Origin of the sequence: Candidatus Regiella insecticola LSR1 (assembly GCF_000143625.1) — a bacterium.
Lineage (GTDB): Bacteria > Pseudomonadota > Gammaproteobacteria > Enterobacterales > Enterobacteriaceae > Regiella > Regiella insecticola.
In genome coordinates this window covers 154,876-212,546 of sequence record NZ_GL379590.1, presented here as the reverse complement: position 1 = coordinate 212,546, position 57,671 = coordinate 154,876, and the positions used below count along the sequence as shown (strand labels likewise).

The window sequence follows — 57,671 nt, the reverse complement described above, 5'->3', positions numbered from 1 at the left end:
CATCAAATTGACGCCAACACTGAAATTAGCCGCACGAATGATGGCTATTTCTTCAGCGGCTTGATTAATCCGTATTTTGTCTTGATCACTAAAACCAGTGGTACCAATCACCATCGCTTTTTTCTGTTGTCGGCAGTATTCCAGATGCTGCAATGTCGCTGTGGGCGTCGTAAAATCAATCAATACATCAAAATTATCCTCAATGGCGGCTAAATTATCACTGAGAGTAATATTGAGTGGATTGATGTCAACCAGCACGCCGGCATCCATTCCCACCGCGGCATCATTTTGACGCACGAAAGCCGCGGTAAGGGTCACCTGATTGTGTTGAGCGGTGGCCTGAATCAGTTGTTTTCCCATGCGCCCTGCCGCGCCGGCAATAGCAATACGTATCATTGAATTATTTATTGGATCCTGAGTGAATGTAAAAGGGGTTTTTTGATTGTAGCGTATCCTATTGTTTTCACTATCTATCTCTACTTTGCATTTTGATTAGCTTCGGTTGGTAAGTAAATGTCAGAGTTGAATTTTCGATTTTTTCTAGTGATTCTTCTTGCGGTTTTTTTGCCTCTGCTTCAGTCGATTTTGCTACAGAGCCATCTACTATCATACAAGGCTGAGCATCATGTATTTGATACACTCTGCTTAAACTTTGCTCGATTTTTTTGTGGTGTGAGAAATTTCAGCATGGACAAAATATCCATTTTCTGCTGTTAGTACTTGAGTATAAATTGATCCGTTTGATACGCTGAACATAATAATTATCTTGTTTATAATATAAAAAAATAAAATTATACCTCACAATTAATTCTTAATAAAAACAATATGTTTAATATATTTAACTTTTAGTCAACTTCCTTAACGCTGAGCCTTAACGCTTTAGGGATCTCAAAAACAATATTTTCTTCTCGGCCAATTAATTCGATTGCTTCTTGAGCGCCTAATGATTGCAGGCGTTTGATCACCTGCTGCACCAAAATATCAGGCGCCGAAGCCCCGGCGGTGACGCCGATAGTGTGAGCATTAATTAGCCACTCCGGCTGAATATCGGTCGCTGAATCGATCAGATAGGCTTGTTTGCCCATTCTTTGTGCTAGCTCAGCCAATCGATTGGAATTGGATGAATTTTTTGAGCCTACTACCAAGATGCAATCGGCACGCTGGGCGAGATCTCTGACTGCCTCCTGGCGGTTAGTCGTGGCATAACAGATATCGTCTTTACGTGGCCCGGTGATCTGCGGAAACCGCTGCCGTAATGCGTCTATGATCACTGAGGTATCATCTATCGATAAGGTGGTCTGTGTCATAAAACACAAATTATTGGCATCTTTCACCACCAGCTGCTCAACGTCCTCTGGTGATCCCACCAAATAAATGCCACCTTGCGGATTATTATATTGCCCCATCGTGCCTTCCACTTCAGGATGACCGGCATGGCCGATCAGAACGGCTTCTATACCTCTGTGGCTGGCGCGTGCGACTTCCATATGCACTTTGGTCACCAGTGGACAGGTTGCATCAAGTAACAGGGTCAATTGACGGCCCTTTGCTTCTTGTCGTACGGCTTGAGAAACCCCATGGGCAGAAAAAATCAGGATAGATCCTTCTGGCACTTCTGAAATATCTTCAATAAAAATCGCCCCGCGTTGAGATAAATCATTAACGACATAACGGTTGTGAACCACTTCATGCCGCACATAGATCGGGGCGCTATACATGGCTAAGGCACGTTCGACAATATTAATCGCGCGGTCAACCCCGGCACAAAAGCCACGCGGATTAGCCAGCAATATCTGCATGGCATTTTTCCTCTGTTGCCTTAATTTCTAATACTTCAATGGTAAAATGAATCGATTGTTCTGCCAGTGGATGATTAAAATCTACCTTGATCGACTCTGCCGTTACTTCACGTACGATACCGGGCATTTCACTGCCATTGATCGCGCTAAACAGCATAATCGTCCCGACATTGGGGATCCCCGTTTGGCTAAAATCGCGGGGGGAAAAATGCTGGATCAAAGCGGGATCAGTGTGACCAAAGGCAGATTCTGCTGGTAAAGTAAAAGTCCGTTTATCACCTACTTGTAAGCCGAGCAAATGTTGTTCTAACGCCTCAGACAAACTGCGATCACCTAAACGAAATAAAGCAGGCTTGCCCTGGGCATAGGTCGAATCTGCCGTTGATCCATCAGCCAGCTTCAAGATGAAATGTACCAATACCGAGCTATTTTTTTGTACTCGATCTAACATTACTTTTTACCTTTTTTTAACACCGCTTTCTCCGGTGGGCTAAAGGCGCCTTCGCAAACCACTAACATCGCGCCAATACAAATTGCGGTATCGGCCAGGTTAAACGTCGGCCAATGCCAATGATTGACATGAAAATCGATGAAATCAATGACGACACCCTGCACCATACGATCAAATAAGTTGCCTAATGCGCCGCCGATAATCAGCGCATAAGCACAGTTAATCAATTTTTTCTGACGAGGAGTGCGAGACATGAATACCAATAACGTCAAGACAATGGCCAGCGCGATTAAGGCAAAAAACCATCGCTGCCAACCCCCTTTATCTGCGAGAAAACTAAATGCTGCCCCGGAATTTTGTACATAGGTTAAATTTAACCAGGGTAACAATGGCAAACTTTCATACAACGTAAAATGAGCCATAACCCATTGTTTACTTGCCGGATCGAAAATTAACACCACTACACCTAGCCATAACCAACGTAATCCGCTCGAACACATTTTTTTATTCATCAGGCAAATCTACGCTCTTCACCGTTATCTGCAACGTTAGTGACACAACGGCCACACAATTTTGCGTGCTCCGTTACCAAGCCAATATCTTGAGTATAATGCCAACAACGTGAACATTTTTCCCCTTCGGCTTTATAAAAAGCAATTTTTAAGCCATCGATCAATTCACTTTGTTGTGCCTGCTCGTCCGCCTCAGCGTAATCTTTTACCTGTGCCGCAGAAGTAATTAAAACAAACCGTAATTCATTCTGTAAATGCCTCAATCGCGCAGCGAGTAAAGGTTCAGCATACAAGATAACCGCGGCTTCCAATGATCCCCCTATTTTTTTATCGTTTCGTGCTTGTTCCAACACCTTATTGACTTCAGCGCGAACCTTAAGCAATTCAGCCCAGAAATTATCATTCATAGGGTCATCATCCGCTAGGGCGAATAAATCACCATACCATTCTTCGGTAAACACATATTTTTGACATTGGCCTGGGAGATATTGCCAGATTTCATCTGCAGTAAAAGAGAGAATAGGCGCCATCCAGCGTACTAAAGCTTGCGCGATATGAAACAGCGCTGTTTGACAACTACGACGTGCGATACTGTCGCTCTTGGCGGTATATTGACGGTCTTTAATAATATCGAGATAGAAGGAGCCCATTTCGATAGAGCAAAAATGCATCAGGCGTTGTACCACTCGATGAAAATCATAGTTTTCATAAGCCGTGATAATTTCTACTTGCGCCTCCTGAGCGCGGCCTACCGCCCAGCGATCCAACACTATCATCTCTTGTGCTGCCAGTTGATGCTGCGTGGGATCAAAACCTTTTAGATTAGCCAATAAAAAACGGGCAGTATTGCGGATCCGCCGGTACGCATCGGCTGAACGGCGTAGAATCTCATCTGATACCGCGATTTCGCGACTATAATCCGTTGATGCCACCCATAAACGGAGAATATCTCCTCCCAACTTATTGGTAACGTCTTGCGGGCTGATGGTATTACCGATAGATTTGGACATTTTTCTGCCTTTGCCGTCCACGGTAAAACCATGTGTTAACACCTGGCGATAGGGCGCTTTGCCTTTCATCGCGGTTGCAATCATAAGGGATGACATAAACCAGCCTCGGTGTTGATCAGATCCTTCCAGATAGATATCTGGCGAGTGGCCTGCCAACTCAGGGTGGGAATCAATCACTGAAGAATGGGTGGATCCTGAATCAAACCAAACATCGAGTGTATCGGTGACCTTAACGTAATCTGCCGCCTCCTCTGCCAAAATTTCCGCTGGATCCAAATCCCACCATGCTTGAATGCCTTGTTGCTCGACCCGTATCGCCACTTGTTCCATCAATTCAATGCTACGCGGGTGCAGCGCTTGGGTTTCTTTATGTACAAATAAGGACATCGGCGTACCCCAAGTACGCTGACGTGAAATACACCAGTCTGGACGATGAGTGACCATGGTTTCAATACGTGCTTTTCCCCAAGCAGGGATCCATTGGACGGTGTTAATGGCTTGCAATGATTGCTGCCGCAACCCTTGTTGCTCCATACTAATAAACCATTGTGGTGTAGCCCGGAAAATAATTGGTGTTTTATGACGCCAGCAGCAGGGATAACTGTGCGTTAATTCTTCAACATGCAGCAATGTGCCATTATCACGCAGAATGTTAACGACAATATCATTGGCTTTTAATACAAATAAGCCATCCAATACCGGGTAAGTTCCCTTTAAATAACAACCATTAGTATCAACAGGATTGGCGATTTCTAACCCGTATTTTTGCGCGACAACAAAATCTTCGGGGCCGTGGCCTGGGGCTGTATGCACTGCGCCTGTACCTGCATCCAGCGTCACATGATCACCCAAAATAATAGGCACATCAAAAGCCATAAAAGAATGCTGACAGCGTAAGAATTCTAAATCGGCGCCACTACAGCTGCCTAAAATCTGCCATTCTGTGATAGCAGCGCGTTTCATGACTGTTTCCACCAAATCAGCCGCCAGGATGAGACATTTTCCCTCAATCTGTACTAACTGATAAATAAATTCGCTACATAATGTGATGGCGCGATTCGCGGGTAAGGTCCAGGGGGTGGTGGTCCAAATGACAACAGAAACAGGATCATGCACGGTAGCAACAGAAAATTTGGCGCAAACCGCCGCGACATCCAGCACGTTAAAACAGAGATCGATAGAGGTAGAGGTTTTATCGTAATACTCAACTTCTGCCTCTGCGAGCGAAGAGCCGCAATCAGTACACCAATGCACCGGTCTCGCACCTTTATATAAATGACCGTTAGCAATCACTTTAGCCAATGCACGAATAATGTTGGCTTCGGTTTTAAAATCCATCGTCAAATAGGGATGATCCCAGTCACCGAGCACACCAAGGCGAATAAAATCTTTTTTTTGCCCTTCAATTTGCTCAGTCGCGTAGGTACGGCATGCTGTACGAAACTCGGCGGCACTGATTTTTTTGCCCGGTTTACCAACAAACTGCTCAACTTTGTGTTCTATGGGTAAACCGTGGCAATCCCACCCCGGGACATAAGGGGCGTCATAGCCTGATAGTCCTTTAGCTTTAATGATAATGTCTTTAAGAATTTTGTTGACGGCATGACCGATGTGAATATTGCCGTTTGCATACGGCGGGCCATCATGCAAGTTAAATATTTTTTTACCTTTTTTCGTCGCACAAATTTTGCCGTACAAATTATCTTCATACCAACGTTGTAATCTTTCAGGCTCACGTTTGGCCAAATCACCGCGCATCGGGAAGCCTGTCTCTGGCAAGTTAAGGGTATTTTTATAATCATTCATTGGATGTTGATTCCATTTTTTATTTTCGGCTTACAGCCTAAAGAATTTTTTAGCCATCAGTACATCACTTGCGATTTGCTGCCGCAAAGTGTCTAGCGAAACAAAACAGCGTTCATTACGTAGTTTTTCCCGCAGCACTATTTCAATATGGCAACCATAAAGATCCTTCGTTATAGCAAATATATGTACTTCAAGTTGTTGACGACTCCCTGCAACTGTCGGCCTAGTACCAATATTTGCCACTCCCCGCAAAGGCTTGTCATCTGAACCTGTATACCCTTCGCCTTCGAAGCTGCCGCGTTGTTGGCTGCGGACGTTCGCCGAATCACGTAGTTGTCTACGCTCATCGGTCTCACGTCCTGGCCGCGACGCGGCAACTTGAAGGACTGTGGGTATAGAACTTAAGCCATAAACATCAACCGCATATACCCCTTTAACTGGTGCCGCTAATCGTTTCAACGATATATTTGCTGTTGGAAAACCTAGTGTGCGACCCAATTCATCACCGTGAATAACACGTCCGGTAATACTGTAAGGGTGACCGAGTAAATCTTCTGCTAAAACAAGATCATCGTTTTGTAATGCTTGACGGATAGCGGTACTGCTGATGCGTGAACCACTATTGCAAAAACTGCCGGTATTGACGACATCAAAACCAAATTCAGTACCTGCTTGCTGCAATAATTTTATATCGCCTAGACGATCAGAGCCAAAATGAAAATCATCACCAACAGTCAAGAATTTTATTTTTAATTTTTTTACCAATAATTGAGTAATAAATTCATGGGCAGTTAGGGTCGCGAAAGGAAGCGTAAATCTAACACACAATAGATAATCGACTCCGATTTGCGCTAAATATTTGATTTTATCGCGTAAACGTGTGAGACGTGTTGGCGCTTTTTCGGGCGCGAATAATTCTAATGGTTGCGGTTCAAATATCATGACCATGACGGGCGCTTTTAAACGCTGGCCTTCATGTTTTAATTGTCTAAGTAATGCTTTATGCCCAAGATGAACACCATCAAAGTTACCAATAGTGAGTACACAACCATAGTGATGGGCTCGGATATTGTGTATACCGCGAATTAGCTCCATGATAGCTAGCTCAAAACATCCATATACCCTTTGCCTTTGATTTTGGCTACGGGTATAGAGGAGAAAAATAAAGTGAATCTGCGCATTATACCTTGCTAGCTCCGCCTCTGTAGAATTTTCTTGTGGAAGACTGTATTCCATTAGATGAAACTGATAGAATCGCGCTCCAATACTGTAAAGCAGCAAGTGCTGCCATTACTGGCCTGTTTGTTTGCATGTTGGTTTGCATAAATTCACTGATAAATGAAGGCTAAAAAAATATTTTTTCTGCCTTTAAATTATCCTCAACAGAATATAATTTGGGAGTTGAACCTTGGCTAATATTAAATCAGCTAAGAAGCGCGCTAAGCAGTCTGAAAAACGCCGTCAGCATAACGCTAGTTGCCGCTCTATGGTGCGTACCTTTATTAAAAAAGTGTATCAGGCTATCAGTACTGGTGATAAAGATAAAGCACAAAAAGCATTTAATGAAATGCAGCCAGTCATTGATCGTAAATCCTGCAAAGGTTTGATTCATAAAAATAAAGCGGCACGTCATAAATCTAATTTAGCGAAACAAATCAATCTGATGCAATAGTTAAATTAACGATGAATCGTGGATACTGTGTTTTATCCCCTTCCCCTTTGAAGTTGCCTTCGGCTGCCATGAGCGTGAGACCGATGAGCGTAGACAACTACGTGATTCGGCGAACATCCGCGCCAACAACACGGCGGCTTCAAAGGCGAAGGGGATAGAGCCTATTCGAAATCTTCTCTGAGCTACGCTCAATGGATGGAAAATGGGTGAAAAAGCGCAGGTGCTTTTATTTACACGATATAAGGCATGAGACAACACTAGACCAAAGGCCAATATTTACTGGTTTAGCCAAGTACCTAGCCGTCTGTTATTTTTCAGCCGTACAAAAACAAGTTCCTTGCCTCCATGGGCTGCGGTTGGCTCTGTATCAGGAGGCTGAATAATCCGTGAGGAGCAATGCAATGCGTCATTACGAAATCGTTTTTATGGTTCATCCTGATCAAAGTGAACAGGTTCCTGACATGATAGAACGTTACAGTCAGATTATCACAAATGCGAATGGGCAGATTCATCGACTAGAAGACTGGGGGCGCCGTCAACTCGCTTATCCCATTAACAAACTACACAAAGCACACTATGTTTTGTTTAATGTGGAAGCAGCTCAAGAAGCGATAGATGAACTGGAAAAATCGTTCCGCTTCAGTGAAGCTGTTCTCCGTAGCCTGGTTATGCGTTCCAAGGGTGCGGTAACTGAAGCATCACCCATGGTGAAAGCAAAAGATGAACGTCGGGATCGGGTTGAGTTTGTTCCAGAGAATAGTAGTGATACTGGAGATACTGAAGAATAATCGCTGTGATGACAATGAATCAGATGACACTTTCTGGCAGTGTACGCAAAACACCTATATGCAAGGTCAGCCCTTCTGGTATTCCACACTGTCAATTTGTACTCGAGCACCGTTCGTCGCAACAAGAAGCCGGATTGGCTCGAACAACCTGGTGTCATATGCCCGTTGTTGTCAGCGGACATCAGTTACAAACATTAACTCACAGTATAACAGTCGGCAGTCTGTTGACCGTACAAGGCTTTATTAGTTGCCACCAAGGGCGTAATGGGCTAAATAAGTTGGTTCTACATGCCGAGAAAATTGAATTAATAGATTCTGGAGATTAGCCAAATGGCACCTTATTTTCGTCGTCGCAAATTTTGCCGCTTCACCGCGGAAGGCACACTAGAAATTGATTATAAAGATATTGTTACATTAAAAAATTACATCACTGAAAGTGGTAAAATTGTGCCGAGCCGCATCACTGGTACTTGTGCTAAATACCAACGTCAGCTTGCTCGTGCTATCAAGCGTGCGCGCTACTTGTCTTTGTTGCCATACACTGATGCTAATCAGTAATCGGCTACTGTTCATTAATGACATTGAGAGGATAAAGTCATGCGCGTTATTTTGCTTGAAAAAGTAGAAAAGTTAGGAAAGCTGGGTGATATCGTCGATGTAGCGGCGGGTTATGCACGTAATTTTTTATTTCCGCAAAACAAAGCTGAGCCAGCAAATAAGAGAAATATTGAGTTACTTAAAGAAAATCTGAGTGCACGTCAAAAACAAGCGGATGAGATCTTGAAAGCCTCTGAAGTTCGTGCAATCAAAATTAACGAATTACAAACGGTTACTCTGTTTGCGAAAGCAGGCAATGAAGGTAAATTGTTTGGCTCTATCAGTAGTAGCGACATCATTGCCGCAGTAAAAGAAGCCGGGATTGATCTGGACAAGAAAGAAATTAATTTACCTAAAGGGGGTTTACGTACCTTAGGTGAACATGAAATTCACTGCAATATACACCGAGAAGTCACTGCTAAATTAAGTGTCGTTGTGGTGGAAGGCGCTTAACACTTTTTCTACATTAATGTGTTGATCAAATAAAAAGCCAGCCTTATGCTGGCTTTTTACTTTTTTATCGTAGTGCTTATGTGATCTTCCTGAATCGGGTAATACCCCTTGCCTTCGCCTTTGAAGCCGCCGCGTTGTTAGCTGTGGGTATACAGGCCACTGTGCAGCCATCAAATGGGATAGAAAAACCACGGAATATTATCATGCTAAAAATTTTTAATACTCTGAGCCGCCAAAAAGAAATATTTCGGCCTATTGATGCAGGAAAAATAGGCATGTATGTGTGCGGTATTACTGTCTATGACTTGTGTCATATTGGCCATGGACGTACTTTCGTCGCTTTCGATGTTATTGTGCGTTATCTGCGTTATTTGGATTACGATTTAACCTATGTTCGCAATATCACTGATATTGATGACAAAATAATCAAAAGGGCAGCAGAAAATAATGAAACCTGTCAACAATTGACCGAACGCATGATGATAGAAATGTATCGTGATTTTGATGCGTTGAACATATTACGCCCGAATGAGGAGCCTCAAGCCACTGCTCACATTACAGAAATTATTGCGCTGATTAAAAAATTGATTGAAGGAAAACATGCCTACATTGCCGCAGATGGTGATGTGGTTTTTGCGGTGAAAAGTGCGCCGAATTATGGATTGCTTTCTCGGCAAAATCTAGAGAATTTACAAGCAGGTGCACGAGTCGCGATCGCTGATGGTAAAGAAGATCCAATGGATTTTGTGTTGTGGAAACGCGCTTTGCCAGGCGATCCGAGCTGGGATTCGCCTTGGGGAGCGGGGCGGCCAGGGTGGCATATAGAATGTTCAGCGATGAATGCTAAACAATTAGGCCGACATTTTGATATCCATGGCGGTGGCTCCGATTTATTGTTTCCCCATCATGAAAATGAAATCGCTCAATCAACTTGTGCCCACGGTGATCCTTATGTCAATTATTGGATGCACACCGGAATGGTGATGGTTGAAAAGAATAAAATGTCGAAATCGCTAAATAATTTTTTTACTATTCGCGATCTCCTCGATCACTATGATGCGGAAACGGTGCGCTACTTCCTTATGTCTGCTCATTATCGCAGCCAACTTGATTACAGTGAAGAAAATCTACGGCAATCACGTATTGCTCTTGAACGTTTGTATATTGCTTTACGAGGCACCGATGAGACGGCTAGCGCTGCTGCGGCGGGAGAAAATTTTGAAAAACGTTTCCGTGATGCAATGGATGATGATTTTAATACACCAGAGGCTTGTGCTGTGTTGTTTGATATCGCACGTGAAGTTAATCGACTGAAAACAGAAGATAACGCTGCTGCAAGTGGTTTAGCGGCAACCTTGCGATCAATGGCGCAAGTTCTTGGCTTATTGACGCAAAAGCCTGAGCATTTTCTGCAAGCTGTCAATCATAGCGAAATCGCTAAAGATACTGAAATCGCTAAAATTGAAGCCTTGATTGAACAGCGTAATACTGCCCGCCAGCAAAAAAATTGGGTGCTAGCAGATGAAGCAAGGCATCAGCTGAATGAAATGAAAATTACATTAGAAGATGGGCCACAAGGTACCACGTGGAGACGTAAGTAAAAAATAGAATTCCTGCAAAACCTACTGCGTGGTGTGAATTCTGTGTTGCGCGGTGCTCGCAATCCTCATGTACTTGTGTCAACGAAGGTTGCTGTGCGCCGTGCGCCTTGACTTCATATAACGAACTACGGTTTTGCAAGAAGTCTAAATTATCAGCGAGCACAAGAGATTTCTAACAGGCTAATGCGTTATTGTTCATATTTAAAAACAGGCAACCCTAAACGAAAACGTAACGCGAGTAATCCCCCAGTGTCAGTCTAGTTGTCGCCTCTAATTTTCGTTAATGGGAACTAATAAAGAGGCGATATAATCATGGAAAAACCGACGTATTCGGAAGAGTTTAAAGAGCAGGCGCTGTGTAAGGTTTATCATCGGAATGGGCGTACAATGAAAGCCATTGCGGATGAACTTAACGTGCCGCCGAGGAAGCTAAGAAGTTGTTTAGCAGAAAGTGAACTCGCCTCTTGGTGCAGGGGGCAGGGTATTTTTGTTCATCACCTGAAGCAATGGCGCGCGGATTTTTGTGACCCGAAGCGAACACAACGCAGTAAGAGGAAAAATGATTATTCCCGAACAGCGCCAGTCTATTATGATGTGGATTACTGAATCAACGCAGGCCGGAGCGCGGCAACAACAGGCTTGTCTCCTGATTGGGCTAAGCACGCGAACCCTACAGCGCTGGCAGAAAGCTATCGAGCAAGTGGATGGCCGAACGCGCCGAACAGCGCCGCCGCCCCACAAACTCTCACCCTGTGAGCGGGCTAAGCTACTGGAAATAACCTCTTCGGCCAAATTTGCTCATTTACCCCCGAGTCAAATTGTGCCGATGTTGGCTGATGAAGGGCTCTATTTCGCCTCCGAATCCACTTTCAAGACGCCCGCGCATGGGTCGAACACGTGGTGCACTGGTATAATCAAGAGCATCGCCACAGTGCCATTGAATTTGTCACACCTGCACAAAGACATGCAGGCCTTGATAAAGCCCTATTAGCTCAGCGTAACACAGTGTATGAAAAGGCACGCGCTGCAAACCCTACACGCTGGGCAGGTCAAATCCGTCAGTGGCCGTATGTGAAAGAAGTCCATTTAAATCCACAAAAATCCAGAGAAAAAAAGGTGAAACCAGACGCCAAAAAAGCAGCCTAGGATTTTACATCCTGGGCGACAACTACATTGACAATTACCGGTAGCGTCGAGACTTCACCAACAGAGCCTGGAATATTGCCTAAAAAAGCATCCAACCAACTAATGGGTTGTCCGCTCACTGTGTTGATTAAATTTTGACCTCCATTCATACTCCATTGCGAAAGCGGCGTCGCACCGGAAAAACCATCAGCGGCATTCCACACCAAATCACCTGAGATTTGCGCAGGATAAGCAAAAAATAAGAAAGCGCGGCCGGCTAATGCCGGGTTAACAAAATTACGCCCGGTGCCACCAAAAATTTCTTTGCCGATCACCACGCTAAACGAAATACCGAGCGCCGCTTGCCACAGCGGTAAATTGGGCGGCAGGATCAGCGCAAAAAGCACCGAGGTGACAAAAAAACCTTCATTGATTTCATGCTTACGAATCACTGAAAAAAGCACTTCCCAGCATCCGCCGACGATAAACACCACAGCATAAATTGGCACAAAATAAGTCGCACCCAAGATCATTTTGCTGATCCAATCAGCCTTTTCCGCCAGTGATGCACCTAACTATTGTGCTAAACGGTAATGCCAATCCCCGGCGAGAACCTGTTGCAGCTCTGCCCCAGTGTAAAGATGATGTAAAGCGGGGATGGCCTGCTGACCAATATTATACATACCCCAAAACATTGCAGGAAAAACCGACAGCCAGACCAAAATCATCATCCGTTTAAGATCAATCGCATCACGGACATGAGAAGCACCTGATGTCACCTTTCCTTGCGTATAAAAAATAGTCGCCACCGCTTCATACAACGGGTAATACTTTTCTAACTTGCCACCCGCTTCAAAGTGAGGCTCTATTTTTTCAAAAAAATTTTTCAGACCCATCAGTTATCCTTCCAACTCAATTTGGGTCAATATGGCACGTAATAATGGCGCGTATTCATATTTCCCAGGACAGACAAAGGTGCATAATGCCAAATCTTCTTCATCCAATTCCAAACACCCCAAAGCTTGAGCGCCTATCGGTATCACCTGCGAGGAGATCACGCAATAAATGGGTGGCTAAAATATCTAGCGGCATGATCCGTTCATAGTTGCCAATCGGCACCATGGCGCGCTTACCTCCATTCATATTGGTTGAAAAAGAAAATAATTTATTTTTACAAAAATGGCCGAGGGTAGTGCGAGTCAACGAAAATTTGTCACGACCAGGCATGATCCAGCCAAAAAGCTCTTTATCCCTTCCTTCAAGTAATACCGAGACTTGTTGATGAAAACGGCCAAGATAATCACAAGGGGCAGATGATGTGCGACCACTCAATACCGAGCCTGAGATCACGCGATTGTCGCCCAGCTTTAATTTACCCGCAGTGAATTCGGTTAAACTCGCGCCTAAACGGGTTCGTAGCAACATGGGATCACTCACCTGTGGGCCAGCAAGCAAGCCTGCCGGATGAGGACCTGAAAACCTGTTGTAGGTGATCGCAGTATTGTCGCAAGGAGCCGGTGTGAAACCAGCAGCATGACAGACATGAACTTTGCCTTCAGTTAAACGACGAGTCAACACAGTTAACCCATGCTGAAAAGCGCTTCCATTTCATGCTTTACAATGATCTGCGGATCTGCCGCTAACGGCTGGGTGTCCATTGCCGTAACAAAAATGGCACGAGGCTGAGTGTTGGGTTTAGGCGAGCGACTAAAAGGCCGGGTACGTAATGCCGTCCACAATCCTGAGGCAAGCAGCTGAGTCTGTACTTGTTGATAACTGAGTTGCTGTAAATCATTAGCATCGTAATGATCGAAGTGAATTTGTTCATCACCCGCTATTTTGATCACCACCGATTGTAATACCCGACGCTCACCACGATTAATCGCACTGATTTGCCCACTGGCAGGGGCGGTAAACAACACCCCCGGATTTTTCTTGTCTTCGAATAATGCTTGGCCTTTTTTAACCCAGTCACCTTGTTGCACAAGTAGGGAAGGACGCATACCGACATAGTCTTCAGCCAGCAGCGCCACATGATGAATAACCGACCCATCCTGTATGATCTGCGCGGGTTTTCCGGCGATGGGTAAATCAAGCCCTTTTTTTATTTTAATCATAAGGTTTGTTCGATGTTATCAGTTCCATTGAGATGTACACATAAATAGACTGCTTATGCGTGGCACTAACTACAGTTTTGCAAGCAGCCTGATTTAAACGATGATTAAATAATATTTTAACTCAGTTAACCGCTATTTGTTTTATCTAGCCATTTCTTTTTCAATTAGCAGGATCAAAATATGAATGATCTTGATATGAATTTCTTGAATACGATCAGCATAGCCTGAGTGGGGTACTCGAATTTCAATATCTTCGAGTTGCTTCCTATTCGTCATCTGACCACCATCCTTACCGGTTAAAGTGATCACCTTCATCTTTTTTTCATGAGCAGCTTCAATAGCCTGAATGATATTTTTAGAATTGCCCGAGGTTGAAATCGCTAATAATACATCCCCTGCCTTCCCCACTGCTTCAACGTAGCGCGAAAAAACATGCTCATAACCAAAATCGTTACTCACACAGGAAAAATGGCTGATATCGGCAATAGCCATCGCCGGATAACCAGGGCGATCTTCACGATAACGGCCAGTCAACTCTTCGGCAAAATGCATGGCATCACAATGTGACCCACCGTTGCCACAAGATAACACTTTTCCTCCGGCTTTAAATGAATTGGCGAGTAATATAGCGGCTTTTTCAATGTTATCAATAGTAGTGTCATCCGTTAAAAAATTGGCTAAGGTTTTAGCCGCCTCGTTTAATTCACTCCGAATTAGATCTTGAAACATCATAACCTCTTTTAATGAGTCGTCTATACTCTTAGCCTTTCAAGTTAAGGCGGCGTTGGCTGCTGGCACTCACCCTCTATGCGGATGATTTGAAGTAGGAGAGCATAAAAAAGTGTAGGGCAATTATCTAAATCATTCCCAATTGACGATAGAATCACTGACACTATTTTAATGCATCTCCAGATGCCTAGTATTCGGATCTAAAAATCGATGGGCATATCGGAGAAAAGACCGATGAAAACACCGATGAAAACACTGGATTAGCGGGATAGGATTGCTCCACACTTTTTTATGCTCTCTCATCTTTGTGCAAACCATTGCTGGCATTAGCGTGAACGACTCCCCCCAAACGCGGCTACGCCGCTCTGGATTGAGCTTCTGCAACCCGTAGGCCGCATTCTAAAGCAAGTACATTGACTCGCCTGGGCTTGTGGGTACACGCAGCCCTTATCAGCTAAATGTGGCATTGAGGCGAATAGCCCAGAGAGACGGCATTGGCTATTAGGTCATCAGCTAGGTCTTCTTTTTTCATTTTGGGTTGCCATGACATGAAATATACAACGCCGCAGAATATACTCATTTTAATGTATGGTCGAGGGCTTACTGCTTGATAACCGCAGATGGCGCACCTCTTATAGTCAAACCAGTTTAATTTGATTCAAGGCGGAGGAGCGCAGACAGTACAAATAGTACGGCAAGCGACGACAACACTTAAATCAAATTAAACTGGTTTGACTATGGCATTCTGAAAGACTACATCCAGAATCAAAACAAACCAAAGTGATTAGTGGGCGTTGCCCGCTACGCTATCCATCTCCCACCAAACTAACTCGCTAACGCTCGCTAGCTATGGTCGGAGAATTTCGCGCAAACTGTTAAAAAACCCGTAACCAGTTGTATACCGTTCGCCTTTGAAGTTGCCTTCGGCTGCTAGGCCGACCGACCGATGAGCGTAGACATACCATGAGGGCGCGCAGCCAACAACACGGCGGCTTTAAAGGCGAACCGTATATGTCATCGTGACATAATAGATCTCTTTGGAAACCGTAGTTCGTTATGCGGAGTCAGGACGCCCGGCGCACAGCAACCTTCGTTAACATGAAGTACATGAGGATTGCGCGCACCGGGCAACGCAGGATTCGCGTCACGCAGTAGGTTTCCGAAGAAGTCTAATATCTATATTATATGGAGTCAGCTATATGCAATCAGTAAAAATAGATATCACATCTATACAACAACTCGATTTAGCCCCTCTAACAAAAAATCAAAAATCCTTGATATGCATGGTCATTATGGGAAATATTCTCGAATTCTTTGATTTGTTTTTGGTCGGTTTTGTCATTACCTTGCTGATGCAAGACCAACAGTGGTCATTGAACGCAATACAGTCTGGTTTTATCCTCGCAGGAGCGGGACTTGGAACCGTCATTGGCGCAATTGCTTGGGGTTGGCTCGCTGATAAATATGGTCGAAAAAAGTCATTTATCTCATGTATTTTGATGCTTGTTATATTTACTGGACTGTCTGCCTTAACGCCTGCAAATGGCTGGGTCTTTTTGTCGATCATGCGCATTTGCGTTGGCATCGCGGTTGGCGGGCTTAATGTTACTTCTGTGCCTTATGTGCAAGAATTTGTACCATCTAAAAAGCGAGGTCTATTTGCTGGTCTTACTTCAGCGTTCATACCATTAGGGCTATTTCTTGGATCCCTCACAACACTTTATCTCGCTGAACCGCTTGGCTGGCGCGGCCTTTTGATGATTGGTTGTATTCCAGTTGTCTTGCTGGCTTGGACAAAATTTATCCCAGAATCACCGCGATATTTAGTATCAAAAGGACGTTTTCAGAATGCCCGCGAAGCCTATGCTTGGGCGATGAATATTCCGGTAACTAAAGTGGGGCATTTACCTGAATATGTATCCACTCCCAAACCGTCTTATCTAAAAATTATCAAGGACTATCCAAAACAACTTACTATTGTTGCTATTGGTTCATTTTGTTTTATCTTCGGGAGTTTCGTTATTCAGTCATGGGGACAGGTATTACTAAATAAATCCTTCCACTTTAGTGTTCATATGGTTGCGAATTTATTCATGATACTTTCTTTAGGAGACTTAGTCGGTCGATTACTGTCGGCATGGGTCTCCGATTATCTTGGGAGACGTTGGACACTCTTTGTCTGCGGTTTGATTGGTGCTCTAGGATGTACGATTGCCGCGCTCTCTATGCAGATCACGACAATCATGCATTTTTTCAGTCTGAATATTGCCTCTTCGGGCTGGATTTTCTTTGTTGGGATCTTTATAGCTATGATGTTTGGCGATGGCGCATTTAGTATTATCAATGTATTTGGTGGAGAAATGTTCCCTAATCATATCCGCTCGACCTGTCTTGGTCTGGGTTATGGAGTAGGTGCCACCGCTAAAATTATTGGCCCGATTTTTTTAGGTGCTATCATCGGTAGCGAAAAGCTGTCTGAAGATGTAGTGTTAGTCCCCTTCCTGATATTCGCGTTTATTTTTTTTATCGGTTCTATCGTTTATCTGTTTGCTCGCGAAACGCGTAATATCCAGCTTGAAGATATATGAAATTTCAGAGCACGACACTCATTTTGGAGCGCGTATTCAATAGATCTCTTCGGAAACCTACTGCGTGATACGGATCCTGCGTTGTCCGGTGCGCGCAATCCTCATGTACTTTATGTTAACGAAGGTTGCTGTGCGCCGGGTGCCTTGACTCCGCATAACGAACTACGGTTTCCAAAGAGGTCTAATCAACGGGTTGCGAGTTTTTTTAGGTCGTTGAATTTGTCTTTCAGCCAATACTGGTAGATGGCATGTTACTGCATCACCTGTATGGCAATCCGGCCAGCGGGTGCCCTATGGTGTGATGTGGCATAGTGAGCCTCAACATCGCATAGTCAGATGGACATCACCCAACACCGCGATGTTTGGCCTTGCCGGGGCAGGAGCAACATAGTTTTGTTAACTACAGTTCCGCAATCATCGTTTGTTGTGCTAGCAATTTTTCTTTATCTTGTATACAGGCGGCGAGTCTTTCACGCTCTTTACTCACCACTGCTTGGGGGGCGCGCGCGATAAAATCTTCGTTAGCCAACTTTACTTCAATGCGTTCAATCTCAAGATCAAGTTTGATCATCTCTTTCGCCAGGCGATCCAGCTCACTGGTTTTATCGAGAAATCCACGCATCGGGATCAAAATTTCGGCTCCTTCTACCAATTTTATTACCGAAATCGGCGAGTTATCTTCATCTATCAAAAAAGTAATCGCATTCAAACGACCGAGTGACTGGATAACGGGCTGGTTTTCCGTCACTCGACGATGGACATCGGGGCTAGCTCCACGTAATAACAATGACAAGGGTTTGCCCAGAGCGATGTTCATTTCAGCACGAATATTACGCACCGCAGTGACCAATTGTTTGATCCACGCCATATCCTTTAACGCGGTTTGATCGACCTGATGGGCATTAAAGTGGGGAAAAGGCTGTAACATAATACTGTCACTACCGAGACCTTTTAACGTTTTTACCCGTTGCCAAAGGGTTTCGGTAATATAAGGAATAATCGGGTGAGCTAAGCGTAATAACGCTTCTAATACGCTAATTAACGTATGACGGGTGCTGCGTTTTTCACTCTCTGAGCCGCTATTGATAACCGGTTTAGTTAACTCGAGATACCAATCACAAAATTGATCCCAGGTAAATTCGTATAAAATCGTCGCCGCTAAATCGAAACGATAGGTATCTATTGCGTTACGGTAGCTTTTCACCGTTTGATTGAATTCAGACAGGATCCAGCGATCGGCAAGCGATAGCGGCATAAGCTGATCAGCCTGTTGACCGCAATCTTTTCCCTCGGTATTCATCAAGACAAAGCGACTGGCGTTCCATAATTTATTACAGAAGTTACGATATCCAGCCAGGCGTTTCATATCCCAATTAATATCACGCCCAGTAGAGGCCAGCGCGGCGAGCGTGAAACGGAGGGCATCGGTGCCATGAGGCTCGATACCCTGAGGAAACTGTTTTTCAGTACGTTTGCGTATTTTTTCCGCTAATTGTGGCTGCATCATGTTATCAGTGCGCTTTGCCAGCAAATCGGCTAGCGAAATACCATCAATCATATCTAAAGGATCCAGCACATTTCCTTTAGATTTGGACATTTTCTGTCCTTCATCATCACGGATCAACCCGGTCATATAGACTGTTTTAAACGGCACCTGTGCTTTACCGCTGTCATCTTTAATGAAATGCAGCGTTAGCATGATCATGCGGGCGATCCAGAAAAAAATAATATCAAAGCCGCTGACCATTACAGTCGTGGGGTGAAACATTTTCAGATCAGCCGTTTGCTCTGGCCAGCCAAGGGTGGAAAAAGTCCATAATCCAGAAGAAAACCAGGTATCAAGAACATCGTCATCTTGACGTAATGGCACATCATCCGTCAGTTGATACTCCAATCGTACAGCTGTTTCATCGCGCCCCACATAAACCTTGCCATGTGGATCATACCAAACCGGGATCCTATGACCCCACCACAATTGACGTGAGATGCACCAATCCTGAATATCGTGCATCCAAGAATAATACATATTTTCATATTGTTTCGGAACGAACTGGATCTCACCGTTTTCTACCGCGGCAATCGCCGCTTTTGCCAGCGGAGCAGTACGAACATACCATTGATCGGTCAGCAGCGGTTCAATAACCACTCCGCCGCGGTCGCCATAAGGCACGGTGAGATCATGCGCTTTAATTTCGGCCAATAAACCCAATTTTTGCAATTCAGCGACCACCGCTTTACGGGCACTAAAACGTTCCAGCCCTTGAAATTGCACTGGGATCGCGTCGCTATACTGCTGGCTCCTTTCGCCATACGTATCAAAAACTTCTGCCTGATCGCGGATAGTGGCATCCAACGTCAGTACATTAATCATCGGCAGCTTATGCCGTTTACCGACGGCATAATCGTTAAAATCATGGGCAGGCGTGATTTTTACACAGCCGGTGCCTTTTTCCATGTCAGCATGTTCATCCGCGATAATCGGGATACGACGACCTGTCAGCGGCAAAATAATCATTTTACCGATGAGATCGCGGTAACGGGGATCTTGAGGATTCACCGCCACCGCGGTATCGCCCAATAGCGTTTCAGGCCGGGTGGTTGCAACCACCAGGTGATCCTTGCCCTCAATGGTGTGCACACCATCAGCTAACGGATAACGCAAATGCCACAAAGCGCCCTTGCATGCACGGTTTTCGACTTCCAGATCAGAAATTGCAGTACGCAGTTTTGGATCCCAATTCACCAAGCGTTTACCACGGTAAATAAGATCCTCTTTATAAAGACGGATAAACACTTCTGTCACTGCATTTGACAATCCCTCATCCAGCGTGAAACGCTCACGCTGCCAATCAACCGAATTGCCCAGACGCCGCATTTGGTGAGTAATGGTGTCACCAGATGCGGCTTTCCATTGCCAAATTTTATCAATGAAAGCTTCACGACCATAATCATGGCGGGTTTTACCTTCTTCCGCCGTGATTTTACGCTCTACCACCATTTGTGTCGCGATCCCCGCATGATCAGTGCCCACCTGCCATAACGTATTTTTACCTTGCATACGTTGGTAGCGAATAAGAATATCCATAATGGTTTGCTGGAAAGCGTGCCCCATATGCAAACTGCCGGTGACATTCGGCGGCGGGATCATAATACAGAAGCTTTCTTGACTCTTATCATCACTAGCTTTGAAATAACCTTGTTTCTCCCAGTGTTGATAGAGCGGTTGCTCAATTTTTTGCGGGTTATAAATCGTATCGAGGGAGTGATCGCTTTTTTCCATGTTTTTTTTATTCAGTTAGGTTGGCAGCGTTGCTGTACTCAAGTGGAAGCCGACACGGCGATAAGACTTGTATCGCTCACGTGCCAACTGTTTTAAATGTTCTTCGTAGGGCACAAAGTCTATCACTTCTTGAAAAACGGTGACAAAATCGGCAAGCTGGGGCAGCAAATTAATCAGCAGATGGCGCGGTGAACTGCCTCGCCGCTCTGGCCAGGCTAATTCAATGGGCGCACCTTGTTTAGGCCCTTCACCGGCCAAATTATGCGGCACAAATTGTTCGGGAGAGCGTTGCCATAATGCTTCATCTAGCCGCTCAGCTTGTTGCAGACTCTCGCACGCAATCAAAACCCGCTTACCTAATCGCCAATATTTTGCCGCTAACTCACAAGCCAAGGCTTCGTATCTGTTCAACTCATTATTAGCGTTATACCCTTCGCCTTTGAAGCCGCCGCGTTGTTGGCTGCGAGTGTTCGCCTCATCAGGTAGTATGTCTACGCTCATCGGCCTCACACTCTGGCAGCCGAAGGCAACTTCAAGGACTGTGGGTATATTGGCCTTAGTCAGTTGATATGGCTCAATTAACTTTTTTTGTTCGATCTGTTCGAATAGATAGAAAGTCACGTTTTTCATAATGTCTACAGGAGTAGGCTCGAACGGATATACCCTTCGCCTTTGAAGTTGCCGCGTTGTTGGCTGCTGGTGTTCGCCTCATCAGGTAGTTGTCTACGCTCATCGGTCTCACACCCTAGCCGCCTATAGCGGCAACTTCAAAGGCGAAGGGTATAGGCGTTAACAATTAATGTTTAGTATTACTTTGTTGCTTGGAAATACGATTGAGTAAAAACTGTGTCAACAATGCAACGGGGCGGCCAGTGGCGCCTTTTTCTTTGCCTGAAGGCAAAGCAGTACCGGCGATATCCAAATGAGCCCAGTGATATTTAGTGGTAAAACGAGATAAGAAACAGCCTGCGGTGATAGCCCCACCAGCAGTATGCCCGCCAATATTTGCCATATCAGCAAAATTAGAATCAAGCTGTTTAGTGTATTCATCCGTCAATGGTAAACGCCACGCGCGATCACCGGCTTGCTCAGAGGCTGTCATTAACTCCTCAGCCAACGCATCATGGTTAGCCATCAGCCCCGAGATATGATTACCTAAAGCAGTAACACAAGCCCCGGTCAAGGTAGCAATATCGATCACTAATTCTGGATCAAAACGCTCCACATAAGTTAACGCATCACAGAGTACCATACGACCTTCGGCATCCGTATTGATTACTTCTACCGTTTGACCTGACATGGTGGTTATTATGTCGCCTGGGCGATAGGCTTTGCTACTTGGCATATTCTCACAGCCCGCCAACACACCGATGACATTAAGTGGTAATTTCAATTGTGCTAGCGCGCACATAACACCGTACACGGTTGCAGCACCACACATATCATATTTCATCTGATCCATGCTTGCGGCTGGTTTAAGAGAAATGCCCCCTGAATCAAAAGTGATCCCTTTACCCACCAGCACAATGGGCTTTGCATTTTGGTCTGAATGATTGCCTTTATATTTAATGATCGACATCAAGGATTCATTTTTTGAGCCCCGCCCGACGGCTAAATAAGCATTCATACCGAGTTTTGTCATCTCTTCTTCGCCAATGGCCTCGACGGTCATGTTAGCACTGTGCTTTTTAGCCAGTTCGCACGCCTGTGTATGCAGATATTCTGCATTACAGATATTGGGCGGCTGATTGGCAATATCTTTTGTCGCTTTAATCCCTGCCGCTATCGCTAGACCCTGCTGGAGCGCAATTTCGGCATTAGCTAATTCACTGTTTTTTTCTACTTGAAACAGTATTTTTTCTAATTTACAGGGAGGCGTTTTTTTCGTTTTTAACGGTTCGAAGAGATAAAGTGTTTCTTGGATTGAGATGACTGCCTGACGTATTTTCCAGTCGATATCATTCAAGTAATCTGTTTTTTGATGGTTTGCTTTCTGGCAAGAAGAAAGACTTTTAACATCCAATTGAGTGAGCAAACAAATCGCTTCTTTCAAACCGTTATCTTCAAGTGTAGTAATGGCTTTTTTCATCACTTGCTTATAACGGTGTTCATCAAACTCAGAAGCTTTGCTACAACCCATTAATAAAATACATCTAGGGAGTAGATTGGGTACTGGATGTAACAATAGCGTCTGCCCTATTTTGCCCTTAAACTCCCAGCGTTTTAGTAAAGTATTAATATAATCAATACTCACTGGGTTTAACTTCTTTGCGACTGAAGATAAATCACTAGATCGAAAAAAACCGACCACAATACAGTCGCTGTTTTGTTTTTCTAAGCTAGCGTTTATTACATTGAATTCCATCTTATCCCCCTTAGTTATATTTTCAATAGCACCACTGTACTCACAGTCCTTCAAGTTTTCGCTAGAAGGGTATATACCCTTCGCCTTTGAAGCTGCCGCGTTGTTGGCTGCGGGGATTCGCCCGAATCGCGTAGTATTTCTACGCTCATCGGTCTCACGCCCTGGCCGCCCAGCGGCAACTCCAAGGACTGGTGGGTATAAATGCTTTAACACTATTTTGGCCGTTAAGATTGCCATATTATTAAGACAAATGGCAGACTAACGAACAAGTTATCGATTTTTCAGCCAAAAGACAAGTTTTCATAGGTATAATTAGCGTGATAATAACTAAATACATAATAAAAAAAACGTTTAAAAGCCAAATGGCTATCCTATTTATTCTACTGTTGATCTTTATTAGTCAAAAACTGATTGCCATACTCAGTGAGACCGTTAACGGTGAAATTCCAACCCATTTGATTTTATCTTTTTTAGGATTAGGCTTACCGGAAATGGCGCAACTGGTGCTGCCTTTAAGTTTATTTCTTGGTCTACTCATCACCTACGGAAAAATGCATACGGAAAGGGAAATCACCGTTATGCATGCTTGTGGTTTTAGTCAAAACTCCTTGATCCTAGTGGCGTTAATCTTAGCGATGGGGACAGCGGCATTAGCCGCAATCAATACACTTTGGTTTATGCCATGGTCTGTAACATATCAGGGAAAAATACTGAATGACTTCCGCGCTAATCCGACGCTCGCTGCATTAATCGAAGGACAATTTCAGTCCTCGATGGATGGAAAGACGGTACTTTTTGTTGGCGCTGTCGATGGTAAAAAATTTGATCACATCTTTTTAGCGCAATTACAGCCAGATGGCTCTCGGCGCCCCTCTATTGTGATCGCCGAAAATGGCTATATTGCTGAACGTCCCGACGGCTCTCAAATAGTTACCCTCGATAAAGGCACACGTTATGAGGGGACAGCACTTTTACGTGATTTTCGCATCACCGATTTTAAAAACTATCAAGTGACCATTAACCCCCAATCGATAACACAAAACACTAATACCTCTGAACAGATGTCTATCCGCAGTTTGTGGCATTCCAGCCATCCTGACGCACGATCAGAGTTTCATTGGCGCTTAACACTGATTACCAGCGTGATCATTATGGCATTACTCGCGGTACCGCTTAGCGTAGTGAATCCACGTCAAAGTCGTACCTTAAACATGTTGCCAGCGATATTGCTATATCTCATTTTCTTTTTACTGCAAAGCTCTCTGCGTTCTAGTACCGCTCAAGGTAAGTTGGATCCGCTGCTTTGGTTATGGATGGTTAATGGTGCTTATCTCGCTTTAGCAATAGTACTCAATAAATGGGATAGTCTAATGAGTAACATGCGCGTTGTTTTTAACCGTTTTTTAAGGGGAGCTAATTGATGATGTTTGGTGTCTTAGACCGTTATATCGGGCGCAACATTCTACATACCATTCTGATGACATTATTTATGTTGGTTTCTCTCTCCGGTATTATCAAATTTATCGAGCAACTACGCAAACTCGGGGAAGGTAGTTACTCGGTTCTAGGCGCTGGCATCTATACTTTACTGAGTGTACCGAAAGATATTGAAATATTTTTTCCGATGGCAGCGTTGCTTGGTGTCTTATTTGGCCTAGGCACACTAGCGTCACGCAGTGAATTAATCGTTATGCAAGCTTCAGGTTTCACCCGTACACAAATCGCCAGTGCAGTGATGAAAACCGCTATCCCGTTAGTATTATTGACCATGGTTATAGGCGAATGGGTTGCTCCACTCAGCGAGCGGATCGCCTCCGATTACCGTACTAAGATGATATTCGGAGGCGCCATACTGACGACCCAATCAGGTTTATGGGCAAGAGATGGCGAAAATTTTTTGTATATCAATCACATACTGAATGACAACACGCTAAGTGGCGTGAATATCTACCATATTGATCAGGAAAATCGTTTATTGTCTGTACGTTATGCGGCCACCGCCACCTTTAAAGATAATGTTTGGCAACTCTCTCAGGTAGATGAATCCGATCTCAGTGATGCCAAAAAAATTAACGGCTCAAAAACGTTAACTGGCGAATGGAAAATTAACCTTACACCCGACAAACTGGGTATTGTGTCAGTGGATCCAGATTCACTGCCGATAAGTGGATTACGTGATTACATTCAATATCTAAAACAAAATAAGCAAGAATCGCTCCGTTACCAACTGATTATGTGGAATAAAATATTTTCACCGCTTTCAGTAGCAGTGATGATGCTGGTGGCACTATCATTTATCTTCGGCCCATTGCGCACAGTAACGATGGGAGTACGTGTCATGGTCGGGATCGCTGTTGGCTTTTTGTTTTATGTCCTCAATCAAATATTTGGACCGGTTAGTCTGGTATATAAAATGCCTCCCGTGATAGGCGCATTGTTGCCGAGTTTACTTTTTTTATTGGTGAGTTGGTATCTGTTGTTAAAGCGTCGATAATTATTACCCTAAGGTAACTTAATCTATTAAAAACAAATAAATAAAACATTTTTGCTCGCAAAATAGACGACAAAGCAGTTTAAAAACATAAAATTATCCTAAACTTTATTTTTTAGCCTTTTATACCCAATGAATTTCGAGTTACGGCAAGGCTGCCAGGGGGTGAGGCCGATGAGCGTAGACATACTACCTGATGAGGCGAACCCCCGCAGCCAACAACGTGGCGGCTTGAAAGGCGAAGGGTATATTAATCAATACCATGATTATAAAAACTGGTTACTAAGGATGATTTTTATGCCAACTCCCTCAATTTCAACAACATCCACACAAGATTTGACTGATTCAACGCCAACAACACCAAATCAACCTATGCAGATTACAAAGGCCAGTAATATTAGTGAACTCCTTGCTACAGCAATGCAAAAATCTCGACAAACTCCACCGAGTTCCCCTCAAACTCTTGTTAAGCGACTTAGAAACGCACTCAATTTTCGTACCACTGCTGAAGCCAAAGAACATCTTAAAAAACTTAGATTTTCTATGGGTTTTGGCTGCAACAACGATGGTTTATTGGTTATGGCGATTGAACAACATGATGCTATTCCTGAATCTAAACACTCATACGAAAAAATAGACGAAGAGATTAAGAACATACTTATTAAATTGCAGAATCGTGATGATGCCAGTGAATTAAAAATATTTTCTAAATATAAACCTGAGGTTATTGATCAAGCAGTAAAAAATAATGGCTATAAAATCAATATAGAAGGCGCTTTTTACCGGACAGATATTAGTGGAGCATTTCGCGGTGCTATCCAATGTCCGCAGGAATTAGTTGAACATGGAGGAATGTACGCATTCGATGCAGGCCACACCGAGGAGGCATACCACTGGAATAACTCTTTGTGCGAGCAGTTGTTATCAAGATGGTTTTGAATACGGTCGTAAGAATCCCGGAGGAGCAGGCCAATTTCACTATGGCCAACAGGGTGATAAAAAGTATTATCCATTTGATTCAAATGCCCGCTTCGATCCAAATAACGCAAATGACTGCAAAGTTACGTAGGAAACAAACAGATGGTTTTGTCTATTTGATCGATACTCGAGGCATGGAGGTTGTACCGATGATTGACAACAGATTACTTAATCCACATGTATCAGTAACAGGGGGTTTCACTATTCCAAATGAGATGCATATCTCTGTTCCTGAACATGAGATCATTGCATCTGATCGTATATGGTTAGTCAGTTCTAATGGTAAACAGGCCATTAAAATTGATGTTCTTTATGAACATTTTGAAAAAGCGCTTTTATATCTAGGCAGCAGTGTGTTGGGTGGTAGTAAGACAGATATCTATGACTATCTATTTGCAGAAGCCACAGAAAAGGGCTTAACTGTGATAGATATTAGCAAGATAACAGAAGAAAATGCTAAGCAAAGTATTCGTAATTATCAACATCGGGATTACTGCTCTTCAAATGAAGCATTCCTATCACAACCGGTAAATGAACCCTACTCATCTTCTAGTGAAAGCTTAGGCTCACCATCACCAGATTAACGTGAACGACTCCCCCAAACAGCTAAGCTGAACTTCTGCAACCAGGGCAATCAACTATGGAGACATAGCGCGATTTCCTGATAGGATTACTAGATCAAAAAATAAATTCCAGACCTATTTTGGATGAAGAATTAAAAGAGCTGCAACAAAGAAGTCATAAGAAATATCAAATATTTTAACCCCATATTCTTCTTGTAAGCCTATCCTGAATAGACTTTTTTTGGGCTTCATCACTAGCATGCCGAGGAGGAGGAAGAGGGCATACCGCTCTAATTTTACAGCTGATTTTAAAAAACGATTATTTTCAATTCCTAGACATTCATCTACTTTTCTTTAATGTCATACTCACTCGCTGCCCATTGATCGTATCTTTTTTTGGTAAGGTGGCATGTTTATCATTCCATTTATGGCAAAGGCAAAACCGGAAAATTAACATGAATAATATCGAAGTTCGGGGGGCACGTACGCATAACCTGAAAAACATTAATTTGACTATTCCACGCGATAAATTGATTGTTATCACTGGCTTATCAGGTTCAGGGAAGTCTTCATTGGCATTTGATACCCTCTATGCGGAGGGACAACGACGTTATGTTGAATCGCTTTCTGCTTATGCGCGCCAATTTTTATCGTTAATGGAAAAACCGGATGTCGATCACATCGAAGGTCTGTCACCCGCCATTTCTATCGAACAAAAATCAACTTCACATAATCCACGCTCTACCGTGGGTACCATTACTGAAATACATGATTATTTACGCTTATTATTTGCCCGTATCGGCGAGCCGCGTTGTCCAGTGCACGACTTATCCTTAAAGGCACAAACGGTGAGCCAAATGGTTGATAATGTATTAAACCAGCCGGAAGGGCGCCGATTGATGTTATTAGCGCCACTGGTGCAAGATCGTAAAGGTGAACACAGTAAAATCTTAGAGAATTTAACCTCTCAGGGGTATATTCGTGCACGAATAGACGGAGAGATTTGCGATCTGACTGATCCGCCAAAACTGGCATTGCAAAAAAAACATACCATTGAAGCGGTAGTTGATCGTTTTAAAGTACGGTCAGATTTGGCTCAACGTCTAGCGGAATCATTTGAAACCGCATTAACCTTGTCGGGAGGCAGCGCGATAGTCGCCGATATGGAGGATAAAAATAAACAGGAGTTAGTGTTCTCGGCTAATTTTGCTTGCCCGACTTGCCATTACAGCATCAGTGAACTCGAGCCGCGTTTGTTTTCTTTTAATAATCCAGCTGGCGCTTGTCCTAGCTGTGATGGATTAGGTGTACAGCAGTTTTTTGATCCGGCTCGAATCATACAAAATGCCAAATTGTCTTTGGCTGATGGTGCTATTCGTGGTTGGGATCGGCGGCATTTTTATTATTTTCAAATGCTGAATTCGTTAGCCAATCATTATCAATTTGATATTGAATCCCCTGTTGATCAATTAGATGAGAAAACAAAAAACATCCTGTTGTATGGCTCGGGTAAAGAAATTATCGAATTTAAGTATGTCCATGATCGGGGTGATATTACCCTAAAACGCCATGCATTTGAGGGCGTTTTACACAATATGGAACGCCGTTATAAAGAAACGGGATCCAGCCTGGTACGAACAGAATTAGCTAAATTTATTAGTCATCGTCGCTGTAAATCTTGCGAAGGCACTCGATTACGCCAAGAGGCACGTCATGTTTTTATCGACAAGTGCACACTACCTGATCTTTCTGTGTTGAGTATTGAAGAGATATTAACCTTTTTCAAAAACATGACCTTAACCGGCCAACGGGCACAGATTGCTGAAAAAGTATTACAAGAAATCATCGATCGCCTGCAATTTTTAGTCAACGTGGGGTTGAATTATTTATCACTTTCTCGTTCCGCAGACAGCTTGTCCGGCGGTGAAGCCCAGCGTATTCGACTCGCCAGCCAAATTGGCGCCGGTTTAGTTGGCGTGATGTACGTGCTGGATGAACCTTCTATCGGGCTACATCAACGAGATAACCAACGCCTACTAAAAACATTAACTGATCTACGTGATTTAGGTAACACGGTGATTGTGGTTGAGCATGATGAAGAGGCGATCCGGGCTGCTGATCACCTAATTGATATCGGCCCCGGCGCCGGGATCCACGGTGGGCAGGTAGTTGCTCAGGGTTCCGTTGCTAATATCATAGCGGATCCTCTCTCTTTAACCGGCCAATTTCTTAGTGGTAAGCGTAAAATTGCGGTACCCACTCAGCGAGCCATCGCCGATCCCCAAAAGCGATTAAAATTAATCGGTGCCACAGGCCATAATCTGAAAAATGTCACTTTAACCCTCCCCGTCGGTTTATTTAGTTGCATTACCGGTGTTTCCGGATCGGGTAAATCAACATTGATTAATAACACCCTTTATCGTATCGCTCAGTGTCAACTGAACGGTGCCGCTACCGCCGAACCCGCACCCTACAAAGAAATTAAAGGGCTAGAGCATTTTGATAAAGTGATCAACATTGATCAAAGCCCTATTGGACGTACTCCGCGCTCTAATCCCGCGACCTATACCGACATATTTACCCCGATACGTGAATTGTTTGCGGGGGTTCCTGTATCCCGAGAGCGTGGTTATCATGTCGGACGTTTTAGTTTTAACGTCAAAGGAGGGCGTTGTGAGGCCTGTCAGGGTGATGGGGTGATCAAAGTGGAAATGCATTTTTTGCCCGATGTCTATGTGCCCTGCGATCAATGTAAAGGCAAACGCTATAACCGCGAGACCTTAGAAATAAAATACAAAGATAAAAATATCCACCAAGTACTGGCCATGACCATTGAAGAGGCGCGGTGTTTTTTTGCCGCTGTCCCTGCTGTTGCGCGAAAATTACAAACATTAATTGATGTCGGTTTGTCTTATCTTTCTCTCGGCCAATCGGCTACCACGCTCTCCGGGGGGGAGGCGCAGCGGGTTAAATTGGCGCGGGAATTATCAAAGCGTGGCACGGGTCGGACGTTGTATATTTTAGACGAACCCACGACCGGTCTACATTTCGCCGATATTGAACAGCTGTTGAAGGTGTTGCACCAGTTACGAGACCAAGGGAATACCATTGTGGTGATTGAGCATAATTTAGACGTAATTAAAACCGCCGACTGGATTGTTGATATCGGCCTCGAAGGGGGCGATGGCGGTGGGGAAATTTTGGTCGCAGGGACGCCAGAGACAGTGGCACAGTGCCCCTCCTCTTATACCGCTAAATTTTTAAAGGAAATGTTGGAATAGGTGATAATGCTAAATTTTTAAAGGAAATGTTGGAATAGGTGATAATGCTAAAGGGGTTTGCCATATTGAGAGTGCAAATTGATTAAGAGCCTATTCGAAATCTTCTTGAGCGGCGCTCAGACAAGGAAAAAGCAGTTCCTTTTGTTAAAAAAACAAGACGGTAAATGAGCATATTGAGCCCGTTTTTGACGAAGTATCAGCGAGCATAAGAGATTTACAGGCTACTGACATAGCATCAATCCTCATACCCTGTACCCGCATAATTATCGAAACGCGAACATCGGCCATTAAATGTCAAACGCACTGATCCGATGGGGCCGTTTCGCTGCTTGCCTAAAATAATTTCCGCAATCCTTTTTAGTTCACTGTTTTTGTTATACACTTCATCACGGTAAATAAACATGATTACATCAGCATCTTGTTCAATAGACCCAGACTCACGTAAATCTGAATTGACCGGACGTTTATCAGCACGTTGTTCTAGACTACGATTGAGCTGAGACAATGCCACCACAGGTACCTGCAATTCTTTTGCCAACGCTTTGAGTGAACGAGAAATTTCTGCAATTTCTAAGGTACGGTTGTTCAACAACGTTGGGACACGCATTAATTGCAAATAATCGATCATAATGAGACTCAAGCCGCCATGTTCGCGAAAGACCCGTCGCGATCGCGCACGCACTTCAGTCGGTGTTAAGCCAGAAGAATCGTCAATATAGATATTACGTTTTTTTAGCAAAATCCCCATACTGCTCGAAATACGTGCCCAATCATCGTCATTTAATTGACCGGTACGAATACGCGTTTGATCGACGCGAGAAAGTGATGAAAGCGTTCGCATCATAAGTTGATTAGCCGGCATTTCTAAACTAAAAATCAGCACCGGTTTATCTTCCGTCAATGCGGCGTTTTCACATACATTCATGGCAAAGGTGGTTTTTCCCATCGAAGGACGGGCGGCGACAATAATAAGATCTGATTTTTGTAACCCTGCGGTTTTTTTATCTAAATCTTGATAACCGGTTGGAACGCCGGTCACGCCATCATGAGGACGTTGATAAAGTTGTTCAATGCGTTCAATGGTATCAGCTAAGATACTATCGATGTTTTTTGGACCTTCATTTTTGTTCGCGCGCTTTTCGGCAATTTGAAAAACGCGGGATTCGGCTAGATCCAGCAATTCTTCACTACTACGTCCTTGTGGCTCATAACCCGCGTCGGCTATTTCATTCGCTACCGATATCATTTCGCGCACGATGGCGCGTTCGCGCACGATATCTGCATACGCGCCAATATTTGCCGCACTGGGCGTGTTTTTAGAAAGCTCGGCAAGATAGGCAAAACCGCCTATAGATTCTAAATCGCCTTTCTGCTCTAAAGATTCGGATAGTGTTATTAAATCAATTGGTTGATTGATTTCCAATAAACATTGCATTTCCGTAAAAATCCGCCGATGCGGATAACTAAAGAAGTCACTGTTAGTGACACGTTCAGAGACATTATCCCAGCGCTGGTTATCCAACATTAGACCCCCTAATATCGACTGCTCTGCTTCCAACGAGTACGGTGGTAGCTTTAAGCCTTCTATCTGGCGATCTCTTGATGTCATGACATTGTTAGTGAGTTTGTTTTCGGCCATAAAACGTGCTTTTATCTACTAATTTTGAAGTTAAGACAGGCAACATACCCTTCGCTTATGGAGTTGCCTTCGGCTGCCAGGGCGTGAGACCGATGAGTGTAGACAGACTACGTGATTCGGGCGAATCCCCGCAGCCAAAAACGCGGCAGCTTCAAAGGCGAAGGGTATAGAGCCACCGGAGTGTACACAGAGTAAAGAAGGATTGCGAGCATTCTACTCACCCGAAAATTTATCAGGTATATTTGACTGTTATTAGTGTGTTTGACTGCAATTTTATCTTATTAAAGATAATAATCCCGCTTTTGTCCGTCTCTCTTGCCTTTTTTTGTTATAAAAGTTTATCTTGATTTTTGTTGTTGGCTTGATCCGCATACAATTACAGTAAAACTTTGTTAGATAATTTTGATCAAACCGAAAAGTCAACAATTCACTTTTTTGATCACTTAAAAGGGCAACAATTTATGGCTCATCATTTATCATTTAAAGATATTTTAGCATTAGGTTTTATGACTTTTGCTTTGTTCGTAGGGGCAGGGAACATTATTTTTCCCCCTATCGTTGGTTTGCAGTCGGGTGAAAACGTTTGGTTGGCTGCCCTTGGTTTTTTGATAACCGCTGTCGGTTTGCCAGTGATAACCGTTGTCGCTTTGGCAAAAGTCGGCGGAGGCATTGACGCGCTGAGTACGCCGATTGGGCGACGGGCGGGTTTGTTATTGGCTACCATTTGTTATTTGGCAGTCGGGCCTTTGTTTGCAACGCCTCGTACGGCAACGGTTTCTTTTGAAGTTGGGATTGCGCCTTTAACGGGCGAGGGGGCTATACCACTGCTGATTTATAGTCTTATTTATTTTTCATTAGTTATTGGTGTTTCACTTTATCCTGGCCGTTTATTAGACACCATCGGCCATATTTTAGCGCCGTTAAAAATCATCGCATTTAGCATCTTGGGGATCACCGCTGTGTTATGGCCTGCCGGTACTTCTATTCCCGCTATTGAGTTGTATCAAAAAGTGCCTTTTTCTTCTGGCTTTATTAATGGCTATCTGACCATGGATACGCTTGGCGCGTTGGTATTTGGTATTGTTATTGTTAACGCTGCTCGCTCTCGGGGGGTTGTTTCCGTTGGTTTATTGACACGCTATACCGTTTTAGCAGGATTGATTGCCGGGTTGGGGCTGACACTGCTTTACCTTAGCTTATTTAAACTCGGTTCAAGCAGCGGTATTTTAACGCCAGATGCCCAAAATGGTGCCGTCATTTTGCATGCTTATGTTCAACATACCTTGGGTGGTTTGGGTAGTGTCTTTTTGGCTGCTTTGATTTTTATCGCTTGTATTGTGACCGCGATTGGTTTGACCTGTGCTTGTGCTGAATTTTTTAGCCAATATTTACCGCTATCTTACCGTGCTTTAGTGTTTATTCTTGGCATTTTTTCTATGCTGGTTTCCAATCTAGGGTTAACGCATCTGATCCAAATTTCAATTCCCGTGTTGACGGCGATTTATCCCCCTTGTATCGTCTTAGTGGTGCTGAGTTTTACTTTACGTTGGTGGCATAACACGACACTCATTATGGCGCCCGTTATGTTGGTTAGCTTGTTGTTTGGGATTTTGGATGCGATAAAAGCGTCTCCCTTTGAGCAACTACTGCCTACTTGGTTACAGCATTTGCCGATGGTGGAACAAGGATTGGCATGGCTATTGCCATCAGTATTGGTATTTATTGGAGTTGGCCTGTTAGATCGCTTGTATGGCTCTAGTGATAAAGTGGCCGTGAAATAATAATATACCCTTCGCCTTTCAAGTTACGGCGGCGTTGGCAACGATCTCTCATCCTCTGTCATGTACCGATTCGATTGATTGCCGCCTTGCCGTAACTTGAAATTCATTGGGTATAGACTTCTTGCAAAACCTACTGCGTGGTTCGAATTCTGTGCTACGGTTTTGCAGGCAGTGTGACAATATTAACCACGTATTCATTACGTGGTTTTTTTCTAAGGGAATTTTTATGGAACACCCCATCAAAAATAAACTAAAACGAGGTTTAACTGCCCGACATATTCGTTTTATGGCATTGGGATCAGCCATTGGTACTGGTTTGTTCTATGGTTCGGCAGATGCGATAAAAATGGCAGGGCCTAGTGTATTATTGGCTTATTTAATCGGCGGTGTAGTGGCGTTTATTATTATGCGCGCGCTGGGAGAAATGTCGGTTAACAATCCACAAGCCAGTTCCTTTTCTCGTTATGCTCAAGATTATTTAGGGCCGATGGTAGGTTATATTACCGGCTGGACTTACTGTTTTGAGATTTTGATTGTCGCCATTGCCGATGTCACTGCTTTTGGTATCTACATGGGTGTTTGGTTTCCTGAGGTACCACATTGGATTTGGGTGTTGAGTGTGGTGTTAATTATTGGCGCTATCAACATAATGAGCGTTAAAGTTTTTGGTGAGTTGGAGTTTTGGTTCTCATTTTTTAAAGTCGCCACTATTATCGTTATGATATTGGCGGGTATTGGTATTATTTTCTGGGGCATAGGTAACGGAGGCCAACCGACAGGAATACATAATCTCTGGACTCAGGGTGGTTTTTTTAGTCACGGGATTATTGGCATGCTGCTGTCGTTGCAAATGGTGATGTTTGCTTATGGCGGTATTGAAATTATTGGCATCACTGCCGGTGAAGCGGTAGATCCTAAAAAATCCATTCCAAAAGCGATTAATTCTGTACCTTGGCGCATTTTAGTTTTTTACGTAGGTACCCTGTTCGTCATTATGTCCATTTATCCATGGCACCAGGTTGGCACCCATGGCAGCCCGTTTGTGCTGACCTTTCAACATTTAGGCATCACCATTGCGGCAAGTATTCTTAACTTTGTCGTCATTACTGCCTCTATATCAGCAGTAAACAGTGATGTTTTTGGCGTGGGTCGTATGCTGCACGGGATGGCAGAACAAGGAAACGCCCCTAAAGTATGTACCGCTATCTCGAAGCGAGGCGTGCCTTGGGTAACGGTGGTTACTATGATGTGTGCGATGCTGGTGGCGGTTTATTTAAATTACCTTATGCCAGAAAACGTTTTTTTAGTGATCGCTTCACTGGCGACCTTTGCCACAGTTTGGGTGTGGATCATGATCCTGTGCTCGCAAATCGCTTTTCGCCGTTCTTTAAACCAAAATCAAATTAAAGCACTAGATTTTCCGCTACGAGGCGGTGTTTTTACTTCAGTGGTGGCAATTATCTTTCTGCTGTTTATTATTGGATTAATTGGTTACTTCCCTGCTACTCGTATCTCGCTTTATGTTGGTTTCGCGTGGATAGCATTACTTGTAATCAGTTATTATCTTAAAATAGGTTATCAGCGAAACAAAAAACGGTAGATATACCCTTCGCCTTTCAAGTTACGGCGGCGTTGGCAGCGATCATTCATCCTAGTCATGTACTACTTGTACATTCCTAGGATTCGATTGATTGCCGTCTTGCCGTAACTCGAAATTCATTGGGTATAACCGCCGCTTTAAAACAAAGGTATAAGTTAATTATGGCAACCTCCTACAACACCGATTTTTATGGTTGGACACAACAGCAAGCAGAGTTATTAAGGTCTGGTGATGTAAATCAACTAGACAAAGAAAATTTGTTAGAGGAAATAGAATCAATGGGGCGGAGCGAACGTAGAGAATTGGAATCGCGTTTAGAGGTTCTGATCACCCATCTGCTTAAATGGCAATACCAAGAAGGGTTACGTATTCGTAGCTGGCGGCTGACTATTGTAGGCCAACGAGCAAAAGTAAACGATTGCCTTGCTGAAAGCCCCAGTTTAAAACACAAACTCAGTGAATCTTTAGCAAAAGCATATCGTTATTCGCTGATCAGCGCAGAAAAAGAAACCAATATTAGCCGTAAAGTCTTCCCCAGCGTCTGCCCTTGGTCGTTTGAACAAATTATCAATAGCGAATTTTATCCAGATTAAAATAATAAAACCGCTTTTCGGGCGGTTTTATTATCGAGCGGCACTAAAGCTTAGCAGTGTGTTCAGATAAGTATTTTTTTACGCCATCAGCTGAAGCTGTCATACCTGCTTTCCCTTTTTCCCACTGTGCTGGGCAAACTTCACCATTTTCTTCATGGAATTGAAGCGAATCTACCATACGCAGCATTTCATCGATATTACGACCTAATGGCAGATCATTGACCACTTGATGACGTACTATCCCTTCTTTGTCGATTAAGAAAGAAGCCCGCAGTGCGACGCCGGCTGGATGTTCGATACCATAAGCCTGGGTAATCTTGTGATTAACATCAGACACCATAGGATATTGCACTGCACCAATTCCTCCTTCATCAGTAGAGGTATTACGCCAGGCGTTATGAGTAAATTGTGAATCGATGGAAACACCAATAATTTCAACCTCTTTTTCCTTAAATTCTTGGTAGCGTTTATCAAAAGCAATAAGTTCTGTAGGGCAAACAAAGGTGAAATCCAGCGGCCAGAAAAATAACACCGCCGCTTTGCCTTTAATGTGATTTTTAAAATTAAAATTATCCTTAATTTCGCCGTTACCGAGCACTGCCGTGGTAGTAAAATCAGGGGCTTCATGAGTGACTAAAACCATAAATTATTCTCCTCCTGGTTAATATCAATGAACTTGCTTTATATTTTTTTCTGTCTATACCCTCTGTCTTTGAAGCCGCCGCCTTGCCGTAACTCGAAAGTTCATCGGCCTTACCCCTGCCGCGATGCTGCAACTTGAAGGACTCTGGGGATAAAACAGCACAGGGAGTATAGTAGATTAATCACAAAAGAAAGAAATAAATAGCAGTAAAAAATCTTTCCCTCATTAATTCCTTGCAGCTAATTATCGACGGCTCTAGACTAGGCCGCTTATTTTTTTAAAGTTAATTGAAGTGAAAACATGCGTGTTGACGATTTTTCTTTTGAGCTGCCAGGATCACTGATTGCCCATTATCCACATACTCAGCGCAGCGGTTGTCGTTTATTATCGTTGGACGGGCAAAATGGCAACATTACGCACGGCGTTTTTACTGATGTATTGGATAAATTACAAGCAGGTGATCTGCTGGTATTTAATGATACTCGTGTTATTCCCGCGCGACTATTTGGTAAAAAAGCCAGCGGGGGCAAGCTAGAAATCTTGGTGGAACGCCTACTGGATAAGCATAGGGTATTAGCGCATATCAAAGCGTCTAAGGCACCGAAACCCGGTACGCAATTACAATTGGGCGATGATAAAAGCGAGCATACTGCGATTCAAGCTACTGTATTGGCACGTTTAGACAATCTATTTGAATTACGTTTTGATGATCAACGGGATGTGCTGACTATTTTACGCGCTATCGGTCATATCCCTTTGCCTCCTTACATTGATAGCCCAGATGAAAAAAGTGATCGTGAATTATATCAAACAGTATATAGCCAACGTCCTGGCGCGGTTGCCGCCCCGACTGCAGGGCTGCATTTTGATCAACCACTGCTTGATGCATTACGAAAAAAAGGTATCGAAATGGCGTTTGTTACCTTGCATGTTGGTGCTGGCACCTTTCAGCCGATACGGGTAAAAAATATCGAAGAGCACAGCATGCACGCTGAATACGCAGAGGTACCGCAAACGGTGGTAGAGGCAGTATTAGCCTGTAAAGCCAGAGGAAAAAGAGTGATCGCCGTAGGAACAACCTCGGTGCGATCATTGGAAAGTGCCGCCATGCAACGTGCGGAAAAAAATGAGAATATACCCTTCGCCTTTGAAGCCGCCGCGTTGTTGGCTGCGGACATTCGCCCGAATCACGTAGTAGATCTACGCTCATCGGGTCGCACGCCCTGGCCGCCTAGCGGCAACTTCAAAGACTGTGGGTATAACCCCGGTAGCAATGCGTTAATAATGCCTTTTTTCGGCGATACGCGGATTTTTATTTATCCGGGATACCATTATCAAATAGTCGACGGCTTGATCACTAATTTTCATTTACCGAAATCAACCCTGATCATGCTGGTTGCCGCCTTTGCCGGTTATAAAAATACGATGGCAGCTTATCAGCTTGCAATAGAAAAAGAATACCGCTTTTTTAGCTATGGCGATGCCATGTTTATTAGCCGTAATCCCCTGGCCGCACAAGAAAAAATAAACACTGGGAGGTGACGTGAAGTTCGAGTTACTAAACACCGATGGCAACGCCCGCCGTGGCCGCTTGGTATTTAAACGTGGCACAGTTGAAACCCCTGCTTTTATGCCCGTTGGCACTTATGGCACGGTTAAAGGGATGACACCAGAAGAAGTCAAAACCAGTGGCGCTCAAATTTTATTAGGTAATACCTTTCATCTTTGGTTGCGCCCCGGTGAACAAATCATCAAAAAACACGGCGATCTGCATGATTTTATGCGATGGCAGAGCCCGATTTTAACCGATTCTGGTGGCTTTCAAGTCTTTAGTTTAGGCGCAATGCGTAAAATAAAAGAAGAAGGGGTTTATTTTAATAGCCCCATTGATGGCAGCAAGGTATTCCTTAGTCCAGAAAAATCGATGGAGATCCAAAAGGAGCTGGGCTCTGATATTGTGATGATTTTCGATGAATGTACTCCCTATCCGGCTGATTGGGATTATGCTAAAAAGTCTATGGAATTATCATTGCGTTGGGCACAGCGTAGTCGCCAACGCTTTGACGAATTGAATAATCAAAATGCGTTATTTGGTATCATTCAAGGCGGGATTTACCCCGATTTACGCGATATTTCATTGAATCAACTGTTAGAGATTGGCTTTGATGGCTACGCGGTGGGGGGGTTAGCCGTGGGAGAGCCAAAAGCTGAGATGCACCGCATTTTAGAGCATATTTGCCCACAGATCCCACAAGAGAAACCCCGCTATTTAATGGGCGTAGGTAAGCCGGAAGATTTGGTTGAAGGGGTGTGTCGTGGTATTGACATGTTTGACTGTGTGATGCCGACCCGTAATGCGCGCAACGGTCATTTATTCGTCACTGAAGGGGTGATAAAAATACGTAATGCTAAGCATAAAGAGGATGACTCTACACTGGACAAAAACTGTGATTGCTACACTTGCTGCCATTATAGTCGAGCCTATTTGCATCATCTTGATCGTTGTAACGAAATGCTAGGCGCTCGGCTTAATACCATCCATAATTTACGTTACTATCAGCGTTTAATGGCCGCTTTACGACAAGCTATTGAGGATAAAAAATTAGAGGACTTTGTCAAAGAATTTTATTATCAAATTGGTATATAGCCAATGAATTTCGAGTTACGGCAAGGCGGCAAGGGCGACCGACCGATGAGCGTAGACCTACTACGTGATTCGGCGAGCACCCGCAGCCAACACCGCCGTAACTTGAAAGGCGAAGGGTATATCCCCTTTGTCTTTGGATTTGCCGATACGGTGTAAAGATTAAGCTAGAAAAATCTCCCCCTTTAATTTTAAAATGCCCGGTTTTAAGAGACAGCTCGCAAAAGCAAGGACTGATTTGTAGTAAACTATTTTCCTATTATTGATAACGTTAATTAAAGAGGTAATGTTAATGAGTTTTCTTATACCTGAAGCTATCGCTTCTGCTGGTGATCCGGCACAAGGAAATCCGTATTCAATGATCATTATGCTAGTGGTATTTGGCCTAATTTTTTATTTTATGATCCTACGACCGCAACAAAAACGAACCAAAGAACATAAAAAATTGATGGACTCAATTGCTAAAGGCGATGAAGTATTAACTACCGGCGGGTTCCTGGGTCGTGTTATTAAAATTGCCGAAACCGGTTATATTGTGATTGCGCTTAATGACACCACTGAAGTGATGATTAAACGTGATTTTGTCGCTGCCGTGTTACCCAAAGGTACTATGAAAGCGTTATAAATAATTCCGATTTTTTCTAAAGGAACTGCTGTGCTAAATCGTTATCCCTTGTGGAAGTATTTGATGTTGATTTTTTTTATCCTCATCGGTTTGCTCTATGCGCTTCCTAACCTTTATGGTGAGGATCCAGCAGTTCAAATCACTGGCGTGCGAGGCATCGACGCCAATGAAACAACGCTGCATCAAGTTCAGGCGGTGTTAGTAAAAGAAAAAATACCGAGCAAATCAATGGCGCTTGAAAATGGCGCAATTTTAGTGCGTTTTAGTGATCCTGATCTTCAGCTACATGCGCGTGAAGTATTAATGACGGCGCTGGGCGGTAAATACGTCATCGCATTAAATTTAGCCCCTGCGACGCCCGCTTGGCTGGCGGCACTGGGTGCTGATCCGATGAAATTGGGGCTTGATTTACGCGGTGGTGTCCATTTTTTAATGGAAGTTGATATGGACACGGCATTAAGCAAGCTGCAAGAACACAATATAGATAGCCTACGCGCTGATCTGCGGCAAAAAAATATCCCCTATCTCTCGGCAGCTAAGCAGGATCAGACCAACTATGCGGTTTTCATCCGCTTTGCGGACGATAAATTACGTGATACGGCGATCAGCTACCTTTCATCACGTCACCGTGATCTGGTCATTAACACTGATGGCAATAATCAATTAAAAGCCTTGATAAGTGATGAACGTTTGCGTGAAGCACGTGGGTATGCACTGCAACAAAATATTACCATTCTACGTAATCGAGTAAATCAATTGGGGGTGGCTGAGCCTTTAGTGCAGAAGCAAGGGGCTGACCGGATCGTCGTTGAATTACCTGGTATTCAAGACACGGCACGGGCTAAAGAAATCTTGGGTGCCACTGCCTCACTTGAATTTCGGTTACAAAATACTAACATCGACCCCAGCGCCGCCGCCGCCGGCCGTGTACCCGGTGATTCTGAAGTGAAACTGACCAGCGAAGGACGCCCGGTAGTGCTTTATAAACGGGTGATCCTAACCGGTGATCATATTACCGACTCAACATCTAGCACGGATGAATATAATCAAGCTCAGGTTAATATTTCGTTAGACAGTGCGGGTGGGTCAATCATGTCTAATTTTACCAAAGATAATATTGGCAAGCCGATGGCCACTTTATTTGTAGAATACAAAGACAGTGGGAAAAAAGATATTAATGGCAAAACGATTTTCGTTAAACAAGAGGAAGTCATTAACGTAGCGACCATTCAATCACGTTTGGGCAACAACTTCCGGATCACAGGTATTGCTAACCCCGTTGAAGCACGCCAACTTTCTTTACTATTACGTGCAGGTGCTTTGATTGCGCCGATCCAAATTGTAGAAGAGAGAACCATTGGCCCGACACTCGGCGCGCAAAACATTACTCAAGGTTTAGCCGCTTGTTTATGGGGTCTGATCGCATCCATTATCTTTATGGTCATTTATTATCGTAAATTTGGCTTGATAGCCAGTAGCGCGCTCTTGGTTAACCTGGTGTTGATCGTGGGTATCATGTCACTACTTCCAGGAGCGACATTAACCATGCCGGGCATTGCAGGCATAGTGCTAACATTAGCGGTTGCTGTTGATGCTAACGTACTGATTAACGAGCGGATAAAAGAAGAACTTCGCAATGGGCGTTCTATCCAACAAGCGATACATCAAGGTTACCAAGGGGCTTTCTCTAGTATTGTTGATGCTAATGTCACAACACTGATCACGGCCATTATTCTTTACGCGATCGGCACCGGTTCGATTAAAGGTTTCGCGATCACCACAGTAATAGGCGTAATAACCTCAATGTTTACGGCAATAGTCGGCACACGTGCTATTGTTAATCTTCTGTACGGTGGAAAACGTATTAATAAGCTGTCGATCTGATCTTACAAAAATAATATTAGACTTCTTGCATAACCTACTGCGTGGTGTGAGTTTTTGCCTTGTGCGGTGCTGCTCGCAACCCTCATGTACTCTGTGTATATACCCAATGAATTTCGAGTTACGGCAAGGCGACCAGGGCCGGGCGACCGATGAGCGTAGACAAACTACGTGATTCGGCGAGCACCCGCCGCCAACGCCGCCGTAACTTGAGAGGCGAAGGGTATACACAGCGGTTGCTGCGCTCCGCGGGTGTTTCGGCTTCATACCACTCGCTACGACTTTGCAAGAAGTTTATTTTTAGGGATCCTTTATTTATAAGGAATGCAAGTGGCGCAAAATTATACTGTCGAACAATTAAACTACGGTCGTAAAGTCTATGATTTTATGCGTTGGGATAGCATCGCATTTGGGGTTTCATTACTTTTATTAGTCGCCGCTATCCTGGTGATGTCAACACGGGGTTTTAACTGGGGTTTAGATTTTACTGGCGGCACGGTCATTGAAGTCAACCTAGAACATCCCGCTAATCTCGATAAAATGCGTGATAGCATACAACAAGCCGGTTTTTCTACACCAGTGATTCAAAATTTTGGCAGTACACGTGATGTTATGATACGTCTTGCACCGACGCTACCTGCCGCAACAGCAATATCGACAACAATGCCCACTAGCGGTGCTAATCAAGAAATCGGCAATAAAATTATCACTATTATCAATGAATCTATTGATAAGAATGCCACGGTTAAACGCATTGAATTTGTTGGGCCAAGCGTGGGGAGTGAGTTAGCGCAAGCGGGCGCGATGGCACTGCTGATTGCGTTACTCTCTATTTTAATTTACGTCGGCTTTCGCTTTGAATGGCGATTGGCACTGGGGGCTGTTATTGCGCTGGGTCATGATGTTGCCATAACGCTAGGTATTTTATCGTTATGTGACATTGAGATCGATTTGACCATAGTGGCATCTTTGATGTCGGTTATAGGCTACTCATTAAACGACAGCATTGTGGTTTCGGATCGCATCCGTGAAAATTTTCGTAAGATAAGCCGTGGGACTTCTTATGAAATCATTAACATTTCGCTAACCCAGACATTGAGTCGAACCATTATGACTTCTGCGACGACCCTGGTTGTGGTGTTGATGCTGTATATTTTTGGCGGCACTATGCTACAAGGTTTCTCATTAACCATGTTAATTGGTGTTTCAATCGGCACAGTTTCATCGATTTATGTTGCTTCGGCATTAGCGTTAAGATTAGGCGTGAAACGCGAACACATGCTACAGCAAAAAGTTGAAAAAGAAGGCGCCGATCAGTCTTCCCTCTCACCTTAAGATACCTATGCATTGCCCATTTTGTGCAGCTGTTGATACCAAAGTCATCGATTCTCGCTTAGTGAGTGATGGCTCACAAGTCCGTCGTCGGCGCCAATGTTTGGTGTGTCATGAACGCTTGACGACATTTGAATCTGCTGAATTGGTTATGCCTAGAATGATCAAAAGTGATGCCATTCGTGAGCCATTTAATGAAGAAAAACTACGCCAAGGGATGCTAAAAGCGTTGGAAAAGCGCCCGGTGAGTTTAGATGATGTTGAAACAGCGATTAACCATATTAAATCTCAGCTACGGGCGACAGGTGAACGAGAAGTGCCAACAAAAATGGTAGGTAATTGGGTAATGGACGCGCTAAAAAAATTGGATAAAGTGGCCTATATCCGTTTTGCTTCAGTGTACCGTAGCTTCGAAGATATTCGTGAATTTGGTGAAGAAATTGCGAAATTGGAAGATTAGTGGCGATCAAAACGAATGATTATCACAAAAAAATGATCACGGGTTTCAAAAAACAAAACATAAAATAATAATATGCACGAAAATAATATTCTTCATGATAAAAAATATATGGCAAGAGCTTTAGAGCTGGCGCTTTTGGGGCGATTTACTACCGCCCCTAATCCCAATGTTGGTTGTGTTATTGTGCGTGAAGGAAAAATAGTCGGTGAGGGCTATCATGTGCGTGCAGGAGAGCCACATGCCGAAATCAATGCGCTTAACAAAGCAAAGGCAAAGGATGAGGCTCGAAATGCGACTGTTTATGTCACACTAGAGCCCTGTTGTCATACCGGACGTACCCCCCCTTGTACTGATGCATTAATAGCCGCCGGAATTAAACGTGTGGTGGTCGCTATGCCTGATCCTAACCCACAAGTTTCTGGGCGTGGTATCTATCAGCTGCAACAAGCAGGGATTGTGGTCGATTATATCGGCTCAACAACGATAAAAGCTAAAGCTGAAGACATTAATCGTGGTTTTTTAAAGCGGATGCGTACCCGTTTTCCTTATCTGCAATTAAAAATGGCCGCCTCTTTGGATGGCCGCACGGCGATGGCCTCGGGTGAAAGTCAGTGGATCACTTCAAAGGAAGCACGGCAGGATGTGCAAAATTTTCGCGCGCAAAGTGATGCTATTCTCAGTACCAGTGCCACAATCCTAGCCGATAATCCTGCACTGACAGTACGGCACGGAGCGTTAGCAACCTCCGTTCAGAAAATCTATCCAAAACATGGTCTCCGCCAACCTACCAGAATCATCATAGATAGCTGCAATCGGGTCATGCCCTGTCATCGAGTGATTACGGAACCAGGTGCTTGTTTATTAGCAAGAATGACCGCCGATCAACAAATCTGGCCTGATAATATTGAGCAGCTGTTCTTGCCACCATCGGAGGAGGAAAAACGCATCGATTTACGCTTATTTATGATGGAGCTGAGCAGGCGTCAAATTAACTCAATTTGGGTCGAAGCGGGAGCGACACTTGCCGGGGCGTTATTACAAATAGGGGTAGTAGATGAATTAATCCTCTATTTAGCCCCTAAATTATTAGGTGATAATGCGCGTGGATTGTGTGTTCTTCCCGGGATAGATAAATTGAATCAAGCTCACAATTTCACTCTCCAAGAGGTTTGCCAGATCGGTTCAGATTTGCGCTTGCGTTTAACACCGAACCCATAGCGACCCCCTTGTTCCTTCCTTATTTTACAAATGTGCTAACACAGCCAATGAAAGAATATGATAGAATGCGCCCTTTACAACGGACATCCCATTGTCATGTAAGGAATCGCCATGAATGTCATTGAAGGTATTGTGAATAATCCGGATGCCCGTGTGGCGATTGCGATTGCACGTTTTAATACTTTTATCAACAACAGCCTGCTCGAAGGAGCAAGAGATACGTTAAAACGTTTTGGCGGTTTGCCGGAAGAAAAAATTACGGTCGTCTGGGTGCCTGGTGCTTATGAGCTACCGCTGGCAGTCAAAGCGTTGGCAGAAAGCAAGCGTTACGATGCGATTATTGCGTTAGGCACCGTGATTCGAGGTGGAACGCCGCATTTTGAATATGTGGCTGGTGAATGCAGTTCTGGTTTATCAAATATCGCGATGAATAGTAATATTCCTGTCGCGTTCGGGGTGTTAACCACCGAAAATATTGAACAAGCCATCGAACGAGCCGGTACAAAGGCAGGAAATAAAGGTTCAGAGGCAGCCTTGGCAGCACTTGAAATGGTTAGCGTAATGAAAGCTATCAAATCTGAAATTTAGTTAAAAAGGAAATTGAGTGAAACCGACAGCTCGCCGTCGCGCTCGTGAGTGTGCTGCTCAGGCGCTTTACTCTTGGCAATTATCTAAAAACGACATCGCTGATATTCAATCATACTTTCTATCAGAGCAGGATATGAAAGAAGTAGACATTAATTATTTTGGCCAATTGTTATCTGGCGTCGCCGTCGATACTGCAACTTTAGATCGATTAATGGCACCTTATCTGTCTCGTCAGATCGAAGATTTGGGGCAGATTGAAAAGGCCATTTTGCGTCTTGCCGTATTTGAATTAAGTCAGCGTGATGATATCCCTTATAAAGTCGTGATTAATGAAGCTATTGAGCTAGCCAAAATTTTTGGCGCAGAAGACAGCCATAAATTTGTTAATGGGGTGCTGGATAAAATCGCCCCGATAATTCGCAAAAGAAAACAATTAAATACTAGTCAGGTTATACCCACAACCCTTCAAGTTGCCGCTAAGCAGCCAGGGCGTGAGACCAATGAGCGTATGCCCAATGGAATTTCGAGTTACGGTAAGGCGGCAATCAATCGAATCGGTACATGACAGAGGATGAGTGATCACTGCCAACGTCGCCGAACTTGAAAGGCGAAGGGTAATAGATAAAAAATCCATCAGCTACTGCATAGCCTATCTGGAAAATATTTTATGACCTGTGGCGAATTTGATCTCATTACTCGCTATTTTAACTGCTCTAAAAATAAACGCCCGGATGTACAGTTAGGGATTGGTGATGATTGTGCACTCTTGGCAGTGACCGATGAACAATGGTTAGCCGTTAGTACTGATACTTTGGTATCGGGAATTCATTTTCTGCCTGAGATTGCGCCACAGGACTTAGCTTATAAAGCGTTGGCCGTAAATCTGAGTGATTTATCTGCGATGGGGGCAGAGCCCTGTTGGTTATCCTTAGCGTTAACAATGCCTAAAGTGGATGAACATTGGCTGAAAGCGTTCAGTGACAGTTTGTTCGAACAGCTTGATTATCAGGGTATGCAATTGATTGGCGGCGATACCACTCGAGGCCCCCTAAGCCTGACACTAACTGTCCATGGGCACTTGCCGGCAAACAAAGCGCTGACCCGCGCGGGTGCCAAGAGTGGTGATTGGATTTATGTCAGTGGCACCTTAGGTGATAGCGCCGCAGGTTTAGCCATCTTGCAAAAAAAATTAGCCATTGATAATGCCGAAGATAGAAAGAGGCTTATTGAGCGGCATTTACGACCGGAAGCACGCGTTTCACTCGGTTTAGCACTGCGCGGTCTGGCCAATTCAGCGATTGATATTTCTGACGGATTGATTGCTGATTTGCAGCATATTTTAACAGCCAGTCGATGTGGTGCAAAAATTGAATTAGATAAACTGCCCTACTCAGATGAATTGCAAAAGTATGATGATATTGAAAAAAAACAGGGCTGGGCACTTAATGGCGGTGAAGATTATGAATTGTGTTTTACCGTGCCGGAATGCAATAGAGTCGCGTTAGAAGAAAGACTTAACCACACAGAGGTTAATTATAGCTGTATTGGCAGCATTACCTCAGACATCGAAAAAATTCATTTTTTTAAAAAAGAACAGTCTGTTGAAATAAAGGCACCCTATTTTAACCGTTATGGTTTTGACCATTTTGCTGTGACAACAGTTGATGATGAAAGCAAGTAAACGTTTACAGCTAAGCAATCCCTACCATTTTTTAGCGACCGGATTCGGCAGTGGTCTGTCTCCTGTCGCGCCCGGAACTATGGGATCTTTGGCTTCTATTCCAATTTGGTTACTGTTGATTCAACTCTCATGGCCATTTTATTTTCTGTTACTGATATTGAGTATTGGCCTCGGTATTTACCTTTGTCACCGTACCGCCAAAGATATGCAAGTTCATGATCACGGAAGTATTGTTTGGGATGAATTTGTTGGTATGTGGATCACCCTGATGGCATTACCGGTTAATAATTGGCAATGGGTAGCGTTCGGTTTTGTTCTCTTCCGTACGCTAGATATTTGGAAACCTTGGCCTATCCGCTGGTTTGACCGCAATGTATCGGGCGGTATCGGCATTATGCTTGACGATATCATTGCGGGTTTAGGTGCCGCGGCTATTATCTATTGTTTAGCGATATAGCCGAATCAGTCTAATTTGATTCTGCGTTGTCGTCGCTTGTCGTACTATTTGTAATGTCTGCGTGCCTCCGCCTTGAATCAAATTAGACTGATTCGGCTATATTGATATCCTCCACTCTATCATTCAATTTCAGCTAAATTTCCCTTCTCTTGTAGCCAATTGCGTCGATCTTCTGCCCGTTTTTTGGCTAACAGCATATCCATTATCGCTAATGTGTGATCCATATTGTCATCATCGATAGTCAATTGCACCAGTCGCCGGGTATTGGGATCTAGCGTAGTTTCACGCAGTTGCAACGGATTCATCTCCCCTAATCCTTTAAAGCGCTGTACATTCGGTTTGCCTCGTTTACGCTGAAGTTGTTCTAATATTCCGGTTTTTTCTTCTTCGTCCAGAGCGTAAAAAACTTCTTTACCTAAATCGATGCGATACAGTGGCGGCATCGCCACATAAATACGCCCATCACGCACCAAAGAACGGAAATGACGCACGAAAAGTGCACATAGTAACGCAGCAATATGCAAACCGTCCGAATCAGCATCGGCCAAAATACAGATTTTACCGTAACGAAGCTGACTTAAATCCTCGTTGTCAGGATCAATGCCGATAGCAACTGAAATATCATGCACTTCTTGTGAGGCTAAAATTTCATCAGAAGCAATTTCCCAACTATTTAAAATTTTACCTTTGAGCGGCATGATGGCTTGATATTCACGATCACGGGCTTGTTTTGCTGAGCCTCCGGCAGAATCCCCTTCTACCAAAAATAATTCGGTAAGACTCAGCTCATTTGAACTACAATCTGCTAACTTACCTGGTAGCGCCGGGCCACTCATCAATTTTTTACGTACCACTTTTTTAGCCGCCCGCAGTCGGCGTTGAGCATTACTAACGACAAATTCGGCGAGTTGTTCCGCTGTTGATCTATTTTTATGCAGCCATAAACTAAAAGTATCTTTCACAATCCCGGAAGCAAAGGCTGCACATTGGCGAGAAGAAAGCCGCTCTTTGGTTTGCCCCGCAAATTGTGGATCTTGCATTTTGACCGATAAGACATAAGCACAGCGCTCCCAAATATCATCGGCAGAAAGCTTCACGCCTCGGGGTAAAATATTACAAAATTCGCAAAATTCACGCATTGCATCCAATACGCCTTGACGTAATCCGTTAACATGGGTTCCTCCTTGTATCGTTGGAATCAAATTAACGTAACTTTCCGTCAGTAATTCGCCTCCCTCTGGTAGCCATAATAATGCCCAGTCAATGGCTTCGGTGGCCGCGCTAAAAGTGCCGATAAAGGGTTTTTTCGGCAATGTTATCAGACCATTGACAGATTCCATTAAATAATCAGTCAACCCATCTGCGTAGCACCAACGTTGTTCGGTGTTATTCACCTCATCTTTAAAACAGATTTTGATGCCAGGGCAAAGCACGGCTTTTGCTTTTAATAAATGTGATAGACGTGAAACAGAAAAGCGAGGACTATCGAAAAAAGAAGCATCAGGCCAAAAATGAACATGGGTACCGGTGTGACTTTTAGTACAAGTACCGATAATTTGTAAATCCTGTACTTTATTACCCTGTTCAAAAACAATACGATAAATCTTTCCGTTGCGTTGTACTGTTACCTCAAGTCGCCGAGATAAGGCATTGACGACGGAAATACCAACACCATGTAATCCACCTGAAAATTGATAACTTTTATTCGAAAATTTTCCGCCCGCGTGAAGGCGACATAAAATAAGTTCAATTGCCGGAACACCCTCTTCTGGATGGAGATCTACCGGCATACCACGCCCATCATCGCTGATTGACAACGACTGATCAGCATGCAAAATAACATTGATACGATGAGCGTATCCAGCCAGCGCTTCATCAATACTATTATCGATAACCTCTTGGCCTAGATGATTTGGGCGGCTGGTATCGGTATACATTCCTGGACGACGACGCACTGGCTCTAAACCACTGAGTACTTCAATAGCATCCGCATTATAATTGGAGTGATTCATTTTCACTTGGCTCAAAGTAGATTTAGAATTAAGCGTTAAAAGATAGAGCATCGATACAATATTATGCTAGAGCCGATTCGAAATCTTCTTTAGCGATGCTCAGACAGCGAGCACAAGAGATTTCGAATCGGCTCTTAGAGACCGACCGACGAGTCAGCTGCCAGCAGATTCTATCCTTTGTTGGCAAGGAATGTAATGACGGTTTTACAAAAAGTTTAGTAACCATTCGCATTGATATCAGGATAGAACAATCCGTTGGCTAAACGTTTTACTTGCGTTTTCACCGTGCCATCAGGTTGTAGATTGATACAACGCCATCCTGGTGCCGCATTATCAAGCGTAAAAGTAGCATGGTCTGGTTTAAATTGGATACAAGTAGAAGGCGTTGCTAATAGTCGTTTACCACACCAATTCAAATCAATCTCTTGGTGGATATGCCCACATAGTAAGGTTGTCACCCGCGGATAACGCAATACTATTTCTGCTAACATTGATGCATTACGTAAATTATTTTGATCAAGCCAGCGACAACCACAAGCGAGTGGAGGATGATGTAGTGCCACTAAAGTATAGTGCTGTGGAAACATTTGTAAGCACTGTTCCATCCATAATAATTGATGATCACTCAAATGACCGTAAGGTTGCTCTGATACTTGGCTGTCTAATAAAAGAATTTGCCAGTTATCACTGATGGTAACTTGCTTAGTGGCAGTGATGCCCTCATCGAAAAGCACATCCGCCATTATTTTCTGATTATCATGATTACCAGGTAGCCAAACACAAGGTGTGGGTAATAATTCAGCCATGCCCCTTGCAAAATATTGATAGCTGGTAATAGCAGGCTCTTGCGCCAAATCACCGGTGGTGATAATCAGATCAAAACGCTGTTTCTGGGTAGCTATCGCCTCCAATACCGCACTATAACTATCTGCGGTATTAATCCCCAATAAGGTTTTCTTTTTATCGGCAAAAAGATGAGTATCGGTTAATTGTAAAATTCTTATCTCAGTTTCATTGGCGGGCACAGGCAGTTTAAACAAGTTTTCCAAATACGCTCCTTTTTTCATCGAAACTCTATATATACCCTTAAAGACGAAGGGTATATAAAAAGTAACTGCGCTTTTTCGCTCAAGAAAGTTTTGAATAAGTATAATTTGTTTAAAAATAGCAAATCTGTTAACGAAGACGCACTTTTACTATTTTGTTACCACTATTTCCATTCTTCCTTGAGGGCTTGAAAATGTAACGCAAGCCATTGTAGTGCAATGATTGACGCGGCATTGTCAATCACGCCTTCTTCAACCCAGCGATAAGCTTGTTCACGACTGACAACATGAACACGAATGTTTTCATTCTCTTCTAACAAACCATGAACGCCCTTAGCTGTAGTGGCATCAACTTCACCGACCATAATCGACAAACGTTCATTCATCCCCCCAGGACTGGCCAAATAGCGCAACATTGGTCTACAACGCTTAAGTTCAATACCGGCTTCTTCTCGTGCTTCTCGACGTGCTACTTCTTCAGGATTTTCACCTGTCTTTATCATCCCAGCAATTATTTCCAATAACCAGGGACTGTTATTTTCATTAGCCCCAATAGCACCAATACGTAATTGTTCTATTAATACCACTTGATCGAGTAATGGATCATAAGGCAATAAACCCACCGCATGATCACGGATAAGGACTTCCCGTATTATTTCATTGCTCATGCCTTTATTATCAAATAATTTATGACGTAATTGATATGACTTTAAAGTAAAAAAACCTTTATAAAGTGTTTTACATCCGGTAATTTCTACATCTTTTTTTTTGAAATTAACCGGTGAAGATTGGCCATCTTGAGGGTATAGTGTCATTATCTTTTTCCTATAAGAGATTATGTTTATTTTCATTTTTAATAGAAACATTCTCTATTTTTTTAATTTATCATAATAAGCATTACTCACATTACTAATATGCTGACCTAACAGAGATTTTCAACTTAATATACTCTTCGCCTTTGAAGCTGCCTTCGGCTGCCAGGGCAGCCGACCGATGAGCGTGGACATACCATGAAGGCGAGCACCCGCAGCCAACAACGCGGCGGCTTCAAAGGTGAAGGGTATATATCTGATTAAGTTTAGGTTAAATTTAAGTGATTTAAGGCAAGATGACGCAACAGACTATCTTTATTATAAAAATAAGCGACTGCACAATTTAAGGATTATAAATGAAGAAATTGCTCCCCCTGATGATCGGATTGAGTTTAGTCGGCATCAGTACTTTAAGCCAAGCAGAGAATCTATTGCAAGTTTATAAACAAGCGCAACTAAGTAATCCAGATTTACGTAAAGCGGTCGCTGAACGTGATGCTGCATTCGAAAAAATCAATCAAGCCCGTAGCTCACTATTACCACAGTTGGGGTTAGATGCGGGTTATTCCCACTCACGGGGATTTCGTGATAATAGTAACTCTAATAGTCATGTCACTTCAGGGAGCGTAGTTTTAAAGCAAACTATTTTTAATATGTCACAATGGCGAAATTTAACATTAGAAGAGAAGCAAGCGAATATTCAGAATATTATTTTTCAAGCCAATGAACAAAAATTAATTCTTGATACTGCGACCAGTTATTTTGATGTATTACGTGCTATAGATAAGTTGTCTTACACTGAGGCACAAAAGAAAGCCGTTTATCGTCAATTAGACCAAACAACCCAACGTTTTAATGTGGGTCTGGTTGCTATCACTGATGTACAAACTGCACAAGCCAATTACGACGAAGTATTAGCGAGGGAAGTCGATGCTCGCAACAAACTCGATAACGCTCTGGAATCCCTGCGTCAAGTGACAGGTGTTTACTATCCTGAATTGGCTTCTTTAAATCTCAAACGTCTAAAAAAAAAACACCCCGAGACGGGTGATCATTTATTAGAACAAGCCGAAAAACATAATTTGGGATTGATCTCTGCTCGTCTCAAGCAAGATTTAATACGAGAAAAAATTAAAAAAGCCGAAACCGGTTATATGCCGACGCTAGATCTAACAGCTTCTACATCAGTGAGTAATCGCCGTAATACGAATCAGTTTAGTGATAGTGACAACGGCGAGCATAAAATCGGTCTGTCTTTCAATATGCCATTATATAACGGTGGCGCTACTTATTCTGTGGTTAAACAAGCACAGTATGATTTTATTGGAGCCAGTGCAGAATTAGAAAGTGCGCAACGCAGTGCAGTGAAAGAGGTTCGTTCTTCATTCAATAATATTTCAGCTTCCATCAGCAGTATCAGCGCTTATCGACAAGCAGTGGTTTCTGGTCAAAGTTCACTCGATTCTATGGAAGCCGGTTATCAGGTTGGTACTCGTACTATTCTTGATGTGCTCAATGCAACCACTACGCTCTATAATGCTAAACAGCAGTTGGCCAATGCGCGTTATGATTATTTAATCAATGAATTAAAAATAAAATCAGCACTGGGCGTCTTAAACCCAGACGATCTAATCGCCTTCAATGAAATATTAGATACACCTATTGCGACTTCCAGCCTGGTTCTAACAACGGAAGAAATAGCGCCCACGTCAAATCAACAAGATACACCAACCGATGTAGCCCCCATATCCATCGATACTGTCCCAAAAAATGGGGGTAATCCATTCCGTAGTTAACTGAGAAAGTATCAATTACTAATTGAGATTAACATATTGATATAAATTAAAATAAAAAATAGAAATAAAAGGATGGATGTCGCATTTAATGCTTGCATTCACGACAAGAAAATGTAGTATGCGCAACAGCGTCGGCATGTAGCGCAGCTTGGTAGCGCACCGTCATGGGGTGTCGGGGGTCGAAGGTTCAAATCCTTTCATGCCGACCAATATTATATCGGTTAGTATCTTTTACTGACTGTAGTTTTAAAGAAACCCGCCTTCTAAATGAGTTTGCGGGTTTTTTGTTGCCTGTTATCTTTCGGTGTGGCATGGTTATACTCTGTTTTTTAGGGACTAGATTTGGGACTCTATCTTTTAGTGCCCAAAATAAGTAGTCCCATAGTCCTATTAATGGTGATTAATATGGCGATACAAGTAAAGCCTCTAACCAATACCGAAGTGAAAGCAGCAAAGGCAGTCAACAAAGATTTATCTTTGTATGATGGCGGTGGATTGCTGCTGTTTGTTAAATTATCAGGCGTTAAAACGTGGCGTCTACGCTACTATCATCCCTCAACGAAAAAGCGAACAACCTTAACGCTAGGACATTACCCCGCTTTATCTCTGGCAGAAGCCAGACGTGTACGAGAGGAGATAAGAGCACTCTTGGCACAAGGGATCGACCCGCAGGAGCAACAAAGACAGCAGCAAGAGAAAGAAAAGGCATCTAATAACAATACTTTTGCTAAAATCACTGCCGATTGGTTTGCAGTAAAAAAATCAAAAGGGTTAACCAAAGATACACCTAATAATATATGGAGATCACTGGAAAAGAACATCTTCCCTTACGTGGAAGGGATTTCTATCAATAATCTAACCGCACAAACATTTATACAAGCCATGCAACCTATTCGTGCCAGTGGTCGATTAGAAACAGTACGACGGGTTACGATGCGTATTAATGAAGTAATGAACTATGCCGTTAATGCAGGGTTGATACAGGCAAACCCTGCTACGAAGATCAGCCAGGTCTTTGAAAATCCAGTAGTAACGCACATGCCTACAATTAGGCCGGAAAAACTGCCAGAACTCATGCGTACACTGTCTATTGCCAATATAGAGTTACAAACCAGACTGGTGATAGAATTTCAATTACTGACAATCACCAGACCATCAGAAGCCGCTACCGCTCGTTGGGATGAAATCAATCTGATTGATAAAATATGGACAATTCCAGCCGGTCGGATGAAAATGGCGCCGGGAACATGTTGTGCCGCTCTCTCCCCAATCACTGGCGGTATTAGAAGCGATGAAACCGATCAGTGCACGCCAGCCTTACGTGTTCCCCTCATTCAAAAATCCATTAAAACCAATGAATAGTGCAACAGCGAACATGGCTCTACGCCGTATGGGGTACAAGAACATATTAGTGGCACATGGATTTAGATCTATTGCCAGTACAACTCTCAATGAGAAAGGGTTTGCTCCAGATGTAATTGAAGCAGCATTGGCACATGTTGATACAAACAAAGTACGTAGTGCCTATAACCGCAGCACTTTCTTTTATTGATAGGGTAATTATTATCTTGAGTACATAATACTCCTGTTAAATATTCATCAATACGGACTGATATACTTTTTTTTGGGGCATTAAAGTGTCAAAAAATGAAGGATATCAGTCAATCATGAGAGGCATTAATTAATGAACGATTCATTTCTTGACGAATACGCCGAGTTTGCTTATATGGATTTGCATGCTGTGTTAAACACTTTTATCACTGAAGATTATTTAAACCATTGTGAAGCGCATTCCTACCTGTGCCGCCTCCTTAACGGCAGCACGGGTCTCTCTCCCCGATAAAAATCTATCGTAAGCCTCTCAATCCCCTACCTTTTGATGACTATCAAGCACTGCCCCCTCGAAACCGCCTCGGTTATACAAGCATTGCGAAAGGCTGCTGTTTGTAATACCGAATACAACTTTACTCTCTTCTATTTACAGCGACAGGCGTTAATCCATCGACTCAAAACGACCGGCAAGCCGGTTCCTAACGCCCTCATAACCAAAAATAGCCACAACGGTCGACTCTCTCTCGCTTGCAAAATAGCCATTATTACGCTGTACGAAAAAACACATGGAAAGATTTCAGCCAATTATACGCAAGCGGCCAACATCTTGTCAGCTTATGCGCTTGAAGCGGGCTGTAATCACAAATTCAATAAAGACACGCTTAAAAACTGGTACGAAGCCGTCAAAGACAACCTATAAAAAATGTCTGACCGCTAATTAAGAGACGAGGGGGCTAAATTAGCCCCCCATTTCTTTCTATCTGTTAAAAAAAGATCAATCATCTTTTCCTCTGCGGGGCATCCCGTTTACTCAAGGAAAAAAGAGCAATGTCAATGTTAAATCGTAAAATTTTATTGAGAAAGGAAGTGAAGTCCATTCTGCGTATTGCCTCCGACAGCGCTTTAGATGAAATGTGGAAAAAACATGATTTCCCTAATCCAATCCGCATTGGCATTCGTCGTATAGGGTGGTATGCCGATGAGATGGAAGGCTGGCTAAGGGGGCGTGATGAAGAGCGTTTATCCAGGGAGATCGCGTCATGAAACAGTCACAAATCAGCATTGAAAGTTATCACAAATTAAATCGGGCTAAAATCTATTGCACTTTTTGCATTTGGATCTGATACAAAAAGACATCAATGGAATGCAGCAATTTGTTCTTCCCCCTATCGTAAGTTATATCGCCGATGATCTCTGTTGGGTACTGAGTGAATTAAAACAGCAAGGTTTTTGTGATCACGTTCTCAAAAAGTAAAAATTATTGAGGTTCTTTTACCTGCTCAGACTGAGCCGAATGGCAGCGGGTTATTGATACCGTTTTCTATTGAGGTCAGACTGAGTAGGTCGCTGTTGAAACACAAACTGCTTGGCTGTTCCATTCGCTGACTCATTCGGTTGTAACTTTATCTCAAAAGATAGGGCTTCACCACGTGTTGAAAACTGCTTTCGTACAGGATACCCTCATTGGAGTAGCGCTCGTCGATCCATTTACCGGAAGGTCATTTACCAACTGCCATTATTTTTGTTTACCTAATGCACGAGTCACGATAGCTTCAGTCTTATCTAGTACTTTAAGTAAGTCATTGACCTTATATGTCGAAGAAACTGTAATTTTTTGCTGGTCATTTTAATACATATTAATCTCAGTTTTCTCATTCTTGCCTAAAAAACCAGCTATTGCATCACATTCAAATTTAACTCATTAATTTTGAATGTGATGCTCTTTTTATCGTCCTGCCCTTCAGAAAAACGCATTATTGTATCTATTTTAATCCCTTGTTTTTCCAGCTCAGATACGAGATCATTGTTACAATTAGGTTTAGCGTAAAGGGTAATCGGGTAATCATTTTTATGCGGCTCATCTTCTGTAGTGCCTCATCCTTAATTCAACGATTCAAGCTAGTATTTTTATACTTACTGATTGCTATTAATATTCTTCTCGGGAAATATACCACGGTAACTTTTGGCCGTTTTTCAACCGTCACTGACCTTAAAAAAGGTCAGTCTTTCATCATTCTGCTTAATGATGAAATACAACCTCCATGCTAAAAGAATATCAAACTAATTAGCTTTTTTTACAGGCTCCGATTTCGTGAACGCAGCGCCAACCGCCTGTACTTTTAAGCGTGCCGCCTCATCCAGCCAAGGCCGCTTTTTTTAAGTACATTGCACCGGGTGTCGAGCATTTTTCTCATAATTTACCTGCGTTGTAGCTATTCCAGTTGTGCAATACGCTCGGCAAAAAATCTATTTATTTTAGTAAGATGAACATGAAAAACTAATCCATTTTTCTGTCGGGATCGCTAAACTTTTCCTCTTCTTGCTTATAGTGTGCAAGAGCCGGGGCGATTTGTCCTGATTCTGGAGCGATAGAATTAGTTATCAACCATAACGCATATTTTTTAAAGCGGACATGATTAACTATTTTATCAATAACACTAATTCCAACATCTCTTTGGCCAGTTTCGTAGTTTCTTATTGCTCCAAGGCTCACACCAGTTTCACTTGCAAATTGTGGCTGGGTTAAACCTTCAACAGTACGAATTTTTTTTAATTTTTCCCCATAATGGCTTGACATGATCTTCTCCTGAGGATTATTATCTACAAACATCTTCAAAAGAGGATTTTTAGAAGTAATCTAAATAATTTTAAACCAATCCAGTAAGGATAACTCATGGAAGCAGTGCAACAAAATAGACCATTGGAAAGTGAATTGATCCGCGCTCCAAAATCAAAAGAAGGTATTGTTTCATTGACGCAAAGGAATCCGCATCCTTCCATCGCTAGTGCTATGGAGTTATCTCTTTCTTATTTAACAGCAAATAATATCAGGCCAAGCATGACACTTAGTGAGTATGCAAAGTTTACTGGCATGGAATTAAGACAAGTTCAAAGTGATGCTGAGCGTAACTACCTCCCATTATTGAAACGCACGATAAACAATCGAAGAGAATTAAAACGTATCAATATGGTAGCTCTTTATGCAATCCCTGTTATCGAGTGTTTTGATACCATCGAAAAGCGCGTTTGAGGGAATATATGACACACCCCCCTACTTCCATAAGTCGTCATTCCAAAGCATACCGTGGGTTTACCATTACCTACT

54 protein-coding genes, 1 tRNA gene and 3 pseudogenes (1 of these 58 running past the window's edge) are annotated in these 57,671 nt (G+C 43.3%); 40 read left to right on the top strand and 18 right to left on the bottom strand.

All coding sequences use genetic code 11. From position 1 onward, the window contains the following. The 6 genes from dapB to ribF form a co-directional block, all read right to left on the bottom strand. On the bottom strand, positions 1-408 hold the 5' portion of the coding sequence (gene dapB, locus REG_RS04565; protein WP_260200201.1) for a 4-hydroxy-tetrahydrodipicolinate reductase. The gene continues 402 nt to the left of window position 1, outside the view; only the first 408 of its 810 coding nucleotides appear in the window; the start codon lies at positions 406-408; its stop codon lies off the left edge, out of view. Positions 409-845: 437 nt separating this feature from the next. Continuing rightward, entirely contained in the window at positions 846-1,799 is a 954-nt protein-coding gene (ispH, locus tag REG_RS04560) for a 4-hydroxy-3-methylbut-2-enyl diphosphate reductase (protein ID WP_006704654.1), read from the bottom strand. Next, positions 1,780-2,250, bottom strand: coding sequence for an FKBP-type peptidyl-prolyl cis-trans isomerase (gene fkpB, locus REG_RS04555; RefSeq protein ID WP_006704653.1), 471 nt, complete (start codon positions 2,248-2,250; stop codon positions 1,780-1,782). The genes ispH and fkpB overlap by 20 nt, the downstream gene beginning before the upstream one ends. Further along, positions 2,250-2,762, bottom strand: coding sequence for a signal peptidase II (lspA, locus tag REG_RS04550; RefSeq protein WP_006704652.1), 513 nt, complete (start codon positions 2,760-2,762; stop codon positions 2,250-2,252). Before lspA ends, fkpB begins: the two co-directional genes overlap by 1 nt. Further along, positions 2,762-5,578: an isoleucine--tRNA ligase gene (ileS, locus tag REG_RS04545; protein WP_006704651.1), complete on the bottom strand. Its 2,817-nt coding sequence runs from the start codon at positions 5,576-5,578 to the stop codon at positions 2,762-2,764. The genes lspA and ileS overlap by 1 nt, the downstream gene beginning before the upstream one ends. A 30-nt stretch (positions 5,579-5,608) precedes the next feature. After that, the gene (ribF, locus tag REG_RS04540) at positions 5,609-6,673 is read right to left on the bottom strand and encodes a bifunctional riboflavin kinase/FAD synthetase (RefSeq protein ID WP_039907306.1); all 1,065 of its coding nucleotides are present in this window, start codon (positions 6,671-6,673) and stop codon (positions 5,609-5,611) included. A 313-nt stretch (positions 6,674-6,986) separates the two neighbouring features. Between ribF and rpsT the strand changes: the two genes are divergently transcribed. The 10 genes from rpsT (at position 6,987) to REG_RS13700 (ending at position 11,835) form a co-directional block, all read left to right on the top strand. Further along, complete coding sequence (gene rpsT, locus REG_RS04535; RefSeq protein ID WP_006704649.1) at positions 6,987-7,250, top strand: 30S ribosomal protein S20; 264 nt, start codon at positions 6,987-6,989, stop codon at positions 7,248-7,250. Between the two features lie 11 nt (positions 7,251-7,261). Beyond that, on the top strand, positions 7,262-7,408 hold the full coding sequence (locus REG_RS13705) for a hypothetical protein (protein ID WP_218015663.1): 147 nt from the start codon (positions 7,262-7,264) through the stop codon (positions 7,406-7,408). 243 nt (positions 7,409-7,651) lie between these two features. Beyond that, entirely contained in the window at positions 7,652-8,038 is a 387-nt protein-coding gene (rpsF, locus tag REG_RS04530; RefSeq protein ID WP_039907305.1) for a 30S ribosomal protein S6, read from the top strand. An 8-nt stretch (positions 8,039-8,046) separates the two neighbouring features. Then, positions 8,047-8,364, top strand: coding sequence for a primosomal replication protein N (priB, locus tag REG_RS04525; RefSeq protein ID WP_039907303.1), 318 nt, complete (start codon positions 8,047-8,049; stop codon positions 8,362-8,364). Between the two features lie 4 nt (positions 8,365-8,368). Then, a complete protein-coding gene (gene rpsR, locus REG_RS04520; protein WP_006704646.1) occupies positions 8,369-8,596 on the top strand; it encodes a 30S ribosomal protein S18 in 228 nt (75 codons plus the stop codon). A 39-nt stretch (positions 8,597-8,635) separates the two neighbouring features. Beyond that, positions 8,636-9,088: a 50S ribosomal protein L9 gene (rplI, locus tag REG_RS04515; RefSeq protein ID WP_006704645.1), complete on the top strand. Its 453-nt coding sequence runs from the start codon at positions 8,636-8,638 to the stop codon at positions 9,086-9,088. 203 nt (positions 9,089-9,291) lie between these two features. Beyond that, complete coding sequence (gene cysS, locus REG_RS04510) at positions 9,292-10,689, top strand: cysteine--tRNA ligase (RefSeq protein WP_039907359.1); 1,398 nt, start codon at positions 9,292-9,294, stop codon at positions 10,687-10,689. A 312-nt stretch (positions 10,690-11,001) separates the two neighbouring features. Continuing rightward, on the top strand, positions 11,002-11,295 hold the full coding sequence (locus REG_RS11990; protein ID WP_006704759.1) for a hypothetical protein: 294 nt from the start codon (positions 11,002-11,004) through the stop codon (positions 11,293-11,295). After that, positions 11,249-11,680, top strand: coding sequence for a helix-turn-helix domain-containing protein (locus tag REG_RS12645; RefSeq protein WP_141553588.1), 432 nt, complete (start codon positions 11,249-11,251; stop codon positions 11,678-11,680). Before REG_RS11990 ends, REG_RS12645 begins: the two co-directional genes overlap by 47 nt. Beyond that, a complete protein-coding gene (locus REG_RS13700; RefSeq protein ID WP_176603386.1) occupies positions 11,590-11,835 on the top strand; it encodes a hypothetical protein in 246 nt (81 codons plus the stop codon). Before REG_RS12645 ends, REG_RS13700 begins: the two co-directional genes overlap by 91 nt. A gap of 29 nt (positions 11,836-11,864) precedes the next feature. Here the strand turns inward: REG_RS13700 and REG_RS04500 are convergent. The 3 genes and pseudogenes from REG_RS04500 to lpcA form a co-directional block, all read right to left on the bottom strand. Further along, positions 11,865-12,710: pseudogene (locus REG_RS04500) on the bottom strand (NADH:ubiquinone reductase (Na(+)-transporting) subunit B); the annotation flags it as partial. Between the two features lie 3 nt (positions 12,711-12,713). Next, positions 12,714-13,931: pseudogene (locus REG_RS04495) on the bottom strand (NADH:ubiquinone reductase (Na(+)-transporting) subunit A). A 141-nt stretch (positions 13,932-14,072) separates the two neighbouring features. Continuing rightward, the gene (gene lpcA / locus REG_RS04490) at positions 14,073-14,660 is read right to left on the bottom strand and encodes a D-sedoheptulose 7-phosphate isomerase (RefSeq protein ID WP_006704643.1); all 588 of its coding nucleotides are present in this window, start codon (positions 14,658-14,660) and stop codon (positions 14,073-14,075) included. Between the two features lie 1,199 nt (positions 14,661-15,859). On the opposite strand from lpcA, the gene REG_RS04485 reads away from it, so the two are divergent. Then, on the top strand, positions 15,860-17,248 hold the full coding sequence (locus REG_RS04485) for an MFS transporter (RefSeq protein ID WP_006704642.1): 1,389 nt from the start codon (positions 15,860-15,862) through the stop codon (positions 17,246-17,248). A gap of 400 nt (positions 17,249-17,648) precedes the next feature. On the opposite strand, the gene REG_RS04480 is transcribed toward REG_RS04485, so the two are convergent. The 3 genes from REG_RS04480 to REG_RS04470 all read right to left on the bottom strand — a co-directional run bounded on the left by REG_RS04480 (position 17,649) and on the right by REG_RS04470 (position 22,893). Next, positions 17,649-20,528 (bottom strand): valine--tRNA ligase, encoded by a 2,880-nt coding sequence (locus tag REG_RS04480; RefSeq protein ID WP_006704641.1) that lies wholly within the window; start codon positions 20,526-20,528, stop codon positions 17,649-17,651. Between the two features lie 15 nt (positions 20,529-20,543). Next, entirely contained in the window at positions 20,544-21,029 is a 486-nt protein-coding gene (locus REG_RS10690; protein ID WP_407078947.1) for a DNA polymerase III subunit chi, read from the bottom strand. A 295-nt stretch (positions 21,030-21,324) separates the two neighbouring features. Further along, a complete protein-coding gene (locus REG_RS04470; RefSeq protein WP_039907299.1) occupies positions 21,325-22,893 on the bottom strand; it encodes a leucyl aminopeptidase in 1,569 nt (522 codons plus the stop codon). Positions 22,894-23,210: 317 nt separating this feature from the next. On the opposite strand from REG_RS04470, the gene lptF reads away from it, so the two are divergent. From lptF to uvrA, 5 genes are all read left to right on the top strand, one after another. Continuing rightward, on the top strand, positions 23,211-24,314 hold the full coding sequence (lptF, locus tag REG_RS04465) for an LPS export ABC transporter permease LptF (protein ID WP_006704638.1): 1,104 nt from the start codon (positions 23,211-23,213) through the stop codon (positions 24,312-24,314). 2 nt (positions 24,315-24,316) lie between these two features. Further along, positions 24,317-25,387, top strand: a complete 1,071-nt coding sequence (gene lptG, locus REG_RS04460) for an LPS export ABC transporter permease LptG (protein ID WP_039907357.1) — start codon at positions 24,317-24,319, stop codon at positions 25,385-25,387. A 129-nt stretch (positions 25,388-25,516) separates the two neighbouring features. Then, entirely contained in the window at positions 25,517-26,323 is an 807-nt protein-coding gene (locus REG_RS14120; protein ID WP_006704636.1) for a hypothetical protein, read from the top strand. Positions 26,324-26,433: 110 nt separating this feature from the next. Continuing rightward, positions 26,434-26,946: a hypothetical protein gene (locus REG_RS04450; protein ID WP_141553615.1), complete on the top strand. Its 513-nt coding sequence runs from the start codon at positions 26,434-26,436 to the stop codon at positions 26,944-26,946. A gap of 434 nt (positions 26,947-27,380) precedes the next feature. After that, positions 27,381-30,206 carry an excinuclease ABC subunit UvrA gene (gene uvrA, locus REG_RS04445; RefSeq protein ID WP_039907295.1) on the top strand — a complete coding sequence of 942 codons (2,826 nt, stop codon included), beginning with the start codon at positions 27,381-27,383 and terminating at the stop codon, positions 30,204-30,206. A 235-nt stretch (positions 30,207-30,441) separates the two neighbouring features. Here uvrA and dnaB read toward each other — a convergent pair whose 3' ends face one another. Next, entirely contained in the window at positions 30,442-31,845 is a 1,404-nt protein-coding gene (gene dnaB / locus REG_RS04440; protein ID WP_006704633.1) for a replicative DNA helicase, read from the bottom strand. A gap of 5 nt (positions 31,846-31,850) precedes the next feature. On the opposite strand from dnaB, the gene REG_RS13160 reads away from it, so the two are divergent. The 4 genes from REG_RS13160 (at position 31,851) to REG_RS04425 (ending at position 35,819) form a co-directional block, all read left to right on the top strand. Next, positions 31,851-32,015, top strand: a complete 165-nt coding sequence (locus REG_RS13160) for a hypothetical protein (RefSeq protein WP_260200196.1) — start codon at positions 31,851-31,853, stop codon at positions 32,013-32,015. 291 nt (positions 32,016-32,306) lie between these two features. Further along, positions 32,307-33,626: a branched-chain amino acid transport system II carrier protein gene (brnQ, locus tag REG_RS04435; protein ID WP_039907355.1), complete on the top strand. Its 1,320-nt coding sequence runs from the start codon at positions 32,307-32,309 to the stop codon at positions 33,624-33,626. A 226-nt stretch (positions 33,627-33,852) separates the two neighbouring features. Further along, positions 33,853-35,226 (top strand): proline-specific permease ProY, encoded by a 1,374-nt coding sequence (proY, locus tag REG_RS04430; protein WP_006704631.1) that lies wholly within the window; start codon positions 33,853-33,855, stop codon positions 35,224-35,226. A gap of 161 nt (positions 35,227-35,387) precedes the next feature. Next, on the top strand, positions 35,388-35,819 hold the full coding sequence (locus tag REG_RS04425; protein ID WP_039907293.1) for a DUF29 domain-containing protein: 432 nt from the start codon (positions 35,388-35,390) through the stop codon (positions 35,817-35,819). 43 nt (positions 35,820-35,862) lie between these two features. Here the strand turns inward: REG_RS04425 and REG_RS04420 are convergent, their stop codons facing one another. Then, positions 35,863-36,462 (bottom strand): peroxiredoxin C, encoded by a 600-nt coding sequence (locus tag REG_RS04420; protein WP_006704629.1) that lies wholly within the window; start codon positions 36,460-36,462, stop codon positions 35,863-35,865. A gap of 300 nt (positions 36,463-36,762) precedes the next feature. Between REG_RS04420 and queA the strand changes: the two genes are divergently transcribed. The 12 genes and pseudogenes from queA to pgpA all read left to right on the top strand — a co-directional run bounded on the left by queA (position 36,763) and on the right by pgpA (position 47,348). Beyond that, positions 36,763-38,004 (top strand): tRNA preQ1(34) S-adenosylmethionine ribosyltransferase-isomerase QueA, encoded by a 1,242-nt coding sequence (gene queA, locus REG_RS04415; protein ID WP_006704628.1) that lies wholly within the window; start codon positions 36,763-36,765, stop codon positions 38,002-38,004. 1 nt (position 38,005) lies between these two features. Further along, the gene (tgt, locus tag REG_RS04410; RefSeq protein WP_006704627.1) at positions 38,006-39,109 is read left to right on the top strand and encodes a tRNA guanosine(34) transglycosylase Tgt; all 1,104 of its coding nucleotides are present in this window, start codon (positions 38,006-38,008) and stop codon (positions 39,107-39,109) included. 3 nt (positions 39,110-39,112) lie between these two features. Beyond that, positions 39,113-39,265, top strand: coding sequence for a hypothetical protein (locus tag REG_RS13155; protein WP_176603424.1), 153 nt, complete (start codon positions 39,113-39,115; stop codon positions 39,263-39,265). A gap of 133 nt (positions 39,266-39,398) precedes the next feature. Continuing rightward, complete coding sequence (gene yajC / locus REG_RS04405; protein ID WP_039907291.1) at positions 39,399-39,731, top strand: preprotein translocase subunit YajC; 333 nt, start codon at positions 39,399-39,401, stop codon at positions 39,729-39,731. Positions 39,732-39,761: 30 nt separating this feature from the next. Continuing rightward, positions 39,762-41,615: a protein translocase subunit SecD gene (secD, locus tag REG_RS04400; RefSeq protein ID WP_006704625.1), complete on the top strand. Its 1,854-nt coding sequence runs from the start codon at positions 39,762-39,764 to the stop codon at positions 41,613-41,615. A 327-nt stretch (positions 41,616-41,942) separates the two neighbouring features. Next, positions 41,943-42,947, top strand: a complete 1,005-nt coding sequence (gene secF, locus REG_RS04395; protein ID WP_039907288.1) for a protein translocase subunit SecF — start codon at positions 41,943-41,945, stop codon at positions 42,945-42,947. Positions 42,948-42,954: 7 nt separating this feature from the next. Then, a complete protein-coding gene (nrdR, locus tag REG_RS04390; protein ID WP_039907287.1) occupies positions 42,955-43,404 on the top strand; it encodes a transcriptional regulator NrdR in 450 nt (149 codons plus the stop codon). A 72-nt stretch (positions 43,405-43,476) separates the two neighbouring features. Continuing rightward, entirely contained in the window at positions 43,477-44,622 is a 1,146-nt protein-coding gene (gene ribD, locus REG_RS04385; protein ID WP_006704622.1) for a bifunctional diaminohydroxyphosphoribosylaminopyrimidine deaminase/5-amino-6-(5-phosphoribosylamino)uracil reductase RibD, read from the top strand. Positions 44,623-44,733: 111 nt separating this feature from the next. Beyond that, positions 44,734-45,210, top strand: coding sequence for a 6,7-dimethyl-8-ribityllumazine synthase (gene ribH / locus REG_RS04380; protein WP_006704621.1), 477 nt, complete (start codon positions 44,734-44,736; stop codon positions 45,208-45,210). A 16-nt stretch (positions 45,211-45,226) separates the two neighbouring features. Then, positions 45,227-45,640 (top strand): annotated as a pseudogene (nusB, locus tag REG_RS04375) (transcription antitermination factor NusB); the annotation flags it as partial. Between the two features lie 237 nt (positions 45,641-45,877). Next, entirely contained in the window at positions 45,878-46,891 is a 1,014-nt protein-coding gene (gene thiL / locus REG_RS04370; RefSeq protein ID WP_006704619.1) for a thiamine-phosphate kinase, read from the top strand. Continuing rightward, positions 46,875-47,348: a phosphatidylglycerophosphatase A gene (pgpA, locus tag REG_RS04365; RefSeq protein WP_039907285.1), complete on the top strand. Its 474-nt coding sequence runs from the start codon at positions 46,875-46,877 to the stop codon at positions 47,346-47,348. Before thiL ends, pgpA begins: the two co-directional genes overlap by 17 nt. Before the next feature lie 119 nt (positions 47,349-47,467). On the opposite strand, the gene parE is transcribed toward pgpA, so the two are convergent. The 3 genes from parE to nudF form a co-directional block, all read right to left on the bottom strand. Next, a complete protein-coding gene (parE, locus tag REG_RS04360; RefSeq protein WP_039907353.1) occupies positions 47,468-49,360 on the bottom strand; it encodes a DNA topoisomerase IV subunit B in 1,893 nt (630 codons plus the stop codon). Between the two features lie 215 nt (positions 49,361-49,575). Then, positions 49,576-50,409 (bottom strand): 3',5'-cyclic-AMP phosphodiesterase, encoded by an 834-nt coding sequence (cpdA, locus tag REG_RS04355; protein WP_176603427.1) that lies wholly within the window; start codon positions 50,407-50,409, stop codon positions 49,576-49,578. A 161-nt stretch (positions 50,410-50,570) separates the two neighbouring features. After that, positions 50,571-51,221 carry an ADP-ribose diphosphatase gene (gene nudF / locus REG_RS04350; protein WP_039907283.1) on the bottom strand — a complete coding sequence of 217 codons (651 nt, stop codon included), beginning with the start codon at positions 51,219-51,221 and terminating at the stop codon, positions 50,571-50,573. Between the two features lie 353 nt (positions 51,222-51,574). Here nudF and tolC point away from each other — a divergent pair, with 353 nt between their 5' ends. The 7 genes from tolC to REG_RS13150 all read left to right on the top strand — a co-directional run bounded on the left by tolC (position 51,575) and on the right by REG_RS13150 (position 55,820). Beyond that, positions 51,575-53,014 carry an outer membrane channel protein TolC gene (tolC, locus tag REG_RS04345; protein WP_006704614.1) on the top strand — a complete coding sequence of 480 codons (1,440 nt, stop codon included), beginning with the start codon at positions 51,575-51,577 and terminating at the stop codon, positions 53,012-53,014. A 132-nt stretch (positions 53,015-53,146) separates the two neighbouring features. Beyond that, a tRNA-Pro gene (locus tag REG_RS04340) sits at positions 53,147-53,223 on the top strand. Between the two features lie 196 nt (positions 53,224-53,419). Continuing rightward, positions 53,420-54,376, top strand: a complete 957-nt coding sequence (locus REG_RS04335) for an integrase arm-type DNA-binding domain-containing protein (RefSeq protein ID WP_050749316.1) — start codon at positions 53,420-53,422, stop codon at positions 54,374-54,376. After that, the gene (locus REG_RS14595; protein ID WP_407078944.1) at positions 54,306-54,566 is read left to right on the top strand and encodes a tyrosine-type recombinase/integrase; all 261 of its coding nucleotides are present in this window, start codon (positions 54,306-54,308) and stop codon (positions 54,564-54,566) included. Before REG_RS04335 ends, REG_RS14595 begins: the two co-directional genes overlap by 71 nt. A 327-nt stretch (positions 54,567-54,893) precedes the next feature. Continuing rightward, positions 54,894-55,265 (top strand): hypothetical protein, encoded by a 372-nt coding sequence (locus REG_RS04330; protein ID WP_039907278.1) that lies wholly within the window; start codon positions 54,894-54,896, stop codon positions 55,263-55,265. Between the two features lie 134 nt (positions 55,266-55,399). Continuing rightward, on the top strand, positions 55,400-55,609 hold the full coding sequence (locus tag REG_RS04325; RefSeq protein WP_311317243.1) for a helix-turn-helix transcriptional regulator: 210 nt from the start codon (positions 55,400-55,402) through the stop codon (positions 55,607-55,609). Between the two features lie 55 nt (positions 55,610-55,664). Then, entirely contained in the window at positions 55,665-55,820 is a 156-nt protein-coding gene (locus REG_RS13150; RefSeq protein ID WP_006704612.1) for a derepression protein, read from the top strand. Positions 55,821-56,843: 1,023 nt separating this feature from the next. On the opposite strand, the gene REG_RS04320 is transcribed toward REG_RS13150, so the two are convergent. Continuing rightward, positions 56,844-57,143 (bottom strand): helix-turn-helix domain-containing protein, encoded by a 300-nt coding sequence (locus tag REG_RS04320; protein ID WP_039907279.1) that lies wholly within the window; start codon positions 57,141-57,143, stop codon positions 56,844-56,846. A gap of 96 nt (positions 57,144-57,239) precedes the next feature. Between REG_RS04320 and REG_RS04315 the strand changes: the two genes are divergently transcribed. Then, on the top strand, positions 57,240-57,596 hold the full coding sequence (locus tag REG_RS04315) for a hypothetical protein (protein WP_006704611.1): 357 nt from the start codon (positions 57,240-57,242) through the stop codon (positions 57,594-57,596). The last annotated feature ends 75 nt before the right edge of the window (positions 57,597-57,671 follow it).

What these genes read in the sequence shown, in the direction of transcription:
- ispH (WP_006704654.1), bottom strand. Translation starts at nt 1,799, where the DNA reads ATGCAGATATTGCTGGCTAATCCGCGTGGCTTTTGTGCCGGGGTTGAC.
- fkpB (WP_006704653.1), bottom strand. Translation starts at nt 2,250, where the DNA reads ATGTTAGATCGAGTACAAAAAAATAGCTCGGTATTGGTACATTTCATC.
- lspA (WP_006704652.1), bottom strand. Translation starts at nt 2,762, where the DNA reads ATGAATAAAAAAATGTGTTCGAGCGGATTACGTTGGTTATGGCTAGGT.
- ileS (WP_006704651.1), bottom strand. Translation starts at nt 5,578, where the DNA reads ATGAATGATTATAAAAATACCCTTAACTTGCCAGAGACAGGCTTCCCG.
- ribF (WP_039907306.1), bottom strand. Translation starts at nt 6,673, where the DNA reads ATGGAGCTAATTCGCGGTATACACAATATCCGAGCCCATCACTATGGT.
- REG_RS13705 (WP_218015663.1), top strand. Translation starts at nt 7,262, where the DNA reads ATGAATCGTGGATACTGTGTTTTATCCCCTTCCCCTTTGAAGTTGCCT.
- rpsF (WP_039907305.1), top strand. Translation starts at nt 7,652, where the DNA reads ATGCGTCATTACGAAATCGTTTTTATGGTTCATCCTGATCAAAGTGAA.
- priB (WP_039907303.1), top strand. Translation starts at nt 8,047, where the DNA reads ATGACAATGAATCAGATGACACTTTCTGGCAGTGTACGCAAAACACCT.
- rpsR (WP_006704646.1), top strand. Translation starts at nt 8,369, where the DNA reads ATGGCACCTTATTTTCGTCGTCGCAAATTTTGCCGCTTCACCGCGGAA.
- rplI (WP_006704645.1), top strand. Translation starts at nt 8,636, where the DNA reads ATGCGCGTTATTTTGCTTGAAAAAGTAGAAAAGTTAGGAAAGCTGGGT.
- cysS (WP_039907359.1), top strand. Translation starts at nt 9,292, where the DNA reads ATGCTAAAAATTTTTAATACTCTGAGCCGCCAAAAAGAAATATTTCGG.
- REG_RS11990 (WP_006704759.1), top strand. Translation starts at nt 11,002, where the DNA reads ATGGAAAAACCGACGTATTCGGAAGAGTTTAAAGAGCAGGCGCTGTGT.
- REG_RS12645 (WP_141553588.1), top strand. Translation starts at nt 11,249, where the DNA reads ATGATTATTCCCGAACAGCGCCAGTCTATTATGATGTGGATTACTGAA.
- lpcA (WP_006704643.1), bottom strand. Translation starts at nt 14,660, where the DNA reads ATGTTTCAAGATCTAATTCGGAGTGAATTAAACGAGGCGGCTAAAACC.
- REG_RS04485 (WP_006704642.1), top strand. Translation starts at nt 15,860, where the DNA reads ATGCAATCAGTAAAAATAGATATCACATCTATACAACAACTCGATTTA.
- REG_RS04480 (WP_006704641.1), bottom strand. Translation starts at nt 20,528, where the DNA reads ATGGAAAAAAGCGATCACTCCCTCGATACGATTTATAACCCGCAAAAA.
- REG_RS10690 (WP_407078947.1), bottom strand. Translation starts at nt 21,029, where the DNA reads ATGAGCGTAGACATACTACCTGATGAGGCGAACACTCGCAGCCAACAA.
- REG_RS04470 (WP_039907299.1), bottom strand. Translation starts at nt 22,893, where the DNA reads ATGGAATTCAATGTAATAAACGCTAGCTTAGAAAAACAAAACAGCGAC.
- lptG (WP_039907357.1), top strand. Translation starts at nt 24,317, where the DNA reads ATGTTTGGTGTCTTAGACCGTTATATCGGGCGCAACATTCTACATACC.
- REG_RS14120 (WP_006704636.1), top strand. Translation starts at nt 25,517, where the DNA reads ATGAATTTCGAGTTACGGCAAGGCTGCCAGGGGGTGAGGCCGATGAGC.
- REG_RS04450 (WP_141553615.1), top strand. Translation starts at nt 26,434, where the DNA reads ATGACTGCAAAGTTACGTAGGAAACAAACAGATGGTTTTGTCTATTTG.
- uvrA (WP_039907295.1), top strand. Translation starts at nt 27,381, where the DNA reads ATGAATAATATCGAAGTTCGGGGGGCACGTACGCATAACCTGAAAAAC.
- dnaB (WP_006704633.1), bottom strand. Translation starts at nt 31,845, where the DNA reads ATGGCCGAAAACAAACTCACTAACAATGTCATGACATCAAGAGATCGC.
- brnQ (WP_039907355.1), top strand. Translation starts at nt 32,307, where the DNA reads ATGGCTCATCATTTATCATTTAAAGATATTTTAGCATTAGGTTTTATG.
- proY (WP_006704631.1), top strand. Translation starts at nt 33,853, where the DNA reads ATGGAACACCCCATCAAAAATAAACTAAAACGAGGTTTAACTGCCCGA.
- REG_RS04425 (WP_039907293.1), top strand. Translation starts at nt 35,388, where the DNA reads ATGGCAACCTCCTACAACACCGATTTTTATGGTTGGACACAACAGCAA.
- REG_RS04420 (WP_006704629.1), bottom strand. Translation starts at nt 36,462, where the DNA reads ATGGTTTTAGTCACTCATGAAGCCCCTGATTTTACTACCACGGCAGTG.
- queA (WP_006704628.1), top strand. Translation starts at nt 36,763, where the DNA reads ATGCGTGTTGACGATTTTTCTTTTGAGCTGCCAGGATCACTGATTGCC.
- REG_RS13155 (WP_176603424.1), top strand. Translation starts at nt 39,113, where the DNA reads ATGAATTTCGAGTTACGGCAAGGCGGCAAGGGCGACCGACCGATGAGC.
- yajC (WP_039907291.1), top strand. Translation starts at nt 39,399, where the DNA reads ATGAGTTTTCTTATACCTGAAGCTATCGCTTCTGCTGGTGATCCGGCA.
- nrdR (WP_039907287.1), top strand. Translation starts at nt 42,955, where the DNA reads ATGCATTGCCCATTTTGTGCAGCTGTTGATACCAAAGTCATCGATTCT.
- ribD (WP_006704622.1), top strand. Translation starts at nt 43,477, where the DNA reads ATGCACGAAAATAATATTCTTCATGATAAAAAATATATGGCAAGAGCT.
- ribH (WP_006704621.1), top strand. Translation starts at nt 44,734, where the DNA reads ATGAATGTCATTGAAGGTATTGTGAATAATCCGGATGCCCGTGTGGCG.
- thiL (WP_006704619.1), top strand. Translation starts at nt 45,878, where the DNA reads ATGACCTGTGGCGAATTTGATCTCATTACTCGCTATTTTAACTGCTCT.
- pgpA (WP_039907285.1), top strand. Translation starts at nt 46,875, where the DNA reads ATGATGAAAGCAAGTAAACGTTTACAGCTAAGCAATCCCTACCATTTT.
- parE (WP_039907353.1), bottom strand. Translation starts at nt 49,360, where the DNA reads ATGAATCACTCCAATTATAATGCGGATGCTATTGAAGTACTCAGTGGT.
- nudF (WP_039907283.1), bottom strand. Translation starts at nt 51,221, where the DNA reads ATGACACTATACCCTCAAGATGGCCAATCTTCACCGGTTAATTTCAAA.
- tolC (WP_006704614.1), top strand. Translation starts at nt 51,575, where the DNA reads ATGAAGAAATTGCTCCCCCTGATGATCGGATTGAGTTTAGTCGGCATC.
- REG_RS04335 (WP_050749316.1), top strand. Translation starts at nt 53,420, where the DNA reads ATGGCGATACAAGTAAAGCCTCTAACCAATACCGAAGTGAAAGCAGCA.
- REG_RS14595 (WP_407078944.1), top strand. Translation starts at nt 54,306, where the DNA reads ATGAAACCGATCAGTGCACGCCAGCCTTACGTGTTCCCCTCATTCAAA.
- REG_RS04330 (WP_039907278.1), top strand. Translation starts at nt 54,894, where the DNA reads ATGACTATCAAGCACTGCCCCCTCGAAACCGCCTCGGTTATACAAGCA.
- REG_RS04325 (WP_311317243.1), top strand. Translation starts at nt 55,400, where the DNA reads ATGTTAAATCGTAAAATTTTATTGAGAAAGGAAGTGAAGTCCATTCTG.
- REG_RS04320 (WP_039907279.1), bottom strand. Translation starts at nt 57,143, where the DNA reads ATGTCAAGCCATTATGGGGAAAAATTAAAAAAAATTCGTACTGTTGAA.
- REG_RS04315 (WP_006704611.1), top strand. Translation starts at nt 57,240, where the DNA reads ATGGAAGCAGTGCAACAAAATAGACCATTGGAAAGTGAATTGATCCGC.